Source organism: Croceibacterium salegens (genome assembly GCF_009827435.1).
Lineage (GTDB): Bacteria > Pseudomonadota > Alphaproteobacteria > Sphingomonadales > Sphingomonadaceae > Croceibacterium_B > Croceibacterium_B salegens.
In genome coordinates, this window is sequence record NZ_WTYM01000035.1 from 1 (window position 1) to 57,348 (window position 57,348).

The window sequence follows — 57,348 nt, forward strand, 5'->3', positions numbered from 1 at the left end:
CCACCAGCATCGAGGTTCTCGATGCCTCACAGTGGCGCGCAGGCGACGAGATCGTCCTTGCCTCCACCGACTTCAATCCGCGCCAGGCCGAGCGCCGGACGATCACGAGCGTGAGAGGCAACACGATCCGCTTTGCGCAGCCGCTCCAGTACATGCACTATGGCAAAGTCACCTACGGCGTCGACGAGCGCGGCGAGGTCGCCATGCTGACGCGCAACATCAAGGTGCAGGCATCCGAGGACGCGGCAGAGAGCTATTTCGGCGGGCACATCATGGCGATGGGCGGATCCAAAGCCTATGTCGACGGCGTCGAGCTGAACCGCATGGGCCAGCACCTGACGCTCGCACGCTACCCGATGCATTTCCACATCCTGGGCGTAGGCGCCGGTATGTACATCAGGAACGCGGCGATCCACGACACCTACAACCGCTGCGTGACGGTGCACGGCACGAACGACCTGCGGATCGAGAACAACGTGACCTACAACACCGTGGGCCACTGCTTCTTCATGGAAGACGGTATCGAGACCGGCAACGCGTTCGTCAGGAACCTCGCCATCCAGACCAAATGTCATCCGACACTAGACTGCGTACCCACCAATCTCGCGGCCAATGGGGAAAGGGTCCATTACGCGAACCCTGCGGCCGCGAGGGAAGCCAGCTTCCACAGCGGCAACACCCTGCTGCCGTCGGACAACACGGCGGCGTCGTTCTGGATCACCAATCCGGACAACAGCTACATCGACAATGTTGCGGCCGGCTCAGACCAAGTCGGTTTCTGGTTTTCCATACCGCAGCACCCCCAGGGCGCGTTTGCGGGCTCGGAGGTCGCCGCCAACATCTGGCCGCGCCGTACGGCCCTGCGCGCCTTCAAAGGCAACACCGCCCACTCCAACTTCGACGGATTCCTGATCGACCGGCACATCGAACAAGACAACACGTTCGGCCTGGCCTCCATTCCGTTGCTTCCTCTGGCAGATCCGACCGACCTGGAGAGCGAAGTGAGTGAGACGCACTTCGAGAACCTGACCAGCTACAAGAACCGCAATGGCGGTCTCTGGGGTCGGGGTGACCTCTACGTGTACAGCAACGCAAAATTCGCCGACAACGCCATCGGCATGACGCAGGCCGCCGGAGATATCGGCAGCCTGCCGTTCAGTTCACGCCTCGTGGACTCGCTGGTCGTGGGCGAAACCGACAATATCGGCAATCCCACGACACCTGAGGAAGTCGCCTATGGCCGCAGCCTGCCAAAGACGATGATCCCCGACTTCCCGATCCGTGGCTACGAGTATTACGATTACCGCGATGACGTGGTGAACACGACATTCGTGAACTTCCAGGACAACGACCGGAGAAAGACAGGCGCGCTGTCCTTCCTGCTGTACACGAGCGCGGGCCTAAGTACCGGCAGCACGATCCGCGGTGCCAAGTTCGTCAACGCCAAGCCGGTCTATTTTCCGAAGTACGATGCCCGGTTCGATAACGATAACCGGGGCGGCAACGCATATCGGACCTTGTCGATCCACGACATTGACGGATCGGTGACCGGCATCCCCAATTCCCAAATCATGCTCAACGACGGCGAGAACGACAGCGTCGTCACCGACGCCAGCTGTGAAATCCATCCCACGTGGAACGCGTCCGTGTGCACGGGCGATATCGGCCGCCTGAACCTCTCGGACAGCAGGGGAGAGCTTCCCGCAGCAGTCGATCTGGAATCCCGCACTGCCCGGTTCGCCCTGCTCTCCTCACTCAGTCCAAATGCTCCGGACACGCCCCTTGTTCAGGCCCAACGTAAGGCCCTGTTCTCCCGCCGTCCTCCGCAGGCGCCCATCGCGCTTGTCCGCAACGGCAAGGAATTCAAGATCAGCGGCGACCAGAGCACCGTACGTGCCGGCACCGAAATCGAGGTGAAGACCGAAAGGCCGCAAGTCACGCTCAGCCTGGCCGAAATGGACCAGGGCTCATGGGTGATTTTCAAGCTGCCGGGTTTCGCCAATGCGGCCTCCGGAACGGAAGAGGGCAGCATGGACGCATTGCGACAGGCAACCGAGACCTCCTGGTTCCGGGATGGCGACGCCCTTTGGGTCAAACTGGTGGCCAAGGGTCCGGTCATGCCGGTCATACGCCCAACGGATCTGCAAGCGAGTATAACGGTCAGCAGGGAACTGCTCGGCGGCTGACACACCTGTTCCGCGACGAACTCCGCCACTTGGTCCAAGACTTCGGGGTGGGCACGATCGGCTGCGGAAGCCAGGAGAGGCGCTTATCCGCGCGAAGAAGAATGCACCGTTTTGTGCATTCTGCTTCGCGTAACACCCGATTCATCGGACCCCATCTGCCCACTAGCCTCGTGTCTTCTTGGGAACGACATGGCGAGTGCTGCCTTATCCGGTTCGAGCCCCGCATGGGGCAGGGTGCCCATTTCCTCCATCGAGGACCTGCATGACGCGGTTCTCGGTGCGGGCCTCGAAGTCGCGCAATTTTCATCCGCGCCGATTGCCGGCAGCCTGGCATTCGCCCGGTTCGACGACATCACCTACAGCTCGGGTTCGATCGACGGCCATGTCGGCTTGTTCGGACCGCTGTCGGAGTCGATGGTTACCATCGGTGTCCTGCTGGATGCGGGCCTGGGGGCGCGACACTGGCAGAACGAAGTGGGCGACCTCGCCGTCGGCGTCTTCCGGGCGGGAGACATGCACGAGGCGATCTATCGGGCCGGGGCACTCTACGGTACGGCCACGCTTTCGGAAGAACGGCTAGAGGCGGTCGCCGCGGACCAGGATCTCGTGCTCGATATCGGGCAACTCGGCGGCACGGGTATCAGCGAAACGCAAATGGCGAGCCAGCAGGCCGACGCCATTCGCCACGGACTTCAGGCGATCCACAGCAACCGGGCCCTGGGCATTGGACCCGGGATAGCGCTGGCGCAGGGACTGCTCGACGGCCTGATTGCCCATCTCGCCCGCGAGCCGCGGCTGGCGATCGGTATTTCGACCGCGCGTCAGCATGGCCTGATCGTACGGCGGGCGTGCGCCTTCATCGAGGAAAACCTCGTGGAACCGCTGACGATCCAGGCCATTGCCAAGGCCGCATACACTTCACACCGCACGCTCTATCGCGCATTCTTGGACGTGCTGGACGATAGCCCGCTAACCTATGTCCGCAAGCTGCGGCTCAACCGCATCCGGCAGGAGCTGGCGACCGATACCGAGGCCCGCTGCACCATTTCGGTCATTGCCAATCGCTGGGGCATCAGCGAGCTCGGCAGGATGTCCGGCTGGTACCGCGAACTGTTCGGCGAACTGCCGTCGGAGACACTGGTTCGCTCCCGCACGGTCCCCAGAAGCCCCGTTGGGCTGGCGCGTTGCGCATAAGCATTTGATGTCGATGAGACGCGGCGACGGCGCTGTGCTACCGGGCTGCAATGGACTTCGACGACCTGCTCCACCGCTACTTCGGCATCACCGACCTCGCCGAGGCGTCGCCTGCGGTGCAGGAGGCGGGGCTGGACAAGTTGCGGGTCGACTTCGGGCTTGAGACCGACCGCGGGCGCAAGTTTGCGCTGTGGTCGCTGCTCTACCTGCTCGGGCAGGCGCCCGACCTCGATGTCGCCTTCAAGTCGGAAGACGACCGCGAGGCCGCACGCAACCTTATGGACCTGCTCGACAGCGGCGGCTGACGCTCACTCGATGTGCTGGGCGAAAGCGAGGTAACGTTCCTTCAGCTCGTCCTCCTCGCTTTCGCTGAGATCCTTCGGCGCAAGCTTGATATCGACGCGTTCGATCTTGCCGCCGGTGAAGAGGAACGGCGGCTTGTACTCGTTCGACACCGGTGAGCCGTTGTCGCCGCCGACGCCGAACGTGTCGACGCCGAACCGACCTGCGACGGTGTTCTCGACCCGCTCTCGGGCGACTTCCTCGCCGTCGATCATCAGCACGGCCTCGCCACCCTTGCCCAGCCCGCCACCGTCATAGGCGAAGGCCAGTTCGATCTTCGACTTGCCCTTGGGCAATGCCTTCTTCGAAACGACGCTGGTGCGCTCCTTCTCGAAGTAGTTGTAGTGATAGACCGGCTTTCCGTCCTTCACATAGAGCGAGAAGCCAGCCGACATGCCGCCCGCCGCCACGATGACGCCCTCGGCCTTGCCGTCGCCGTTGTCGATTTCCGCGATGATCGTATGCGAACGGTTCTTGGTGTTTGGCGCAGCGGTTTCCGCCAGGCGGTAGGCGCCGGCGTAATAGGTGAATTCCGTCCGGTCCGGATCGGCGCCGCCGGGCGAAGGCTTGGGTTCGGTCAACCGTCCCGCGCCCCGATCGTCGAGCGGATAGACGCTGTATTTCTCCGCCTCGCCGTCCCACAGCTTCTTGAGCTCTTCCACCTTTTCCGGGTGCTCCTTCGCCAGGTTCTTCGCCTCGGAGAAGTCCTCGTCGATGTTGTAGAGTTCCCAGTTGTCCTCTTCCCATTTACCCGGCGCGTAATCCTGCCGCCACGGGAAGGTGTGCTGGGCGCAGGCGATCCATCCCTGGTCGTAGATCGCCCGGTTGGAGAACACCTCGAAGTACTGCCGGTCGCGCACCGCATGGGCATCGGCCGACGCAAAGGTCGAGATGATCGACACGCCGTCCATCGGTTTTTGCTCGACGCCGTTGACCGTGTCCGGCGCGGGGATGTCGGCTGCGTCCAAGATCGTAGGGACGATGTCGATCAGGTGCGTGAACTGTGGACGGATGCCGCCGTGGTCGGTGATCGAGCGCGGCCAAGAGATGACCATCGGGTTGCGCGTGCCGCCGAAATGCGAGGCGACCTGCTTGACCCACTGGAACGGCGCGTTTCCGCACCATGCCCAGCCAAGCGGATAGTGCGGCTCGGTATCGGGGCCGCCGATGTCGTCGTAGATCTCGAGGTTGTCCTCGATCGTAGAGGGGACACCGTTGAGGTTCATTACCTCGTTGACGGTGCCGGTGAAGCCTCCTTCGGAGGAAGCGCCGTTGTCGCCGACAATGTAGATGATGATCGTGTTGTCGGCGTCGGGCAGTCCCTTCACCGCGTCGATCAGCCGGCCGCATTCGGAGTCGGCGTAGGACAAATAGCCGGCAAAGTTCTCCATGAACCGCGCGAACAGCTTCTTCTCGTTTGCGGACAGGCCGTCCCAATCCTGCACCCATTCGGGCTTTTCGGTCAGTTCGGTGCCTTCGGGGATGATGCCCATTTCGAGCTGGCGCTTGTAGGTTGCCTCGCGGACCTTCTCCCAGCCGTCGTCGAACTGGCCCTTGAACTTGTCGCGCCATTTGGTGGGAGCGTGGTGCGGGGCGTGGGCGGCGCCGGGGGCGAAGTAGCAGAGGAACGGCTTGTCCGGCGAAACCGACTTCGAATAGCGGATCCAGTTGATCGCGCGGTCGGTCATGTCCTCCATGAAGTGGTAGCCCTCTTCGGGCGACTTATCGGGCTCGACCGCGACCGTGTTTTCGAACAGCACCGGGTAATACTGGTGCGTCTCGCCGCTGATGAACCCGTAGAAGTAGTCGAAGCCCATTCCGGTCGGCCAGCGGTCGAACGGACCGGCGATGCTCGATTCCCAGTCCGGCGTGTTGTGGTTCTTGCCGAACCATGAGGTGGCGTAGCCGTTCTCCTTGAGGATGCGGCCAATAGACGCCGTGCTTTGCGGGATCATGTTGTTGTAGCTTGGGAAACCCGTCGCGTATTCGGACAGAAAACCCGTGCCGCAGTTGTGGTGGTTGCGCCCGGTGATCAGCGCCGCCCGGCTGGGGCCGCAGATCGCGGTGGTGTGGAAGCGGGTATAGCGCAACCCCTCCTTGGCCAGCTTGTCGAGCGCCGAGGTCGGCACCGGGCCACCGAACGTGCTCACCTGGCCGAAACCGACGTCGTCGAGCAGGATCAGCAGCACATTGGGCGCGCCCTTTGGCGGCTTGGGCAATTCAGGCCAGGCACTCTTCGAGTCCTGGTAGGTCTTGCCGATCTTGCCGGTGAACTTGGGTTCGGGGAGCGGGAGATTGCTTCTGTCGATCTCGGCCATGATGATCTCGCGGTTGGGAGTGGGGGTCTTCTCCATGTGAAAGAAGGGGGGGGGGGGCGTTCCATCGGTATTAGTCCCGAGAGACTGCGTTGCGGGGCGGGGACATACCGCTTGGCCGCATGGCTGAACGGCCAAGACAATTTGCCACAAATGCGCGGCTAGCCGACGGTCCGAAATCGGTTATGTTCACCGCCGAGGGGATTCTCCGTGGGGAACGGGGAACTTGAGGGAGAGATTATCATGAAGCGTTCGTTCCACGCCGCGCTGGCTTGCCTGGCGCTCGGCCTTGCCGGGCCTGCCGCTGCCGACGAGCCGCCGGGCGGCGTGCCGTTGCCGCAGCAGAACTGCCAACGCGAATGCCTCGAAGGCACCATGAACAAGTACCTGCAGGCGATGGTCGACCAGAAGGTCAACGACGGCCTGTTCGCCCGAGACGTCAGGTTCACCGAGAACGGGGTGCAGCTGCCTCTCGGCAACGAAGGGCTGTGGGCCACCGCGACGGGGCTCGGCAACTACAGGTTCTACGTGCCCGACGTGGAGACGCAGCAGGTCACCTTCATGGGAACGATGATGGAAGAGGGCCGCGCTCGCTCGACTGGCCCGGCCAGTCCGCCCGACCCGGTCGGCATCGACGTGCGCCTCAAGATCGACGACGAGGGCAAGATCAGCGAAGTCGAACAGATCGTCGCCCGGCCCGACCGACCGCTCGGTCCGGCTCCCGCGACACCCGCCAGCGGCTTCGGCGCGACCGGGGCCAACGTCGAAAAGATGGGCAGCCCGCACCCGATCTTCCTCGAGACCGTGCCCGAGAACGAGCGGATGAGCCGCGCCGACCTTATCGCCGTTGCCAACCAGTACTTCGAGGCGATGCAGCGCAACGACGGCAAGGGCTATTACCCCTTCACCGACGACTGCCTGCGGCACGAGAACGGCATGATCAGCGCCGGCCCTCCGGGAACGGTGGGCATGACCGGCAATCCGGTGATGACCTGCAAGGGCCAGTTCGAAACCAGCCTGCTTGGCGTCGTCACCGGCATCCGCGACCGCCGTTTCGTCGCAGTCGACCGTGAGCGCGGGCTGGTCTTTGCCTTCGGCGCCTTCGACCATCGTTCGATCAACTGGACCTGGGAAATTGGAGAAATCTTCAAGATCGAGAAGAACCAGATCCGCCGCATCGAGGCGATCTTCATCCGGGGCCCTTATGGGGTCTGCTCGGGATGGGGCACCTACGAACAGTGCCGCAGCGAGGAAATCCAGGACGTCAGGTAAGCTGTCATATTCATCGTCATGCTGAACACGTTTCAGTATCCATTGCGCCCAACCGGACAACCTTCGCGGGAGGAGAGATGGACCCTGAACAAAGTTAAGGGTGACGAAGAGGGAGAAGAGACATGAGGATTACCACCACCATCGCCGCCGCCCTGCTCGCGGCCACCATCGCCACCCCCGCCCTCGCGCAGAACGGCCCGCCGCCGAGCCCGTACACCCCGCGCGTCGACAAGCCGACCTGCACGATGGACGAGCTCAAGGCCGCGACCAGCGCCTATGTCGAAGGGCAGAAGACGGGTTCGCTTGGCGGCCTGCCGCTGCATGAAAAGGCCGAATACCTGCAGGACATGAAGACCATCCCGGACGCCGAGGGGATGTGGAACACCGCGCTCAAAGTCGACCACGCAATGAGCTTTCACGACCCGGTGCGCTGCAAGACCTTCAGTGAGGTCATCGTTACCGGTCCGACTCCTTATGTCATCGGCACCCGGCTCTACATGGACAAGGGCAAAGTGATCCGGGTCGACAGCCTGGTGACCACCACCGGCCACTGGTTGTTCAATGCCAACGCCTACCTCAAGTATTCGAAGGCCGAGAACTGGGAACCGCTGATGAAGTACCAGGGTACTTCGGCAGCAGAAATGATCCGTGGGGCGAACGCCTACCTCGACGCCTTTTCCGACAAGTTTACCGACATCCCCTGGGGCCAGCCCTGCGCACGGCTCGAAGGCGGGGCCTACACCAACCGCGAAGGCCGCGCGGACGCCAGCTGCGAGGTCGGTATCCCGGCGGGAGTGCTATACATCGTCAACCGCGACTACCTGATCGATCCCGAAAAGGGCGTGATCAACGTATTCTGCCGCTTCGGCAACTCTGCCACTGGCGGCCCGGATTCCCACACTTTCCGCTTTATCGACGGGAAGATCCGACTGGCCCACACGCTCAATCCGATTCCGGGCCCACAGGCCAACGACGAAGGCGGCTTCGACCGCCCCGGTGCGGATCCCAATGCCTGATTGGGCGCAAACCTCCCCATCGACCAGCGATGGGGAGGCTGCAACCCGCTGGGTAGGTGGTGGGGCGTACCAATGCGCCCCCGCTCCCTCCGTCCGGCGGACGGCCCGCATTGCAGGACAATAAGGAGAAAATGAGGCGCGAGATTCTTCGTGCTGTGGACAACAAGGCGTGAGATACGGTGCTCGCGGGCCGCTGCTCCGGGAGATGGGGCCATGATTCGTCGTAAATATTTCGTCGTTTCGATTGCCGTTCTCACTTTCGCCGCCGGAGGTGCCGCTCTGTCGCAGCAGGCCAGCCCGCCGATCGCGCGCTACACCATCGATGCCGGGACCACCTCGGGCATGGCAGCGATGAGCCAGGGCGGCAGCGCCAATGTCCTCGCCATGATGCGCGGTGGCGGCGGCGGCCAGGCCGCGCACGAGCTTCACTTGCACCTCGGATCGAGCCGCGACCCCAGTGGAGCGGCTGAGGGCGATCACTTCATGCCGACCGGAGCGGGACTTGGCACCTCGGTACCGCTGACCACCCCGGTCACCGTGTCCTCCCCGAAGCAAGCTCCCGGCGAAATGCCGCAGGGGCAGATGCCGAAGGGCCGCCTGCTGCTCTACTGGGGCTGCGGCGAACATGCCGGTCCCGGCCAGCCGGTGGTCATAGATTTCTCGAAGCTGGCGCAGGGGCAAATACCGCCCGGCCTCTATATGCAAGGGACCGACCTGCCGGAAGCCTGGAGCGTCACACGGCAGAACAGCAAGACCTTTGGCGAATGGCCCAACACTAAGGACAGCCGGGCGATCCCGGCCAATTCCTCGCTGCTCGGCCCGCACACGATCAAGAGCAGCTACGCGCCCGACATCAACTTCACGCTGGCCGACGACTTCATGCCGCCGCTCAACGCCCGTTCAAGCGACATGGCGAGCGGGGCGATCAACCTGGCATGGGACGCGCTGCCCAAGGCCACCGGCTATTATGCCTGGGCGATCGGCGCGAACATGGATTCGAGCGGGCAGTCCCGCGACATGGTCTGGTGGACCTCCGCCACGAAACAGCAGTTCGGCGGCTCGCTGGCCGATTGGCTTTCGCCCGCCGCGGTCAGCCGCCTGATCGCCGCCGGCACTGTGCTCGACCCGAGCCGCACGAGTTGCGCGATTCCGGCCGAGGTCCGGCAGGCAGCGCAGATGCCGATGATCCAGCTCTATGCCTATGGTCCGCAGGCGGACTTCGCCTACCCGCCGCGCCCGACCGATTCGAAGTTAGCGTGGAAGCCCGACTGGATCGCCCGCGTGCGCTTCCGCGCCAGCACCACGGTGATGCACGGCATGCCGGCGATGGGTGGCTTCTCGGCGCAGGAGGACGGCAGCGGCACGGACGGCGAAGGCAGCTCCAGCCAGGCGCCGTCCACTCCCGTCCTGCCGCCCTGCCCCAAGGGCCTGAAAGGCATGGCGATGCGCGCCGCAAAGTTGTGTTACTGAAGCACAGTTAGCCGCCGGGTAACCACGGCCCTATCGCCGGAGTTAACTGGACCCTGTCAGTTTCGCGCCATGACAAAGGGGAAGCGCGCAAAACTGGTCCAGTCCGGACCGCGGGATCGTACGGCCAAGCGGGGGCTTGTGGCGATACCCGCACGCTGCACGATCGGCGAGCGCGCGGAGGAGGAGGTGCTGGTCACCGACCTCGGCCAGTTTGGCTGCCGCATGCACACCGGCGCGGTCGGGGTAACAAAGACCGAGACGCTGATCCTGAACCTCGCTGGCTGCGCGCCGATCCAGGGCTCGCTCAAGTGGGCCAAGGGCGGCGCCCTCGGCGTCCGCTTCGCCTCGCCCATCGCCGAGGACCTTCTCGAAACGCTGTGCTCCAAACAATCGGCGCGCAACGTCGTGCCGATCCGCGGTTAGGCCAACCGCACGCTTACCCGCACATCCGTCCGGCACAGGGCGTGGAGGAAACAGGTCTGCTCGCCCACGTCGAGCGCGGCGCGGGCGAAGGTGTCGTCGTCACTGCTTTCGAGGAACACGTGGGTTTCGACCGGGTCGGCCCTGCCCGCCTGCCCGGTGCCGCCGGTCGCGCCGCCGGGTGACATGTGGAGGTCCTGCACGATCCGGTAGGCGGCGAGGTCCTTGCAGGCGATCTTCGCGTAACGGCCTAGCTGGGTCATGAAGCAGAAGCCGATCCCAGCGGCGACATAGCATGCAGCGTCGGGCGCACGGCCCTGCTCGTCGCAGAGGTAGGTGAAGATCGAGCCGTGCGGATTGAACAGGCGCTGTTCGACCTGCTTCACTCCGTCCTCGCGCAAGGTGCAGGCGACCTGGACGTGCAGGGTGCGGTCCTGCTCTTCGGCGAGGCTAGAACCTTGCGAGGAAGTCGCCTCCTCGGTCTTGGGGCTCATCCCGCCGCGCACGATCAGGTCCGACCAGTCGCCCGGGGCGGGCGCGAGGCCATCGAGGTCGGCGGCAAGATCGGGCGGGGCATCGCCCGGCACCGGCTTTGCCTTTTCCGGGGCCGCCGCTTCGCCGTTGTGGGTCAGCGTGAACAGGCTCTCCATCGCCCCCCGCAACAAGCCGTGCACCGGCGCGGCGGCGACAGCATCGCATACCAAGGCATTGAGGGTGTCGCGGTCGGCAGAGGAGACGATCCGCGCCTCCAGCTTCACGTCCTTGGCCCCGCCGGTCATCGTCCCGCGCAGCGCCGAGCCCTTCATCGTGTAGTAGTTGTCCTGCACCAGCTCGAGCCGGTCGATCGCGATGCCGCGCTGTTCGGCGAGCGCCACGATCTCGTCAAAGAACATGGCCACCATGCCGGTCGAGAGGAACGACAGCGGACACGGCGCCTCATCCGCACCGTCGAGGTAGGCACCCTCGTCCGACACCAGCCGCCACGCCTTGCTGCCGGTGCTGGAAATAACCAGCGCCTCCTTTTGCATCGCCGACAGCGAGCGCCCGGCGAAGCGCACCGAGATGCCGAGACGGGGTCGCGGCGCTTCGAACCGAGGGGTCTCGACCGGAAAGAAGCGCGGGCGCGCATCGGCGCCGAGGATGTTGTCCCCTGCCATCACGCTGCCGAGATGTGGAACACGCGCTCCGCGTTGCCGTGGCACAGCGCGTGGCGTTCGGCGTCGGTGCAGGCGAAATCCTCTATGAATTTCACCGCCGGTTCCATCGGCTGGTAGGGGTAGTCGATCGCCCACAGCACGTTCTCGACCCCAAGCTTGTCGATCGAATAGCGCAGCGCCAGCGGGTCCTCGACGCCGCTAGTGGTGATGACGAAGTTGTCGTGGAAGTACTCCGCCATGGAGCGCTTGGTCTTCTTCGAGCGACCGGCGAGCTGCGCGCGGCTGTTCATGAAGTTGAGCCGCCAGAGCCAGAACGGCACCGCCTCGCCCATGTGGCCGATGCATATCTTGAGGTTGGGGAATTCGTCGAACACCCCGCCGGCCATCATCCGCACCGCATGGGTGCCGACTTCCATGCCGTAACCCCACATCGCGCTGTCCATGCCGTAGTCCTGCAGCGGCCCCTTGAAGCCGTAGGATGCGGCGCGCGGGTGGATGTAGATGCACCGGCCCATCGCCTCGGCGGCTTCGAGGATCGGCCAGAACTTGGGATCGTCGAGATACTCGTCGTAGGTGTGGCTGTTGATCATGAAGCCATTGAGGCCGAGCTCGTTGATTGCCCGCTCCATCTCCTTCGCCGCGCGCTTGGGGCTGTGCGGAGCGAAGCTGGCGAGTCCGGCGAAGCGGGTCGGGTACTTGCGGCACAGCGCGGCAAGCCGGTCATTGGCGACGATTGCCAGCTCCATCGCAGTATCGGCGTCGAACATCTGCACGCCCGGCGCGGTCAGCGCCATCAGGTGCATGTCGATGCCGAGTTCATCCATCTGGCGCAGGCGTGCCTGCTCGGCGTCGAGTAGTCCGTCGAGGAAATTGACCCCGGCATATTGCGCACCGCCTCCTTCCTGGTCGTAGATGCCCTTGACCAGCAGCTTGTCGAGGCTTTGCGAAGGACCATTGGAGACCTTCTTCAGCTCGGCGGCGACCTCGGGAATGCTCCACGCTTCCTCGGTGGCAATCAGGCGGACCTTACCGGACATGAACTCTCTCCGAATCTTTTTGACTTTGTCCCGAAGGTAGCCAGCGGGACGACCCTAGGCCAGCGCCGATTCCGCCTATTCGTAGTGCACAAACGAGCCGAGCCAGAACACGAAGTCGCTCCACCACGCGGTGGTCGAGATCGGGAAATTAAGCAGTTCGAGCCCGACGATGATCCCCGCCCCGGTCCAGGTCGCACGGCTGATGCGACCGAGCGTGCGCCGCTCGTGCCAGAGGCACGCGGCGATGAAGGCGTCCATCGTCAGGTAAGTCTCGATGAAGGTGAAGTGCTGGATGCCGAGCCCCTGCATGTAGACCCGGTTGATCCCGGGCATGAGAATGCCGGTGGTGGCGATGACCATCAGGTTGCGGTGCATTTCGGGCCGCTTTACGGCGCGGATCGCCATGGCAAAGACGATCCCGAAGCTCGGCGGCGCGGTCACGTTGAGCCAGAACACAGAGGGCCCGACGCCCTGAAGCTTCGTGATGGAAGCGGCGGCGAGCATGATGAACACGCCCATCGTTACCGCGAAAGTCGCCACGGCAACGCCGAGCATGCCGAGCGAGCGGTGCAGCTTCACGTTCTTCGCGTTGATGAGCGAAGCCTGCGTCACCAGCAGCAGGATCCAGCTGAAAAAGGCCGCTCCGTGGAGATGGACGATCGGCGAATCCGGCGGCCGGGTCCCGACGATTTCGGGGACGATGTAGGTGATACCGAAGCCGATGAAGACGTAGGCTGCCATGGCCAACACCAGCACGAGGTGGAAGCTCGGCCGCCAGCCGGCTTTCGCACCTGCCCCAGTCACGCTCGCCATTAGTGTTGCTCCTCGCGGTGTTCGTCCGACCAGCGCAACCGCAGCGGCGGCTCGCGTCCGCTGACTGGATTGGCATAATCGAAGCCAAGTGTTTCGGATTCGGGATAGGGCGCGAAGGCCGGACCGCGCAGAGGGGCGTCGGGATGGAATGAGGCGATGACCTCGGCGCTCGGACCGAAGCGGCTGCTGGCGCCGGGGACAATGCCTGTCCAGCCGGTCTTGTAATCGGCCAGCCAGGTGTAATCGAGGTCCATCCCGGCGATCTTCCAGACGCCGTCCTCCTTGATCACCTGGTTTTCGTAGATCCCGCCGATCCAGCTCCCCGGTCCGCTCGCCGAGCTGTTGAATTGCATGAGCCGCTCGCGGATGAAGGCGCGGCTGCCGTCGCCCTCAACGGTTACAACTGGTTGGGTCTTCATGTGGATCGCCTGGAAGGCGTCGTTCGGTCCGCCCTCGCCGTAGCGCTGGACCATGCTGGCGCGGACATGATCGCGGCCGATGAAGGTGCCGATATACGACAGCTCCTTCCAGCCGTCGCGGGCGAACAGGTCGGAGGTGTGGTCCCATGCGAACTGGTCGATGTAGTAGCCGTAGGCGTTCGAGACGTTTTCCGCTCCGTCCCATGACTCGGCCATCGCCAGCGCGTTGGCGGTAACCTCCAGCGGTTTGCGTTCCCCGCGTGCGGGGTAGACTACGCCGCTGCCGAGCATCTGCATGTGAAACGCATGTTCGGGGTAAGCAGTGTCGACCGGCTGCGGCTCGCCGTCGAAGGTCACGCCCTCGCCCGGCGGCAGAGCTGCGGGCAGCGGTTGCGCCCAGCCGTGCTTGTAGGTCGAGCGCATGACCGGGCGGCGATGGAGCATGGCGATGCGCCACTTGCCGTCGTCACCGCGGGTCAGGAGGAAGGTGTTGACCGCCACCGACCAATACCCTTCGCCGCCATGCTGGCCGGTCATGCCGAGCTCAGTCGTACGGACCAGCGCGGTAGCGCCGTCATCGGAAATGCTCACCTCCGGCATCAGCTGCGGGCGGTCGTTGAGCTCACCCGGATCGAGTCCCGGCGCTCCGAAACGGGCGAGGAACTTGCGCACCCCGGCATGGCCGCTGAAAGTCCCCTGTCCGGCCACATCGATCGTCGCGTCGGGCGCGAACAGGTCGACAATGTCGTCGTACATGCCTCGGTCGAGGTAGAATCCGAACTGGTCGGCGCGGTTCTGCGCCATGCCAAGACGCAGCAGCAGTGTCGCCTCGCTGGCCAGGTCCTCGCCAAGGCGCGGTTCGGCGGCCCGGCGCTCGGGCAGGATTACCCCGGCCTCGTCGGGTGAGTAGTGGTAGGGCGCGCGTTCGAGCGTCGTCGCGTCGTGCCCGAAGCCGGGGTCGTAGGGACCGGAAAGCTGCAGGTACGGGCGGATGTGGGCGATGCGCCAGCCCTCGCCGGTCTTGCGGTATTCGATCACGTCGGTGGTGCCGATCCAGTCGGCCGACTTGCCCGCCTCGGCGAGCAGCGCGATGTGGTGCCAGCGACCGGTCGCACGCTGACCGTCGGGCGAAAGCGTAATCACCGGGCTGACGTAGAGCCAGACATTCAGCCGGCCGGCTGCCACTCCGTCGGCCCCTTGCCCCATCCGTTCGCGCAGCCAGTCGTCGAGCGCGTCGCGGCCGACCGCATTGCCGCCCGGCAGGACCATCTCGACATCGTCCGTGCCGAGCGCGGCCATCGCCTTCCAGTCGCCGGCCATGGCGTAATAGCCCCACTCGGCTTGCAGCCGTTTGATCTCGCGGATCGAGCGCAGGTCTTCTACCTGCGCCGTCTCGCGCGCGGTGTCCTGCGCCGCGGCAGGCGTGGCGGCGAGCAGCGCGAGGGGCAGGATGAACCGGCGGATCATTCGACGATCTCCAAGGCAAGCGCCTCTTCATAGACGCTCGTATCGATCAGCCTGGCAAGGTCTACCCGGCTCCGCGCGGGGCGCTCCGCCTGCGCGGCGAGCCATTTCTCTTCGGCTTCGAGCACGTCGAGCAGGTCCGGGGGGAAGCCCGGCGCGAAGCGGTGGTGTTTCCACGAATCATCGACGTCCTGCGGGTCGAACCCGCCGGCCTCAGTTACGAGCGCCTTGGCCCGCGCGGGATCGGAGTTGAGGGCCGCGCTGGCGTCGATGATTGCGCGAATGAAGCGTATGATACGTCGCCGAACAGACGGTTCGGCGAGCTTTTCGGCCGTCGTGTTCAGGTTGAACAGCTCGCGATAGACCCCCTCGCCGCCAAACTTGACGAGGTCATCGCCCAAAATTTGCGCTGCGTTCTCGCTTTCCGGCTCCCAGATCACCACCGCGTCGACTTCGCCTTTCGCCAGCGCCTCGGTCATTCCGGAGAGCGGGACGATCGGCTTCGCCTCGATATCGGCCATAGAAAGCCCTTCGCGTCCGAGCATCAGCTGGAGGAAATAGCCCGAACTGGTCTGCGGGATCACCGCTACCGCCTTGCCCTTGAGGTCGGCGACGCGCGTAATGCTGGCGGAGCGCCGCGCCACGACGCGATAGAGCCCTTCGCTCACGCCGAGCACGATGCGCAGGTTGGGATGGCGAACCGAATAGCGCAGGAGTTGGGTTTCTGCGTTGGTCGCAAGGTCCGCCTCGCCCTCCTCGCCAAAGCCCGGCACCGGCGGCTCACCGACCAGGTTGGCGAGGCTGCCCATCCGTACCGCGGCTTCGCCATCGAAATAGGCATCCGCGGCGAGGAGCACCGGAGCGATCTCGAAGGTCTGCTTGTTGCCGTAGACAGCCAGCGGCTCCTCCGCGCGCGAGGCACAGGTCCAGCCCGCAAGCAGCCCGGCAGCACCGATGACCAGGAGGCTCCGCACCGATTCCCTCTCCCCTCGCCAGCAGCGTAGCGGCTGGCGACGATGCGGCAACAGGGTTCGTGGCCCTACCCCAATTGCGAGGGGGTGAAGCCGAAATGCTTGCGGAAGGCGGCGATGAAGGCGCTGGTCCCGGCGTAGCCTGCCGCCAACCCCGCCTCGGTGACCGAGCGGCCTGCCCCAAGCTCGGTCGCGCCATGCAGCAGGCGCAGGCGCTGGCGCCACTGCGCGAAGGGCATTCCCGTCTCGGAAAGGAACAGCCGCTGGATGGTGCGCGCGCTGGCCCCTGCGGCGCGGGCGAGTTCAGAGAGTGAGGCCGGAGAGGCAGGATCGTCGCGCAGGATCGTCGCGAGCCGCACGGCGCGCGGGTCGCTGGGCATCGGCAATTGCAGCGGCAGCGTGCGTGCTTCGGCGATCCGGTCGATCGCCACCTGCGCGAGACGCATGCCCGCCTTGTCCTCCCATGCGACCGGGGCACGCTCAACCAGATCGAGCACCAGCTCGCGCAGCAGCGGGGTGACGTCGAGCGCGCAGCATTCGCCGGGAAGGTCGCTCACCATTTCCTGCGGGAAGTAGAGCGTGCGCATTGCAAAGTCGCCGAGTCCATGAATCTCGTGCTCCGCACCGACCGGCACCCAAACGGCGCGCGCCGGAGGAACGATCCAGAACATGCCCCCGGCACGCACCCGCATCACGCCCGAACCCGCATAGATCAGCTGGCCCCAGTGATGGCGGTGGGGAGCGATGTGGAAGCCGCCGTAATAGGTCGCGGCGAGGCAGCGGATGGCGATGTCCATGACTGGCCGCGTCTAGCGCGCCTGGTCGAGGTAGAACTCGTTGCTGTCGGGATCCACGAACATCGCCATGTAGCCGCCCCACGGCATCTTGCCCGGCCCCATTGTGAACCGGACCCCCTTGGCGGCGAGCTCGGCGTGAGCGGCATCGAGGTCGGGGACCATGAAGCCGATGCCGGTATTCCGGTCGCCTGTGCCGTGAACTTCCTCTGCGCCCTCGGCGAGCGAGAACAGCATGTCGCCGACCTGAAACTGGGCGAAATGCATCTCAGGCTCGCTGAACAGGAATTGGAAGCCCATCGTGTCGCGATAGAACGCGACCGCGGCTTCGAGCGACTTCACACCGACAATGACGTAACCGATCCGGCATTCCATGGCGGGTCTCCCACAAAGACGCGCGAGGATATATCGGCGGCACGAGGCGCGCTATCGCAAGAATGGCAATTTGTGTCGCGAACGCGCCAAATGCTGCATGCTTGTCGCCGTGCCATGTGAAGCATACCCTCGCGCGATGGCCAAAGCCTTGCCCGCCGCCGAAGACTCCAGCTGGACCAGTGCCGGTCTTGGTAAACGCGAGGCGCTTCGCGAATGGCGCGACTGGGCGGCGAGCACGATCGCCCCGATCGAGGTGCAGGTGTTCGACCAGGACGCCTTTGCCGCGCGGTGGGTCAGCCACGGCATTGGCCAGCTGCGCCTGCTCCACCTCCACGCCCCGGCACAGCGGGTGACGCATACCGGAGCCGACGGCACCAGCGGCCGCGCCGCGCCCTCGATCCAGCTCGTCTACGCCCGCCGCGGCAGCCTCAAGACGCAGATGGGGGGCAAGCGCTTCACGGTCGAGCCGGGTCAGTTCGTGCTGCTCGACAACACGCGCTTCTACCAGATGGAGATGGACGGCGAACACGAGGCAGTTGATCTGATGATGCCACAGGGCTGGCTGGAGAAGTACCTTCCCGATCCCGAGGTCCTGCTCGCCCGTCCGTTCGATTCCTCGCGCGGCTGGGGAGCGCCACTTGGCGCCCTGCTCGAGGCGATGCTCGGCAACCTCGACGAAGCGCCGCTGCCGCGCCCGCTGATTGCGGAACAGGTCGGCCACCTGCTCGGCCTCGCAACGGGCTTTCCGGACACACCCGACGCGCTTCCCCGGGGCAGCCGCCACCGCGGCCAGCTGTCGCGCGAAATCCTGCGCCGGATCGAGAGCGACTACGCCGAGCCCGACCTTTCGCCCGAGGCCGTGGCGGGCAAGCTCGGCATCTCCAAGCGCTACCTGCAGACCCTGCTCGCCGGAAGCGGCACCAGTTTCGTGCAGGAACTCAACGCCACCCGGCTCGACCGGGCGAGCGACCTGCTCGCCGACCCGCGCGCTGCCGGGCTGCCGGTAGCCGAGATCGCCTGGCGCTGCGGCTTCCTCGACGCCGGATATTTCACCCGCCTGTTCCGCAAGCGGTTCGGCATTACCCCGCGCGCCTGGCGCGCCGGGCACGCGCCACAATCCTGACCCCGTGCCGACCGGTTGTCGGCCCGCCAAGCTTGCGTTAGTCTCCCGGCAGGGAATGGGAGAAAATACATATGCGTAGGGTAATCGTTGCCGCCGCGCTGGCCACAATACCTTTCGGGGCGCTGGCACAGGACACTGCCGGGGATTGGGGCTACTTCCAACCGGATGGCGGCACAATGCAGGCCGGGGTGGTTGCAGCGGACGGCTCGCAGCTGATCCTAAAGTGCGACAAGCCGGGCCAGCACAAGGTCTTTGCAGTGCTTGTTTCGACCAGCAATCTCGCGGCTCCGATGTCCGACGACAATTACGAGAGCACGGAAGTCACTTTGCGGATGGATGAGAACGCCCCGTGGACCGACAACTGGCGGCTCAACGGCAATTTCGCGATGGCGGTCGATCAAGGCACCACTCGCTCGCTAACCCGCTTGCTCGAGAAGCTCGACAAGGCCGAAAAGTTCGAGATCCGGCTGCGTCCGCGGCGCAAGTCGGTGATCGTGGTGAACTTCAACACCAAGGGCACGCGCGCGGCGATGGAGCGCGTCTACGAAAGCTGTCAGGACACCGTCCCGTTCGACTGAGCGGGGTCGACACGCCGACCAATAACAAGACAAATTGCCCTGCGCTTTTGTCGTATTTGACTTGCGCACGAATCCTTGCCGCCGGGCCCGGCGTGGGCGTAGTTTCACTGCCACGCGAGGAACCCTGACAGACGCCGGAACGGCGCGCGGGTCCGATTGGAGAGGTTGCCAGACATGACCGACAAGAAGTCCTTCCCCCTGCCCAGCTCGATCGAGGTGGTTCCCGGTACCGAGGCGGCGCAGGCGGCCTACCCGTACTACGCGCAGTTCGTGCCCGAGGATGACGGCAAGTTCTGGTTCTACAACTCGATGCATTTCCCCGAGCCGATGCATCACTTCGACATGATCACCGCCGAGGCGGCCTATGTCGCGCTCGGCGCGTTCAACACCCGAGTCCATGTCCTGCCGACCGCCAAGGGGATCGAGCACCGCGTGATCAACGGGCGGGTTTACATCGGCGGCGTCGCGGTGACCGACCCGGCCGAGATCGAGGAGCGCGTCGGCGAATTCCAGCAGCGCGCGTTCTACTACTACGAGCACTGGGAGGATCTCTACGCCCAGTGGAAGGACAAGATGAAGGCGCTGATTGCCGACGCCCAGGCGCTGCCCAAGCCCGAACTTCCAGCCTACGAACCGCTCGAAACGACCCACACCGGCAAGGGCGTCGCCAGCAACCACGCGCTGCTCGACATCTACCAGAAGCAGGTCGAGGGCTACCACCGCATGTGGCACCACCACTTCGAGTTCCTGCTGCTCGGCTACGGCGCGTACATGACCTTCTTCGACTTCTGCAAGAAGGCCTTCCCGGAGATTTCCGACCAGGCAATCAGCCGCATGGTGGCCGGCATGGAAGCCGAGATCTTCCGCCCCGACGAAGAGGTCAAGCGCCTCGCCCGCCGCGCGGTCGAACTGGGAGTCGACCACCACTTCTCCGACAACATGGACATCGACGCGGTGCTTGCGGAACTCGATGCCGTGGGCAACGCCGGCAAGGAGTGGCTCGGCGAACTCGAGACCAGCCGTAACCCGTGGTTCAATGTCAGTAGCGGCGACGGGTTCTACCACTATCACCGCTCATGGAACGACGACCTTTCGCTGCCGTTCGCCGCGCTCCCTGGCTACATCGAGAAGATCAAGGCCGGGACCAACATCGAGCGCCCGACCGAGCAGCTGATCGCCGAACGCGAGCAGCTCGTTGCCGATTACCGCGACCTGCTCGACAGCGACGAGGACAAGGCGACCTACGACCAGCTGATCGGCCTCGCCCACCGCGTGTTCCCTTACGTCGAGGGACACAAGTTCTACTGCGAGCACTGGTACACCAACCTGTTCTTCAACAAGATCCGCGAGTTCGGCGCGCTGCTCGCCGAACACGGCTTCTTCGGTCCCGGGGGCAAGGAAGACGACGTCTTCCACCTCAACCAGTACGAGCTCGAAAGCGCGATCATCGACCTGATGCTCGCCTGGGGCATCGGAAGCGAACCGCGCGGGCCGAAGCACTGGCCGGCGGTGGTCGCCCAGCGCAAGGCGGCGATCGAGGAATGGGGCAAGCACGGCTGCTCCCCGGCGCTCGGCAACGTGCCCGATGCGATCGACGACCCGGCAATCGTGATGCTCTGGGGCATCACCCGCGACAACCTCGACGCCTGGCTCGACGACGGGAGCGAGAACGACAAGGAACTGAAGGGCTTCGCCGCCTGTTCGGGCGTGGTCGAAGGCGTGGCGCGCGTCGTAAAGTCGGTCGGCGAAATCGGCCGCATCCAGCAGGGCGACATCCTCGTCTGCCAGGTCACCAACCCGACCTGGAGCCCGATCTTCCAGAAGATCGGCGCGGCGGTATCCGACATCGGCGGGTCGATGAGCCACATGGCCATCGTCGCGCGCGAATACGGCCTTCCCGCGGTGGTCGGCACCGGCAAGGCGACGTCGCTGATCAAGGACGGCCAACGCATCCGCGTCGATGGGGGCCGGGGGATCGTGACGATCCTGGAAGAAGCGCCGGTGCTGGAGGACGCGTGATCCGATGAACAGTGCGGTTGCGTGGTTCAAGGACGTCGGTATCGCTGACCGCCCGACGGTGGGCGGCAAAGGCGGCTCGCTGGGTGAACTGACCCAGGCCGGCATCCCGGTACCGCCGGGGTTCGTGGTGACTACGTCGGCATTCGAGAGCTTTCTCGAGGCTATCGAGAAGCACGAGCCTGTGCGCGCGAAGGTCGAGGCGCTCGACCCGAGCGATATGGGCGCGGCGACGAAGCTGTCGGAAGAGCTGCGCCGCCGGGTCGAGGACGAGCGGATGCCCGCCGATGTCGAGCATGCGATCCTCGACGCCCACGAGCAGCTCAGCGGCGGCCATGGACCCGTCGCCGTGCGTTCCAGCGCCACTACCGAGGACGCTGAGGACGCCAGTTTCGCCGGGCTGCAGGACACCTTCCTCTGGGTGCTGAGCGGCCCCGACATGGTGCAGAAGGTACGCGAGTGCTGGGGCAGCCTCTACTCGGTCGAGAGCATGACCTACCGCCGCAAGCAGGGCCTGCCCGAAGAGGGCGTGGCAATGGCCGTGGTGGTGCAGGCGATGGTCGACGCGCGCTGTGCCGGGGTGATGTTCACTCGCTCGCCCACGAGCGGCGACAAGTCGGTCATCACCATCGAGGGCGCGCCGGGTCTCGGCTCGGCAGTGGTCTCGGGCGAAGTCACGCCCGACCGCTGGGTCATGGGCAAGATCACCGGCGAGATTAGCGTGCGCGACATCTCCGACAAGCTCGCGAAACAGGTACCGGCCGACCACGGCGGAGTCGTCGAGGTCGCCAACGAGGGCGACGAGCGCACCGGCCCCTGCCTCAGCGACGACGAGCTGCAGCAGTTGCGTGAAGTGGGCCGCAAGATCGAGCGCCATTACGGCAAGCCTCAGGACATCGAATGGGCTTTCGACAAGGAAGGCAAACTGATGCTGCTGCAAAGCCGCCCCGAAACGGTCTGGGCGATGAAGGATGCCAGCAAGCCGGTGGCAGCGCCGCAGGCCAACCCGCTGAGCCACGTTATGGGTATCTTCGGCGGAGGCAAGCGTTGAGCCTCACCGCTGCCGACATTGCCGAGATCGCCCGGCTGCTCGACGAGTCAAAGTTCTCCAGCCTCAGCCTGGAGATGGGCGGCTTCAAGCTGCGCATCCGCCGCGACGGCGGAGGCTGGGCGGCTGGGCCGGTCCTTGAGGCTGAGCCGCAAGCGGGCGCCCCCTCGGCCGCTCCCGCTCAAGAAGCCCCTTCAGCGGCAGCTTCAGCGCAGGCCGGCGCTGGAGAAGTGGACGTCCCCGCCCCGCTGCTCGGCAACTTCTATTCTGCCCCGCGCCCGGGCGACCCGCCGTTCGTCGAGATTGGCGACACGGTCAGCGAGGACACTACCATCGCCATCATCGAGGTGATGAAGTTGATGAACCCGATCCGCGCGGAAGTTTCCGGCACGGTCGTGGCCATCCTCGCCGAGAACGGCAGCGCGGTCGAAGAGGGCCAGGCTTTGATCCGGGTGAAGGTGGGGTGACGATGCGCAGCCCAGTCATCCAGTCTCGTCACCCTGAACTTGTTTCAGGGTCCATTTCTCCACTCGGAGCGGCATCGCGGACCGAAGAATGGATGCTGAAACAAGTTCAGCATGACGAAATCGGGAGAAGCGTTGATGGCTAACCTCCAGATCGTCGAAACCTCGCTGCGCGACGGCAACCAGTGCCTGTGGGGCGCGCTGGGGATCGATACTGCCAGGACGCTGACCATCGCGCCCGTGATGGAGCGCGCCGGCTATCGCGCGATCGACTTCACCACCAGCACGCACATGGGCGTGGCGGTGCGCTACAAGCAGCAGGACCCGTGGGAGCGGATCCGCGAGATGGCGCGCATCTGCCGCACCACCCCGCTGCAGTTCCTCTCGACCGGCTTCCGCTTTATCGCCTGGGAGACCGCCAGTCCCGAGTTCATGGAGCTGGCCTTCCGCACTTTGGCGACCAACGGCATCCGCCGCTTTGCGCTCGCCGACCCGAACAACGATGCCGTGAGCAACGTCGAGGTTGCAAAGCTCGTCAAACGCGCGGGCGGCGAGCAGGTCATCGGCGCGCTGGTCTTCACCTTGTCGCCGATCCACGACGATGCCCACTATGCCGAGGCGGCGCGGATCATGGCCGCCAGCCCGGACATCGGCTCGCTCTACATCAAGGATCCGGGCGGGCTGCTCTCGGCCAAGCGGGCGAGCACGCTGATCCCGGCGATCATGGCCCAGATCGGCGACAAGCCGCTCGAACTGCACAACCACTGCACCACCGGACTTGCCGAACCGTCGTGCCTCGAAGCTGCCGATCTCGGCGTAGCCGCGGTGCAATGCGCCAGCGGCGGTGCGGCGGACGGGACCAGCAACCCGCCGATCATGCGCATGATCGCCAACCTCAAGGCTATGGGCCACAGCGTCGATATCGACGAGGAGGCGGCGCAGGAGGTCGCGGACTACTTCACCGCAATGGCCGAGGCGGAAGGCTTGCCGACCGGGCGCCCGATGCACTTCGACGCCGCATACCTGCGGCACCAGTTGCCCGGCGGCATGGTCGGCACGATGCGACGCCACCTTGCCGACCACGGGGTGCCCGAGCTCGAGAGCAAGGTCATCGACGAGATGGGCCATGTGCGTGAGGAGCTCGGCTGGCCGATCGTCATGACCCCGTTCGCGCAGATGTTGCAGACGCAGGCCATGCTCAACGTCACCGGCAAGGAACGCTACGGCGTGATACCCGACGAGATCATCCGCTACGCGCTCGGCCGCTTCGGCAGGCCCAATGTGCCGATCGCGCCCGAGGTCATGGACAGGATCATGGCCAACCCGCGCACGAAGGAACTCGAAGCCGAACCCGGCATGGCCGAGCTTTCCGACCTCAGGAAGCGTATCGGCACGAACCTCTCCGACGAGGAATTCCTGCTGCGCGCGACAATGCCCGCCAACCTCGTCGACGCAATGCAGAAGGCCGGCCCCGCGCCGCGCGAATACGATCCCTCGAGCGTCGCGGTGATGAACCTGCTGCGCGACGTGCTCAGGCGCGCCGACATCGACGGGATCGGCATCGAAAAGGAAGACTTCAAACTGGAACTGGAGGCCTAGTGGCTCTGCCCTCCTCGTCATTGCGAGGAGGCGAAGCCGACGCGGCAATCCAGGGCTGCGCAAAACCGCACTGGATTGCTTCCCCCGGCACAAGGCCGGGGTCACAACGACGAAAGATTGAATGTGATTGAATTGCCCGCAGCCCCACCCAAGGGCTTCATGTTCGACCTCGACGGCACGCTGATCCTCAGCGACCGCAAGCTCGGCGGCTACACAGTCATCCCCGGCGCGGTCGAGGTGCTGGAGGAACTCGAACGCCGGGGTGTGCCGTTCCTCGCGCTGACCAACGGCAGCGCCTATGCCGCCTCGGTTCAGGGCCCTAAGCTGCGCGGGGTCGGCCTGCCGATCCGCGACGAAAGGCTGCACACCCCCAACTCGGTCGCCGCCAAGGTCTTCCGAGACAACGGTTACGCCAGCGTCCTGGTGCTCGGCACCGACGGCGTGATCGAGGCGCTCGAAGGGTTCGGCATCTCCTGCTGCCGACCCGGCGAGGAAGCCGCGAAGCAGGCCGACGCGGTCTACACCGCCTGGCACCCGGGCTGTAACATGGACGATATCCACGCCGCCGCCGGGCGAGTGCTAGACGGCGCGGCCTTCTACACTGCCAGCGACGTGCCGTTCTTCGCCACCAAGGACGGCCCCGCCTTCGGCTATTCCTGCGCGATCAACGGCGCGGTGGCGCGGGTCACGGGGGTCGAGCCGCAGGTCACCGGCAAGCCCTCGCAACTGGCGATGGATTTCCTCGCCGCCGAACTGGGCCTCGCCGCGCACGAGATCGCGGTGATCGGCGACGACCCCAAGGTCGAGACCGAAATGGCCCGCGGCGGCGGGGCGATCGGCGTCGGCGTGACCAGCGGCACGACCAGCGCGGAAAAGTGGCACGAGCAGCCGCACGAACGCGCGCCCGACTTCGTCATCCCCAGCGTCGCCGCGTTGCTTTCGGACGGCTGGCTCGGCTAGCGCACGATGCCCGCGCCGCGCGGGTAGAGCGGGTCCTTGCTGTCGTCGGGCGCCGCCGGGTCCTGCGCCTCGACCGCCGCCATCGAGCGCGGCAGTTCGAATGGCAGGCGGCCCTTGGCATTGACCTTGCCGGTGAGCACATCGAGAACCGCAGCGTCGCTCGCCCCGAAATTGGCGAGAATGACATCGGTCAGCGGTTCGACGCTTGTCAAGACAGCCGGACGGTCGAGGAACAACGCAAGCACGGTTGGAACGTTCGGTTTCGCCTTTTGAAGCGCTTCATACGCATCATCGCCAGGCCGGAAATCGAGCCGGCCCTCGTGATATAGCCGCCCGAAGAAGTTGTTGGGATGGAGCATTTCCGACGGAGTGCCCGCGCGGACAATGGCCACGTCGGCCTCGGCCGGGTCGTCGACCACCACAAGGCCCGCCTCACGCGCCGCCTCGGCGCTCATACCGGAGAGCCAGACTCTCGCCCCGGGCTTGAGCGGCAGCGCATCGTTGTCCTTGAGCAGCACCTGCGCCTCGCGCTGGATTCGGGCAGCGAGCGCAAAGTCCTCCACGCTGCCCGCCGCGGCCTGCGCCTTGGCCGGATCGACATAGGGGTTTTCGAAAAGGCCAAGGCGGAACTTGGGCAACATGACGCGCATCACCGACTGGTCGAGGCGCGTTTCGGACACTTCGCCATCCGCTACCGCGGCCAGCAGCGGCTCGACATCGTCCGTCCCGCCGAACTGGTCGAGTCCGGCATTGAGTCCCTTCACATAGCGCTGCCGGACAGTCAGGTCCTCGACGCCCCAAGCAGTCGATATGTCCTGCGGTTGCTGAGGCGCTTCTCTCGTCGGCGCCCGGCAGCGTTCGTTGCAGTCGCGGGTGATCGCCCAGTCGGACAGGACGATGCCGTCGTACCCCATCTTCCCGCGCAGCAGCCCGTCGATCAGCTGCTTGCTGAACCCCGGGCCGACAGCCTCGAGCGGCTCGCCGTCGAGCGTGGTTTCGGTCATGATCGGGTACGCCGGCATGACCCCAGCCGAATTCGCCGCCAGCGCCCCCTGAAACGCCTCGACATGAAGCGGCAGGTACTTGCCAGGGCGCGCGAAGCGACCGTACCAGTTGTGCGCGTCGAACCCTTCCGGCTGTGCACCATAGCCGACCCAGTGCTTGACCACGGTCATCACACCGTCCCGGGCCAGCCCGTGGCCGCCGCCCTGGAATCCTTCGACGTAGGCCGCGCCCAGCCGGTTGGTCAGCGCGACATCGCTGCCAAAGGTTCCGCTGCCCCGCGCCCAGCGCGGCTCAGTTGCAAGGTCGAGTTGTGGGGAGAGCGCCATGTGGATGCCCAGCGCGCGATATTCGCGTGCGGCAATCTCGCCGAAACGACTCACGAGGTCCTCGTCCGCCAGCGCTCCGAAGCCGAGCAACTCGGGCCACTGCGTGTTGCCGCTCGCCTCGGCTGAGGCGCCGAGCACGTATTGGAAGTGGTTGCGCGGGTCCGTGCTGATGGTGACCGGGATCCCAAGCCGCGAGCCTTCGGCCAGTTCCTGCACCGCGTTGTCCTGCTCGGCGAGACCTGCCGGCGGCAGCGACAATCGGGTGATGAAGCTGGTGACGTGCTTCGTGTTCACCAGCTCGCCGAGGGCATCCATGTCGTAAGAAGCCGCAGCGCCGAGCTGCCCGCCTTGTCCCGGCAAAGTCGAATGCATCAGCGTGCCGACTTTTTCCGCCACGGTCATGCGCGAAACGAGATCGCGTGCACGGGCCAGGTCGTCGAGGCGCCAGTCCTCGTAGGGATCGAGCACACTATTCGCATTGAGGTCGCGGAACTCTTCCCCGTCGATTCGCAGCACCGGCTTCACCCGCGCCTCGACCGGTGTTTGGGGCGCCGTGGCGCTCAGTCCGGGTGCGCATGCACCCGTGAGCAAGGCAGCCAGAACTGCGCTGCCAAAGGCAATGGTCGAAACGCTTTTGTGCATGATGGACAGTGTCTCCCGGGCGCACATTGCCGCTTGTCGAACGGGAATCAACAGCGTCACCATTTGGCCACAGCTAGCTGGGTTCAGCTGCACACCACTTGACGATGTGAACGTTATCAAATACGAGAACGTTCACAAATGGTAATCCGGCAGACGAACTGCCTGGAATTGGGAGGAGAATCAGGATGAACCTGAGGCGCAGCCAGACGCTTGCAAAGTTTATGGTCGGAGCATCCGTCGTGGCGATGGGGGCTACCGGCCATGTCGCTTATGCACAGGACGATACCGACACCGAACAGTCGAGCAATGCGACCGACAGCGACAATGAAATCGTCGTCACCGGCATCCGGGCCAGCTTGCAGCAAGCGATGAACATCAAGCGCGATGCGCAGGGTGTTGTCGACGCGATCTCCGCCGAAGACATCGGCAAGTTCCCCGACACGAACCTCGCCGAATCGCTCCAGCGCATTACCGGCGTGTCGATCGATCGCCAGAACGGCGAAGGCTCCAAGGTCACCGTCCGCGGCTTCGGCCCCGACTTCAACCTCGTGCTCCTGAACGGCCGTCAGATGCCCGCCTCGGGTCTCGGTTCGTGCTGCGAGGCACCGGCCTCACGCAGCTTCGATTTCGCCAACCTCGCTTCCGAAGGCATCGCCGGAGTCGAGGTCTATAAGTCCGGCCGCGTTTCACTGCCGACCGGCGGCATCGGCTCGACGATCAACATCAAGCTCCCCATGCCGCTCGATCGTCCGGGCCTGCAGGGCAGCTTCAGCGCCAAGGCCGTGTACGACACCGGCCTCTTCTCGGGCACCGACATCACGCCGGAAGTCTCGGGCATCATCAGCAAGACCTTCGCCGACGACACGCTGGGCGTGCTCGTCGCCGGATCGTACCAGAAGCGCAAGGCGAGCCTGGCGCAGTTCAACGCCGGCTGGCGCGAAGGCTACCTCGGCAGCGACAGCTCGAGCTGGGGCTCGCTGCCGGCCGACGCCAACGACTGGCGCGGCTTCCGGGTAGAGAACCACCCCGGTCCGAACGACACCTACCAGACGACCCAGAACGCCGGGTACGATTTCACCGACATCGATCGTGAGCGCTTCAACGGCCAGGCCGTGTTGCAATGGCGTCCGTCGGACGACCTTGCGGTAGCGATCGACTACGAATTCTCGCAGAACACGCTGAAGGCCCGCACCAGCAGCATCGGCGTGTGGTTCAACCACGCATCGACCTCGAGCAGCTGGACCGACGGCCCCGCGGCCGGCCCGAATTTCTATGCCGAGGACTTCGGTCCGGGCAAGGACCTCGCGGTCACCGGCGCGATCGCGGCCAATCGCAACATCAACAACTCGATCGGTGGCAACATCCAGTGGGACGGCTTCAGCGGTCTCCATCTTGAAATCGACGGGCACCACTCGACCGCCGAGAGCAAGCCGACCACGCCGTATGGCAGCAACATCGCCGTCGGCAGCGCGATCTTCGGGGTGATGAACCAGAGGGTCGACTACACCACCGCAATGCCGGTGATTTCGGTCAACATGTATCCGGGTTCTGAAATCGACGCGTCGAACATCCGCCCGGCAGGCAACGCGTTCCGCAACGCCTACATGAAGGACACGATCGACGAGGTCGCCTTCAAGGGCCGCTTCGACATCGACGAAAGCTTTATCCAGAGCCTCGACTTCGGTGTCGTCGAAACCCGGAACAAGGTCCGTTCGGCGTACGGCTTCATCCAGACCGATTCCTGGGGCGGCACGCTCGGCGCGGCCGATACGCCCGATGACCTCTATACGATGGTCAACCTGCCGCACGACCTTGCCGGCATGGCGGGTTCGCAGTCTTCCTCTATCATTCCGAGCTATTTCCGGGTCAACACCGTCGACCTGATCAACCTGCTCGAAAACGAAGTGAACATCTGCAGCGCCCCGTGGACCGGCTCCGCGATCCCCGGCACTTGCCTGGCCGAATTCCAGGCCGACCGCCGGATCAAGGAAGAAACCACCTCGTTCTACGTCCAGTCGACGCACAAGTTCTACTGGGGCATGGCGCCGATCAACTTCCGCTTCGGCGTCCGCTTCGAGGACACCAGGGTCGTTTCCTCGGCGCTCGTGCCGATCCCGACCGGCACCTCGTGGGTCGGCGACAACGAAATCGCCATCCTTTACGGCGGCGGGTCCGACTTCCAGACCTTGAAGGGTTCGTACGAGAACTTCCTGCCGGCAGCCGACTTCGACATCGAGCCGGTCGACAACCTGATCTTCCGCGCCTCGTACAGCCAGACCATCACGCGGCCCGACTACAACAGCCTGCAGGGTGGGACGACTCTGGCCGCGCCGATCCGCGTCGGCGGAAGCACGGGCGCCAGCGGCAACCCTGGCCTGCTGCCCTACAAGTCGAACAACATCGACCTGTCGGCGGAGTGGTACTACGGTCCGTCGAGCTACGTCTCGGTCGGGTTCTTCAACAAGAACGTGAAGAACTTCATCGCCAACAACACCGTCAAGACCACCGCCTTCGACCTGACCAACCCGGCCATCGGACCGCGAGTGGCCGAGGCGCAAGCAGCGCTCGGAGCGGGGGCCACGACCACCGATATCCGCAACTGGATCAAGGCCAACTACTCGCAGTTCGTCGACGCCGCCTCGGGCGGTATCCTCGGCCAGCCCGACGATCCGTTTGTCGACTTCAACATCACCTCACCGATCAACAGCGACCAGAAAGCGCGGCTGTGGGGCTGGGAATTCGCGGTTCAGCACAGTTTCTGGGAAACCGGCTTCGGTGCAATCCTGAACTACACGATCGTGAACAGCGACACGGCCTATGACAACACGATCCCGGCCTTCACCACGCCGGGGCAGTTCGCGGTCAACGGTGTCAGCGACAGCGCCAACGCGGTGCTGTTCTACGACAAGGACGGCTTGCAGGCCCGCGTTGCCTACAACTGGCGCGACAAATTCCTGTCGGGCTACGGCACCGATCCGTTCTACATCGAGGCCTACGGCCAGGTCGACGTCAGCGCGAGCTATGAGTTCGGCAACGGCTTCTCGGTCTTCGCCGAGGGAATCAACGTGACCAACGAGGATCGCCGCGGTCACATGCGCAACAAGCAGACCGTGTTCTTCGCGGCCCCTGGCTACGCTCGCTACGCGGCGGGTGTGCGCTACACCTTCTGACGCGGGAGGGCCCTCCCTTCTTCCCGCTTGGAACTGGGCCGCACTGCCAACCGCAGTGCGGCCCTCGTTTTTTGTGCAAGTAGCTCGGACGGGCTATGAGTTTGTGAGATGAAACGGCAGATTGGCAGAGTGGTGATCGTAGGGGGCGGTACTGCCGGCTGGCTCTCCGCCTGCGTGCTGGCCGCGCGCCTCCCCGACTTGTCCATCACGCTGGTCGAGGCGCCCGACATCCCGACCATCGGCGTCGGCGAAGGCACCTGGCCGACGATGCGCAGCACGCTCGCCTCGATCGGCATTACCGAAGCAGAATTTCTCGCCGAATGCGACGCCAGTTTCAAACAGGGCTCGCGCTTCGACGGCTGGGTGACGGGCGAACCCCGCGACAGCTACCTGCATCCTTTCAACCTGCCGGCAGATGGCCCGATGGACGCGCTGCTGGCTGCCTGGCGCAGTGCGGCGCCCGACCTGCCATTTGCCGCAGCCATGACGGCGCAAGCCCAGCTTTGCTCGCGCGATCTGGCACCGCGTCAGCGGTTCATGCCCGATTACGCCGGGGCGGCGAACTACGCCTACCACCTCGATGCCGGAAAGTTCGCCGCGCTGCTCGCTCGCCACGCCACCACGCGCCTCGGTGTGACGCGCATCGCAGCGCATGTCACCGGCCTAGAGCGCATCGATAATCGCGACATTGCCGCCGTTCGGACCCAAGAAGGTGAACGGATCGCTGGCGAGCTGTTCCTCGACTGCACCGGCCATGCCGCGCTACTGATCGGTGGCGAGCTGGGGGTCGGCTGGATCGAGCGATCCGACGTTTCGTTCAACGACCGCGCCCTCGCGCTGCAGGTCCCGACCGAGCCAGGTTGCGCCATCGCCTCGCAAACCGTCGGGACGGCGCACGAGGCGGGCTGGATCTGGGACATCGCCCTGCCCCACCGCCGCGGGATCGGCTGCGTCTACTCCTCGCGCTTCATGGACGACACGCGGGCTGACGAGGTCCTGCGCAAGTATGTCGCGCGACATTTGCCGGAGGCAAATCTTACCGCGCTCGCCCCTCGAAAATTGGCTTTCGCCACCGGGCATCGCGCCGAGTTCTGGCATCGCAATTGCATCTCCATCGGGCTTTCTGCCGGGTTCATCGAACCGCTCGAGGCCTCGGCAATCGTGCTGATCGAACTGTCGCTCCGCGCACTGGCGGAGAACTTTCCCGCCTCGCGCGGTGCGATGGACATTCATATGAAGCGCTTCAACGAGCTGTTCCGGTACCGCTGGGACAGGATCGTGGAGTTCCTTAAACTGCACTATGTGCTCAGCCAACGATCCGAGCCTTACTGGGTGGCGCAGCGCGACCCGGCAACGATCCCGCCGCGCCTTGCCGAGCAGATCCAACTGTGGCGCGACCAGCCGCCGTCGAACTGGGACTTTCCGCAAGTCGACGAGATCTTTTCGGCGGCGAGCCAGCAATACGTGCTCTACGGCATGGGCTTTGCCCCACCCGCCAATTGTGCAGCGTCGCCAGCCGCGCTTGCGCGCCTCGCTGAAGTGCGCGAACAAGGCCGGGCGCTGGCCTCCGCCCTGCCCACCAACCGAACCTATTTCGACAACCTGGCCGCGGCGAGCACGCCGGTGGCAGTGATGGAAAAGACCGCCTGAGATGAACCAGCACCGCGTTCTCAACGACCGGGACCACCGCGAACTGCGCGTGCTGACCGACGCATCTTCGGACCTCGGCGACGCGGTCATGGCCTGCCTGACGGTGCCCTACGAGTTCCGCCAAGTGCAGGCCTGTTACCCCATCGTCTTCCGCCGCGACCTCGAAAGCGACGCCTTCTCGGCCCTCGCGCTGTTCGGCTTCACCAACGGTGAGAACCTGTTCCTCGAAAACGGCAAGTGGGATGCGCCCTTCAAGCCGCTTGCGCAGGCGATCCAGCCGTTCCTCGTCGGTCGGCCGGCCGGCGGCGAAGGCGAATCGCAGGTGCATGTCGACATGGAGCACCCGCGCATCTCGACCAGCGGCGAAGGCGTACGGGTATTCGACGAGGACGGGCGGGCGACGCCCTACCTCGAAAGCATCGCCGAAAAGCTCGGCAATCTCGACGTGGCGTACCGCGCCAGCGGCGACTTCTACGCTGCGCTCAAGCGCTACGAACTGCTCGAGCCCTTCACCCTCGAGGTTCCGCTCTCCGACGGATCGAAGCATTCGCTGGTCGGCTTCCACATCATCAACGAGGAGAAGCTGCAGGCGCTCGGGCCGGACGAACTGGCCGACCTGCATTCGGGCAACCACCTGATGCCGATCTTCATGGCGCTCGCCTCGCTGTCGCACTTCGGCGACCTCATCGCGCGGAAGAACCGCAGGCTGACGAGTGGCTGAGGCCGATCCCACGATCTTTGCCTCCATGCAGCATGCGGAGGAGCGCGAAGTCGCCGACGCCGCCGCGCTCGACGCCCTGTTGCGCAGCACCCGCCAGCCGTTCGTCGTCCGCGGGCTGGCCGCCGACTGGCCGCTCGTGGCTGCCGGCCTGCGCTCCGCCCGCGAGGCGCGAGGCTACATAGTGAAGCACGCCCGCCAGCGCCCCTTCACTGTCTCGATCGGCCCGCCGGGGCATGACGGGCGGATGTTCTACAACGACGATATGGAGATGAACTTCCAGACCGCGCGCGGGCAACTGGCGGACATCTTCAAGGGCATCGACGACAACGAGGGCCGCCAGCACGCACCGTCGATCTACCTGACATCGCTCGACCTGCACGACTTCTTCGACGGGCTGCACGAGGCCAACCACGTCGATCTGGGCGAACGCGACGCGCTGGCGAGCATCTGGATCGGCACCGCGACGCGCATTGCCGCGCACAACGACTTTCCCGACAACCTCGCGGTCTGTGCCGTCGGACGCCGCCGCTTCACGCTGTTCCCGCCCGAGCAGTTCAAGAACCTCTACCTCGGCCCGATCGACAATACCCCTGCCGGGCGCGCTGTCAGCATGGTCGATTTCCACGCCCCCGACCTCGACGCCCACCCCCGTTTCGCCGAGGCGCTGCGGCACGCGCAGGTCGCCGACCTGCTGCCGGGCGACGCAGTGTTCGTTCCGAGCATGTGGTGGCACCACGTCGAGGGGCTCGCGCCGTTCAACGTGCTGGTCAATTACTGGTGGCGTGACACGCCGCGCTGGCTCGGCCAGCCGCAGGAGGCACTCAATCACGCCATCCTGTCGATCCGCGACCTGCCGCCGCAAGACAAGGCGATCTGGCGCGCGCTGTTCGACCACTACGTCTTCGAGAGCGGCGACGATGTCATTTCCCACATTCCCGCCGGCAAGCGCGGCATTCTCGACCGGCTGACGCCGGAAAGCGCAGGCCGGATCAGGGCCTTTCTCCTGAGGACGCTCAATCGATGAAGAGTACCAATCCCCAGCGGCGCGTGGTCGTGGCCGGCGGCGGCACCGCGGGGTGGATGACCGCCGCGGCGCTGGCCCGCACTTTCGGTGAGGTCATCGACCTGACGCTGGTCGAATCCGATGCCATTGGCACTGTCGGTGTCGGCGAGAGCACGATCCCGCCGCTGGTCCTCTACAACCGGCTGATCGGCATTAACGAAGCCGATTTCATGCGCGCCACCCAGGCCACCTTCAAGCTCGGCATCGAATTCCAGAACTGGAAGGTCGAGGGCGAGAAGTATTTCCACTCGTTCGGCTCGACCGGGAAGGATCACTGGTCGGCGGGCTTCCAGCACTTCTGGATGCACGGCCTGGAGAACGGCCACGACGCGAACTACGACGAATACTGCCTCGAACTGAAGGCGGCCTACGCGCAGAAGTTCTCGCACCTGCCCGACAACGGCCTCAACTACGCCTACCAGCTCGATTCCTCGCTCTATGCCGCCTTCCTGCGCAAGATGGCCGAGGGCGACGGTGCCAAGCGCGTCGAGGGACGCATCGCAGAAGTCGAGCTCGACGAGGTCGGCAACATCGCCGCGCTGCAGCTCGACAACGGCAAGCGTATCGAGGGCGACCTGTTCATCGACTGCACCGGCTTCCGCGCGCTGCTGATCGAGGGCGCCATGCACGTCGGCTACGACGACTGGACCCACTGGCTGCCGTGCGACTCCGCCATCGCGGTACAGACCGCCAGCGTCCGCCCGCCGCTGCCCTATACCCGCGCCATAGCGCACGATTCCGGGTGGCAATGGCGCATCCCGCTGCAGCACCGGCAGGGCAACGGCATCGTCTACTGCAGCCGTTACCTCGACCGCGACACCGCGCTCGACCGGCTGCTGACCACGGTCGAAGGCGAACGCCTGACCGAACCCAACTTCATCTGTTTCCAGACCGGCGCACGGCGCAAGCAGTGGCATCGCAACTGCGTGGCGGTGGGCCTTTCCGGCGGGTTCATGGAACCGCTGGAATCGACCAGCATCCACCTCATCCAGCGCGCCGTCCTGCGGATCATCCGCATGCTCCCGGCGGGCGAGGTCAGCCAGCGCGACATCGACGAGTTCAACGACCAGCAGATGACCGACATGCTGCAGATCCGCGACTTCCTCATCCTCCACTACAAGGCCACCGAGCGGCGGGATTCGGCGTTCTGGCGGCAGTGCGCGACAATGGAGGTTCCCGACAGCCTGCAGCACAAGATCGAACTGTTCCGCGAAACCGGCCGGGTCTTCCGCAAGAACGAGGAGCTGTTCGTCGAAAACAGCTGGGTGCAGGTCATGATGGGACAGGGCATCATGCCCAGGAGCTATCACCCGATCGCCGCCAAGCTGACCCAGGCTGAACTCGACCACCTCTTGAACAGTATCCGGGAATCGGTCGAGAAAACCGTTGCCGGTCTGCCCGATCACCAGGCCTACGTCGCGCGCTATTGCGGCGCGCAGCAGGCCGCCGCGGCATGAATTTTGCCCGTATCCCCAGAGAAATGCTCGTGAAGCACGCTGCTGTTTGGCAACGGCGGCCAAGCTCGGCTACCGCCGATTGGAACAATTTCGGGGCGGCGGCAGCGTAGATGGCCAGGCGGAAGCAAGCTGTGACGATCAGGCACGTGGCTGCCGACGCCGGAGTGTCGTTGCAGACGGTCAGCCGCGTCATCAACAACGAGCCCAACGTCCGCCCGGAAATGAAGGAGCGGGTCCAGGCCTCGATCGACAAGCTCGGCTATGTCCCGTCGATCGCCGCGCAGCGGATGAGCGGCTCGCGCTCGTACCTGATCCTTGCCCTCAACGACCGCGAACGGACGATCGCCGACTGGCGCGCGCGCGAAGGCACAGACTGGGTCGACCAGATGCTGCTCGGCGGCATGCTGAAGTGCGCCGAGCACGGATACCGGCTAATCATCGAGCTGGTCGACACCCACAACGACCACGTCGAGCGCGAATTGTCGGCGGCGATTGCCGCACTGCAGCCCGATGGCGTGATCCTGACCCCGCCGCACTCCGAAAACCCGCTCATCGTCGGCTTGCTCGACAAGCAGCGCATCCCATTCGTACGCATCGGTTCGCGCGGCAACGGCGCCGGAATCCTGGTGCTGATGGACGACGAGCGTTCGGCCAGGCTTGCCACCGATTACCTGCTCGGCATGGGCCACGAACGCATCGGCCTGATTGCAGGCTCGGACGAATACAGCCTCAGCGGCTGGCGCATCGACGGCTGGCGCGCCGCCATGGCGGAAGCTGGTGTCCCGACCGATGGCCTGCTCGAACGCGGCGACTTCAGCTTCGCATCCGGCGAGAAAGCGGCGCGCAAGCTGCTGAAATCCCCCCAGCGGCCCACGGCAATCATCGCAAGCAATGACCAGATGGCGCTCGCCACGCTCAAGGTGGCGCGCGAACTCGGCCTCGACGTGCCCGACGAGCTTTCGCTCATCAGCTTCGACAACACGCCAACGGTGCGCTTTACCCAGCCCGCGCTGACGGCGATCGACCAGCCGATTGCCGCAACGGCGTCCATGGCGGTCGAGTTGATCATTGCTGCCCAGAAAGGCGAGGAACTGCCGGAACAGCCTGTAATCGTTTCGGGTAGTCTCGTCGAACGTGACTCGGTATCAGCACCCGGCACCTGACCTGGCCGATGAAAGCTGACTTGCCGACTTCCAACCAGTCGACCCGTTTCCTGCTGCTCTACGCCCTCGCCTGGGCCGGGGGATCGATTTCCTACGTCCCGTTCCTGTCGATCCTGCTGCCGGTGCGGGTCAGCGCGGTGGTGCCCGACCAAAGCGTCGAATGGCTGGCGCACATTGCCTTCATCGGTGCTGTCGCGGCGAGCCTCGGCAACATCGGCTTCGGTTGGCTGAGCGACAGAACGGGCAACCGCAGGACACTGATCGTCGCCGGGGTGGCGGCGTCGAGCATCCTGTTGGTGACGATGCCGATCGACGGCGGATATTACCGGCTCCTCGCGCAAATCGTCGCCTGGCAGCTCTCGCTCAACCTCATGCTCGCACCGCTCTCCGCCTGGGCGGGAGACTGCATCCCGCACCACCAGAAGGGAACTCTCGGCGGACTGATCGCCTTCGCCCCGGCGGTCGGCGCGCTGTCGGGCGCCTTCGTTACGCTACCGGGCCTGGCGAGCGGCGACGGGCGGCTCTGGCTCGTCGCCGTGCTGGTGCCGCTGTGCGTCCTGCCGGCGGTGCTGTTCGGGCGACCGCGGCCCTTCCCTGAGCTGATGTACAGCGACGCCCCGGAGGTCCCGCTGCGGCAGGCCATCACAGGGCTGGTGCATTCCGCGGTCGGCAGGATGTGGATCGCGCGCCTGCTGATCCAGATTGCCGAGGCGGCGCTCTTCGCCTTCCTCTACATCTGGCTGCGCACGCTCGATGACTCCATCACTGACAACGATACCGCGCGACTGTTCAGCATCGTGCTCAGCGGTTCGATACCCATCGCTTTCCTTGCCGGGCACTGGTCCGACCGCACCGGACGCCCGGCCCTGCCGCTAACGATCGGGACGGCGCTTTCGGCTACCGGGCTCGTCGTCATGGGCCTGGCCGGTTCAATACCGATCGCAATCACTGGGTATTTCATCTTCGGCCTCGCCTCGACCGCGTTCCTCTCGCTGCACTCGGCCCAGACGCTCCGCTTCCTCTCGCGTCCCGAGCATCGCGCTCGCGACCTGGGCCTGTTCAACCTCACCAATACAGTGCCTTCGATGGTGATGCCATGGCTGACGCTGGCGATGGTGCCGATTTTCGGTTTCGGCGCCCTTTTCTTCCTGCTTGCCGGTCTCGCAGTGGTATCCGGCGCCCTGTTGCTGTCGCTGTTGCGGCAGGACTGACACATCGTCCCCTCCCGCTTGATTCCCCCCCCTATCCGTGTATTGGTTCTCCTTTGAGAACGTTCACATACGAAGTTGGGAAGACAATGAGGATCCGCAGGTTCGGCGTTACGCTACTTGGGACAATTGCGCTGGCCGCCTGCTCGGCCGCAAGCGACCGGGGTGAGGATTTGATGTCGGGCTCCGCGCATCCCGACAAGTGGCCGGAGGCCGCCAGCCCCGCCGCCTTCACCGACCCGGCAACCGAGGCAGCCATCGACGACCTGCTGGCGAAGATGACTTTGGAACAGAAGGTCGGCCAGCTAGTCCAGGCCGACATTTCCTTCATCACCCCGGCGGATCTCGAAAAGTACCCGCTCGGCTCGATCCTCGCCGGCGGCAACGGCGGTCCGAACGGCAACGAGCGCGCCTCGGCCGCCGACTGGGCGCGCATGGTCGCGCAGTTCCGCGAGATTTCGCTCAGGCCCGCGGCAAACGGCGTTGCGATCCCGATCATTTTCGGCATCGACGCGGTGCACGGACACAGCAACATTCCCGGCGCCACGCTCTTCCCGCACAACATCGGTCTCGGCGCGGCGCACGATCCGGAACTGCTCCGGCGCATCGGCGCGGTGACTGCGGCGGAAGTGGCCGGCAGCGGGATCGACTGGACCTTCGCCCCGACGCTCGCCGTGCCGCAGGATTTGCGCTGGGGCCGCTCCTACGAAGGCTATTCCTCCGATCCCGCGATCGTCGCCGAATACAGCACGGCGATGGTCGACGGCATCCAGGGCAGGCTCGAAGCCGGCAGGCCACTCGCCGCCGACAAGGTCGCGGCCACCGCGAAGCACTTCCTCGCCGACGGGGGCACCCGAGGCGGGCAGGACCAGGGCGATGCGCAGATATCCGAGGAGGACCTCGTCGCAATCCACGACGCCGGTTACCCGCCCGCGATCGACGCAGGGGTGCTGACCGTCATGGCCAGCTTCTCGAGCTGGAACGGGGCCAAGAACCACGGCAACAAGTCGCTTTTGACCGATGTCCTCAAGGACCGGATGGGCTTCAAGGGCTTCGTCGTCGGCGACTGGAACGCCCACGGCCAGGTCCCCGGCTGCACCCCCACCGACTGCCCGCAGGCGCTGATGGCCGGACTCGACCTCTACATGGCCCCCGACAGCTGGAAGGCCCTGTTCGAGAACCTCGTCGCCGAGGCCAAGGCGGGGAAGATCCCGCAGGAGCGGATCGACGACGCGGTGCGGCGCATCCTGCGCGTGAAGTTCAAGCTCGGCCTGATGGGCCCGGCGAAGGTCGATCGTACCGATCCGTCCGTCGTCGGCGCCCCAGAGCACCTCGCCCTTGCGCGCGAGGCGGTCGCCAAGTCGCTCGTCCTGCTCAAGAACGAGGGTTCGGTCCTGCCGGTCAAGGCGGGGGCGAAGGTCCTCGTCGCTGGGCCGGGTGCCGACAACATGGCGATGCAGGCCGGCGGCTGGACGATCAGCTGGCAGGGCGTGGACGTGACCAAGGCGGACTTCCCCAACGGGCAGACCGTGGGCGAGGGCATCGTCGATGCCGTCAAGGAGGCTGGCGGTACCGCTCGCCTCTCGGCCGACGGCTTTTTCGGCGAGAAGCCAGACGTCGCCATCGTTATCTACGGCGAAACGCCCTATGCCGAGTTCCAGGGCGATGTGGCATACCTTGATTACCAGCCCGGCAACGCCACCGACCTAGCGCTTATCAAGAAGCTCAAGGCGCAGGGTATTCCAGTCGTCTCGGTGTTCCTCTCCGGCCGCCCGCTGTTCGTCGGACCCGAGATGGCAGCGTCCGACGCCTTCGTCGCAGCATGGCTGCCCGGATCGCAAGGTGCTGGCGTGGCCGACGTCCTCGTCGCGGGGAAGGACGGCAAGACCGCGCGGCAGTTCGCCGGAACCCTGTCCTTCGACTGGCCCGCCGGTTGCGAGCCGGGCGCCAAGGCGCTCTTCTCTCGCGGCTTCGGCGGTACCTACGCCACGGCCCCCAAGGTTCCCGAACTGGCGACGAAGTGCGCTCTCGAGAATGCCAACAAGGGCGATACCATTTCGCTCTACTCGCGCGGCCTGAAGGCCGGGGTCACGGCTGGGGCCGAGGGCACCGCGATGCCGAACTTCGTTGGCAAGGCGAACGGCCTCGCCGTCACCGCCTTCGACGTTGCGGCGCAGGAAGATTCGCGCAGGCTGACCTGGTCGGCACCGGCCACGCTGGCCCTGACCTGGAAGGCGCAGGAGCTACCCGCGTCCGAGGCAGTCGAGTTCCGCTACCGCGTCGCCACTGCACCGACGAAGAAGGTGACTCTCGCGGCGCCTTCGGGTTCGCCGATCGACCTGACCCAGACCTTCGCCATCGCCGCAGGCAAGGAATGGCGGACGCTGCAGATTCCGCTGACCTGTCTCGCCAAAGGCCAGCTGGGCGAAGTGCAGGTCAGGAGCGAAGGCTCGTTCGTCCTCGAACTGCAGAGTGTCACCCTCGTTTCGAAACCCCTCAACACGAGCTGCACCGGCCCGTTCTGATGAACCAGAAAGCACTCGCTTCTCGCTAGGCTCCAATCTACGCTGCCGTTTACCTGAACTTAAGGATGAGGTGACATTTCCTTCAAGAACTTTGGAGGGAAAAAAATGTCGCAGTCTCCATATCGCCATTGGCTCATTATTAGCGCCGCGTGCCTTTGTCTTCAGGGATGCGGACCAGACGATTCCGCCCAAAATCAGCTAACGACCTTGGCGAGAAAAGAAAATGAAAGGCGAAAAATCCACGTCAGCAATCCCTCTCCAACTCCAAGTCCATCGCCTGCACCGACACCCTCGCCAACAGCCACCGACGTAGGAACGCTCGATGCAAAGACAGGGACTTTGCAAAAGGCCAAGGTAGACGACGGAATAGCGGTTTCGTCATTCCTGAAGGCAACCACTCTCGCCGTTAGCGGAAAGCCGGACGTAGTTGGCGCGTTCCGCTTCTTTTGCGTACCAAGTCATATCTCCTGGGATGATCCAATTGTGCACCCCGGAGATATAGGTGGCAATGAGCATTTGCACATCTTTTTCGGCAATACTGGGACGAACGCAAATTCAACATATGAGAGCTTGAGACAGAGCGGTGACAGCACCTGCCGAAATATGTTGAACAGATCCGCGTATTGGCAACCGGCTATGATCGGCACCCTAACCGACGGAAGTGAAGCTGTAGTTGTGGAGGAATTTACTAACTTTTACTATAAGCGCAGACCGGCAAGTGATCCGGAAATCGAAGGTATCCCCGTCGCGATACCGCGCGGACTCAAGTTTGTTTTTGGTGGCCCGTCTCATCCTGCACAATTCAAATGTATTGATGAAACAGGAAACAAAAATGTCACGCAATGGGTACCTACCTTGCAAAAAGCGCTTTCATTGTGCGCTGCAGGACAGCACATCGACATGCAGCAGAGCACTCCCAACTGTTGGGATGGCCGAAACCTCGATTCGCCCGATCACAACTCACACTTATCTTATACGATCAGAGACTCGTCGACCGGTTGGAAGCAACGATGCCCAGCGACACATCCTTACGTAATACCCAAGCTAAATTTCCAGCGGATCTTCAAGATCAGGGCCGACGATGTCACCAGCACTTGGCGGTTATCTAGCGATATGTCAGGATATCCGGCCGGAACTATGGCGCATGCAGATTACATGATGGCGTGGAATGACGAGATAATGGGTCGTATTATGGCGGCGTGCATCGACCAACTATTGAGCTGTTCGGCCGGAGATCTTGGTGACGGTTTTAAGATGGTAGAGAACCCCATATATAAATCCGGAATAGCCGCATCAGCACGCCGCGTTCCACTGCCACGCAGAGGCGAAGTAATTTCTCTTGTGAACCAAGGGCCTTAGTCAGTAGGACTTGTCTCGGGGATACTCCCAACTTTGTCGCGCTGCGGAGGGAAGTTCAGAATGCCTCTTTGGTTTTCCGGCGGTAAAAAGATCTTGTTCGTGCACATACCCAAGACGGCGGGATCTGCTCTGCTTGACTATCTTACACGGCGCTTTGGCAATCCAATGTTAGCCCGAACCAACATGGATGTTCCTGGTGGGCTCATCACGACCCCAGACCACTTCACAAAAAAGGACCTTGCAACCTGTTTGGACCTCGCGAGCATTGACTATTCATTCGCATTTGTGCGCGATCCTATGAATCGACTTGTGAGTGAGTATCGTTACCAATCTGGCGTATCGCGTGCTTCACGCCTCAGTTTCTCAAGTTGGGCACATTTAATGATCGAAGCAGCGCGTCGCGAGCCGCGGATCTACGGCAATCACCTTCGACCTCAAGTCGATTTCATTCCTGAAGGCACAGAGGTCTTTCGTTACGAGCAGGGCTTCGACCAACTGATATCCAGTCTTGATCGAGTCTTGGGAGTTCCGGGTCCAAAGGAAGGCGTGCCATTCATCAATGTCAGCCCTAAGCGCGAAGCGTTGGTGTCCGATCGTGTCGCCAACCTTGTCGTGAACTTCTACGCTAATGATTATTTGCGCTTCGGCTACCAAAGTCCGATCGTGAACGCTTCCAATTCGATGGCCGCTCTCGACAAATTCAAGGCGTTCGCCATTGCTCCACTGTTAATTGCCCATCAACGTCGTCGGTGGACATCTCCCGCTCGCGCAATCGGTTAGACGGTTCTTAATCGAGAACTATTTACCGACACCGAACACTCGTCGACCTGGAAGCCAAAACAGACCAGCAGACAGTTGCTTCTTAAGGTTTCGATCAAATGTAGCCCTGACATAAAAGCATAGCGCCAAACCAAATTCGATCATTTTTGGTCTGCAGGGACACACTCATTTGCATCACATCGCATTTACTCCGGTACGGACTGAGTTGAATTGGGTCTAGAAACATGGCAGCAAATCCCTGTCGCAAAACAATGACTGCACTACTAATGAGGGCGTCAGTAATACGATGAGTTTAGCGTAGAACCATCGGAAAAGAGATCTTTTGACAAAATTTGTAAGCATTTAAAAAGTCATCTGATTACCGATCTCGGTCAGTGGAAACATACCATTGGATCGTTCCTTGAAGGCCGACGGCGCTCAGCACACCAGTCCGGTATGCCGCGGTATCTACATTGATGCGATTTCGAGCGAACACAAGTTCGTTGGTCTCACTATGGCCGTGAACGACAACCGCACCATGATCTCTCTGACTTGAGAGAAACTTCTTCCTAATCCAAAGTAAATCATGCCTCCCTTGTCGGGAGAGTGGCACTCCTGGTCGAATTCCGGCATGGCAAAAGAAGTAATCTCCTGATTGGAAGTATAGCGGCAGTGAGTTCATCCAAGCGAGGGCCTTGTCGCCTATGACTTCACACAGAATGGCTGCCATTTCTTCGGCTGACGCCGCTTCCATCTCTGAAACGTCGAGACCGTAGCTTCGAAGCGTAGCGGCTCCTCCATGCTGTAACCAAGCTCGTTGAGCCGCAGCATTTCCAAAGGTGCTCTCGAGAAGAAGGTCTTCATGATTGCCGAGAAGCACCGTCACCCGATCGCATTCATATTGTGCTCTCTGCGCAAGCTCCAGAAGCAACCGCGAATCTGGCCCGCGATCAATTAGATCTCCCAGTAGGATCAAGCGCGTCGGGCAGTCATCTCTAAACCGAGAATCTTGCTCCAAACGCTGCATTAGTACTTCAAGCAAATCAAGCCGACCATGCACATCGCCAATGGCGTAAATCCTTTCTTCGTCAGCGGTAGTCGGAAGGGTCGTTGCAAGTCTGTCCCTTCTCGAGAAATAACGGTTCACCGACTTGCCCCCTCAGTGAATTGCGCCGGCCTGATACAAAGGTTCATCTGATGAAGCAACGAGGGAAGCCTAGCGATTGCTCTCCCTCGTCGGAAAGCTGCAAGTCCTAACGAAATTCAAAATAGGCGCGCGACTTGTTGAAATGATCCGGAGACCTTCGCACCATTTAAGACCGCCCTTCAACCCACCGCGAGCGCGACACAAAGTCATTTGATCAGCTAAGATGTTTGGGCGACGGCCAGCAAATTCAACCTGCATGCCCCCACTCCCCCCTTATGTCGAGGCCGGAGAAACACCTATTTTGCCCTCATGGACAAACATTGAATAGACGTTCAGGAGAAGAAGAGATGCTTGAAAAATTCTTAATCATTAAGTTTAGATAATACTCGACGCGAAATGAAAATCTTCAAGGTCTAATATTCAAGTCTCAAAATTAATTTCAATATGAAAGCTATTCAATCGATTCCTAAAGAACATCATCTTCGGTCTGAATTTTTCGAAATCCACTCCAACCAGCCTGGTTGTACTGTCTCTCCCGATCTCTACCGACCTCACTGCTACCAGTCCCAAAGGCCAATCCGCTTCACAGAGTTTGCAGTGATTGGCTCGTCTAAATCCCCCCGGAAGCCTCGGCGCGCTGCCCTCTTGCCGGAATCGGGACTCGCACCGCGGCCTGTGCCATGCGCTCCTTGTATAGATGGCTCTTCTTGAGGCCAGTCGCATTTCCCAGATCGGCTGCACTGCAATTCAGTAGCTTATCGATGCAATTGGCCGTCCAGGTGTCGATGATGAGGTCATCCCATGCCATCATGTAATCGGCGTGTGGATAGACGTCATGGTCGAAGTGCCAAGACGTCTTGACGTCGTCGGCGCGGATTGTGAAGACTCGCTGGTATGTCAACTTCGGTATCAAATAGGGGTGTGTTGCCGGACACCGTTTCTTCCAACCTGTTGACGCATCTTTAATCGGATAAGCTAGGTGCGAGCGGTGATCATCGCTGTCGAGCTGCGAACCGTTCCAGCACTCGGGAGTACTTTGCAGAATAACGAGGTGCTGTCCCGTCGCACAGGCCGCGAGCGCAACCTGCATTGAGCCCTGAAACCTGGTGACGTTGCTACCCTCGTTGGCGCTAACGCACTTGAATTGTGCCGGGTGCTGCGGGTCGCCGAAGACGAACCTGAGACCGCGAGGGATGGAAATGGGAATACCCTCGGCACCCGGGTCGCCTTTGGGGCGGCGCTTGTAGTAAAAGTTCGTGTATTCCTCGACTATGACCACATCCTCACCACCAGCCAGTTCGCCCACCAGCGCTGGTTGCCAGTATGCGGAGCGGTTCAAAGCATTGAAACAGGTACTATCCCCAGTGGTTCTCAGGCTCTCGTAGGTCGAATTGGCGTCAGTGCGGGTGTTTCCGAAGAATATATGCAGATGCATATTTGCTCCCGGCTGGCCCGGGTGCACGATCGGGTCATCCCATGAGATATGGCTCGGAGGGCAGATCAGGCGGAAGGCACCGACCACATCTGGCTTGCCACTCAAAGATTGCGTCCGCAGGCCTGTCAGACTTGCGACATCGAGCTCGTCCGCAACCTGGGGTGCTTGCCTATAGCCCTCACCCTCGAGCAGAGTTTGCCCTCGAGAGACAATTGTCCTAGGCATCAGAATTCCATGATGCACCAAAGAAGCCCTATTCTTCGTAGTCAGCAGTGGATTAATTCGCTTGCAGGCAGCGTTATCAGTCCGTTGCAAGCCGCACTGCGCGTAAAGTTTCGACATTTCCGACTTTGAGACATTGGAGCTGACGCAAATTGGTTTAGCGCACTCAGCACCAATGATTGATGCGGTCGACGAAGTCTGCGCCAACGTGGCCGCCCCGAAGGCGGTCACCAGAAACAATCTTAACATATTGTAAATTGCGTTCATTTTCGTCAACACTTACACGCAAAGAGGTAGGAATTCAATTTCCATCCAAATTGGATTTTACAAATTCTATAATCTTTCAATCAATTTGTATTTCTAAATTATTGAAATCGTTCCTTCTTTTTATCCTATGCATAAAGGACCGAGGATTCCTGTGCTCCGTCACAGTATGACCACCTAAACATACTAAGTGATATGTGCCTGCCATCTAAGCAAGAAAAGAGAGGTCACAGCTACTCGCCAAATCATCGGCTCTACCGAACGCGACGCTTGCAGTATCCTATCAAGCATAGAAACGGTCGATGTGGGTTTTTCTAGACGTTTCTTTGAACCGCAATGCAAAAGTCGCGCCCAGATTAGGGAAGTTGAGGGATCGCATGGCCTCGCCGGGACGCGCGACGCGAGCAATCGACATCGCCTCCTGCCCGTCAATTTGAGCATCAAACGACGATATGCCCTTGAGTTGCGTCGTCATTGGACCTCCACACTCAAGGCGAGCAAAAAGGTCGTATGAGTGCTCTGCGCGCGAGCGTCGAGATCGACCCAGGCTGCCGGCGAGTGCGACAGTCGGCACCAGCGGCGCTATCATTGCAGGGGCCAGTCTCTACGTCAGCAGGACGTGTATCTATCAGCAGGAGCTAGGACCTAAAGATCTCCCGGCTGCCCGTCCGGGTGCCCGGGCCGACCAAGCAGACGTCTTCATCGAATCGCCTCGCCGGTAGTTGAGATCGGCGGCGGCCGAGACGAGAACCGTCAAGTCGGCGGGCGATTCCGTCGAGTCCTGGCGGAACTCGATGTTCGCCAGCTCACACATGCCGATCTTCTAGAGGCGTCGTTCGATTCCGCGAAGCTGCTTGCCGCGCAGGAAGCTAACGATCACCTGCCCGGGTTCGTGCCGGATGAGAACGCACGTGACATTGTGCAGGAACACCAGGTTTCCCCACTTGTTCTACTCCTCGAACGCGCCGCACGGCTTGGATTACCGTGCGCACGTTTTCGAGAAGAGGCCGTGCCAGTCCGCCGCGTCGGCCAGCCATAGATCCGAAGAGGCATAAGTCATCATCCGGGCGCCAATTTCAGTATCCTCGGCTTACCGCGAACTGGGCCGCTTCGACCATTGCCTGGCGTGCCGCGACGTCAGGGAACATCGACAGCGCATCGCAGGCGCGCTGGGCGAAGTGGCGGGCGCGCTCGCGGGTCGAGACGACAGCGTCGTGCTTGCGGATCAGGCCGATCGCGTGGGCAAGGTCCTCGTCCTCGGTGCGGAAGCCGGCGATGGCCTCTTCCCAGAACTTGCGCTCTTCGGAATTGCCGCGCGCGTAGGCAAGGATCACCGGCAGGGTCATCTTGCCCTCGCGGAAGTCGTCGCCCTGGTCCTTGCCCATGTCGGCGCTGGCGCTGTCGTAATCGATCGCGTCGTCGACCAGCTGGAAAGCGATGCCGAGGTTGCGGCCGTAGTCTTCGAGCGCACGCTCTTCCGCCTCGCTGCATTCGGCGACCACTGCGGAGATGCGGCTGGCTGCGGCGAACAGCGCGGCGGTCTTGGCGCCGATGATGTGCAGGTAGCGCTCCTCGCTGGTCTCGATCTTGCGCTGCGCCGTAAGCTGGTCGACCTCGCCCTGGGCGATGATCGCGCTGGCCGAGCTGAGGATCTTGAGCACCTTGAGGCTGCCGTCCTCGACCATCAGCTCGAAAGCGCGGGAGAACAGGAAGTCGCCTACCAGCACGGTGGCCGGGTTGCCGAAGATGATGTTGGCCGCGCTCTTGCCGCGCCGCTGTTCGCTGCCGTCGACCACGTCGTCATGCAGCAGAGTGGCGGTGTGGATGAATTCGACCGCCGCGGCGAGCTTGTGGTGGCGCGCGCCGTTGTAGCCGACCAGCTCGGCCCCGGCGAGCGTGAGCATCGGCCGCATGCGCTTGCCGCCACCCGAAATCAGGTGCCCGGCGAGGGCCGGAATGAGCGGAATTTCGCTCTGCATCCGGTCGAGGATGATCGCGTTGACCGAGTTCATCGCGGTCGCGGTGAGGCCAAGGATCGGTGCGAGACTCGGCTGCTTGCGCGGCAGGGGGACGACTTGTGCACTCATCGCCGCGGCGATGGAGGTTTCGCCCCGTCTTGGCAAGCGAGGAATTCGTGCTACGCCTCGCGGGACATGGCAGGAAACCCTTCACCGCAAGGCCAGGACCCGGTCCTGGCCGCTTATCGAAAGAGCATCGACAACATCGATGCGGCGCTCATCCACATGCTGGCCGAACGCTTCCGCATCACCCAGGCGGTCGGCGAGTACAAGGCCAAGTCCGGGCTCGAGGCGAGCGATCCGGGCCGCGAGGCGCGGCAGATCGAGCGCCTGCGTGCGCTGGCCATCGATGCCGAGCTTGATCCCGAGTTCAGCGAGAAGTTCATCCGCTTCGTGATCGACGAGGTCATCCGCCACCACCAGCAGGCGGCCAAGCGCTAGACGCGAGTAAGAACCCTAGTTGCGGTTCTTCTTGCTGAATTCCTTGCCGCGATCGACCGATTTCGAAGGGCGCTCGCCCCGGCCCGATCGATGATCGTCGCGACGATCGCCGCGTTGGCCGTGGTATCCTTGCCGGTCATCGTAGCCACGGCCCCGTGAATAGTTGCCGCGCCGGTCGTCGCGTCGATAGCCGTCCCAGTGGGCGCGCCCGTCATGGTGGTCACCGCGACGGCTTTCCCAGTACCTGCGTTGGCGGTCATCCCAGCGGTGTTTGCGGCCATGACGGTCGTAGACGTAGTAGCCGGTGCCGGGGTAATAGAAATCCCCGTACCACCCGTAGTAGCCGTAGCGCGGGTAGCGGCTGGTGTAGGGATAATACCCGCCGCTGCTGTAGCCCACCGACGCATAGCTCCGGCCGTATCCGCCGTAGGAGGTGCAGGCGCCGAGCGTTGCGGTCGCCGCGATCAGGATGGCGGGGCGTATCAGGTGTCGTAACATTCGATCTCTCCCCAAGTCTGTGAGCCCGAAAACTACGAGGCCCGCGATGGACTCGCCCTGAACTGGCTCGACAGCAAAGGTTCGGCTGGGCAAGTAGTGCGCAGAGGAGAACGCCCGTGAACGAAGGACTTGTTGGTGGCTGCCTGTGCGGCGCGATCCGCTATCGCATCGAAGGCCAGCCGATGTTCGTCAGCCAGTGCTGCTGCAAGGATTGCCAGAAGGCGACCGGCACCGGGCACACCACGATCATCGGCATCCACAAGGACCAGCTGAAGATGGAGGGCGAGCCGGCGACCTTCACCAACACCGGCGATACGGGCGGCAAGGTCACGCGGCATTTCTGCGGAACCTGCGGAGGACGGCTCTACACATCGGGCGACGCGCCGGGCGACCACATCATGGTCCAGGCCGGTTCGCTCGACGATCCCGGGCAAGTTAGCCCGGAGAACTGCATCTACGTCAAGGACCGGTTGAGCTGGGACAGGCTCGACGAGAGCTTGCCGCACTTCCCCGGCCTGCCCCCGCGCCCCGGAATTCTGGACTAGGCCCCGCGCGGCAGGACCAGCTTGACCAGCAAGCCGCCGAGGTCTTCGCTTTCGCCAAGTTCGACGCTGCCGCCGTAGATCTCTGTCACGTCGCGGACGATGGCGAGACCGAGCCCGGTGCCGGGCTTTTCGGTGTCGAGCCGCGCCCCGCGGCTGAACAGCGCATCACGCTTCGACTCGGGAATGCCGAGGCCGTCGTCCTCGACCCAGATCGCGCAGCCGTCGGCATTGGGTTCGGCATCGACCGTCACGAAGACGCTGCCGCCGCCGTACTTGGCGGCGTTCTCGACCAGGTTGCCGAGGATTTCGTCGAGGTCCTGCCGCTCGATCGCCACATCGGCGGTGCGCGAGCCGTCGATATCGAAGCGGACGTTGGGATAGAGGCGGGCGACCGCACGCTCAACCGCGTCGGCGCTGGCCATGACGTTTGTGCGCGCCATGCCGACCGCTCGGCGTCCCACGGCGCGGGCGCGGGCAAGGTGGTGGTCGACCTGCCGGCGCATCGTCGCCGCTTCGCGAAGCACCGTCGCATCGAGGTCGGGCGAATGTGCCGAAGCGGCGTTGGTGAGCACCGTCAGCGGCGTCTTGAGCGCATGGGCGAGGTTGCCGGCATGGCGCCGCGCCTCTTCGGCCTGCTTCTCGGAGTGCTCCAGCAGCGCGTTAAGTTCCTCGACCATCGGCTGCACTTCCAGCGGCAGCGGGTCGGTCACTCGGTTGCGGCCGGTGGTGCGGATGCGCACGATCGCCCGGCGCACGCGGCGCAGCGGGCTTAGGCCGTACCAGGTCTGCAGCCCGGCCATCAGGAACAGGCCGATGCCGAGGATCGCGAACGACCAGGCGAGGATCGAGCGGATGTCCGAAATCTGCTGGTCGAGCTCGTCGCGCGACCCGGCGACGACGAAGTGCCATTCGGTTTCGCTGCCCGGCAGGCTGATGGTGCGCTCGACCATGCGCAGCGGCTCTTCGCTGAACTGGTCCGAATCGTAGTAGTGCGGCTGGCCATCCCTGAACCGGGCGCCCCCTTCGAGCTGGCGATCCCAAAGCGAGCGCGAGCGCCAGTCCTCGTGCCCTTCCCCGCTGATCTGCCAGTAGAAACCGCTGTTCGGCTCGAGGAAACGCTGGTCGCCGAGCGGGCGGTTGAAATAGACTTCGCCCTCGGGATCGATCTCGGCCGAACCCAGCATGGCGTTGAGGCTGTAGCCCAGCTGGTCGTCGAACTGGTTGGTTACCAGAGCGGTCAGCGTGCGGTCGAGGCCGATGCCGCCGAGCAGCAGCAGGATCGAGATCCACCCCGCGGCGATCAGGATCATGCGCCGGGCAAGGCTGCCGGTGTGCGGCTGGCTCGGCTCCGTCTCGCCTACGCCAGCGCCGTCCTCCGCCACGGTGGGCGGATCGACGTCCGGCGGCGCGGTGTCGCTACTCGCGCGGCGGTTCGTCGGGGTCGTCGAGGCTGTAACCGAGGCCACGGATGGTCGTGATGACGTTGGCACCCAGTTTCTTGCGGATGCGGGTGACGAAGACCTCGATCGTGTTCGAATCGCGGTCGAAATCCTGATCGTAGATGTGCTCGATCAGTTCGGTGCGGCTCACCACCTTGCCCTTGTGGTGCATCAGGTAGCTGAGAAGCTTGTATTCCTGCGCAGTCAGCTTGACCGGCTCGCCATCGCGCGTGACGCGGCCCGAGCGGGTATCGAGCCGCACGTCGCCGGCCATCAGTTCGGAGCTGGCGTTGCCCGAGGCGCGGCGGATCAGCGCGCGCAGGCGGGCGATCAACTCCTCGGTCTGGAACGGCTTGGCAAGGTAATCGTCGGCCCCGGCGTCGAGCCCGGCGACCTTGTCGGACCACGAATTGCGCGCGGTCAGCACCAGCACCGGGAAGTTGCGTCCTTCCTTGCGCCACATGCCGAGCACGGTGAGCCCGTCGATCTCGGGCAGGCCGAGGTCGAGGATCACGGCGTCGTATTCCTCGGTGCTGCCGAGGAAATGGCCGTCCTCACCGTCGGTCGAGAGATCGACTGCATAGCCGTTCTGCTCGAGAGAATTCTTCAACTGTTGGCCGAGGGTAGGTTCGTCCTCGACGATCAGGATCCTCATTGTGTCTGTACCCCTGCTGTCGCTGGTGGAAATTGGGCCTTGTTCATAAACGCGTCAACTGGCGCGCCGTTTCCGTGCCCTATTCGCGAATGCGCAGGATGCGCGCGTTACGAGCGTCGACATCGACCCACACGATGTGCCCGTTGGTGTTGTCGATGAACTTGAAGCGATAGGCGCGTGCCACCTCGTCCCACTCGAAGGTCAGGTACTGCAGGTTGGGATTGCGCCGGGTGATCTGCGGCACGACGATGCGTTCGATGTCGCGCTGCTTGAGCACGTTGCCCGCGCGCATTTCCTCGCGCGCGCTGTCCTGCTCGCGCCGCTGGTCGGCGACGGCGGGTGCAGCAAGCACTCCCGAAGTCAGCAAGGCTCCAGCAAGGAGTTTCACAAAGGCGTTTCGCATCTTGCCGAGATGCCTAGTCGCGGGGGCTTGAACAAGCTGTGAATGTTCACGCCCCCGCCGGTTCAGGTCAGCGGGTCATCTCGAACTTGACCGTGAGGTTGGCTTGAGTGGTGACGAGACCCGGTTCGACCGGAGTCGCCTTGGCCTCCGCCGCCTGCATGCGCACGGTGGGCGGGAAAGGCGGCGGCGGGGCGGTCTGCGAGACGCTCTCGTCGACTTCGAGCAATTGCACGCCGGTATATCCCGACCAGACAGCGTATTGGGTCGCCTGCGCTTTCGCATGGTCGAACGCCGCCTTTCGCGCCTGGGCACGCTGGGCGCTGTCGTCGGCCAGCGAGAAATCCGGCCCGCCGACGTCGGTCGCTCCTGCTGCGACGAGGGCATCGAGCACTTCGCCCGCACGGGCAACGTTGCGTAGGGTCACGCTGACGCGGTTCGACGCCTGATAGCCGCGGAAGACCTGGCGCTGGGCCTGCTGGTCGTAGTCGTAGCGCGCGCCGAGGTTGATGCCGGTGGTCTGGATGTCATCCGCATCGATCCCGAGCGCCTTGATGCGCTTGATCACCGCGTCCATCGCATCGGCGTTGAGCCGCATGGCCTCGACCGCGGTCTGTGCTTCGGTTGTCACGCCCGAGCTGACGGTGGCGATGTCCGGCTTTGACGTCACGGTCTCCGAGGCGCTGAGTTCGACCACCGGGTTCTGCACGGCGATCTGGATTTCAGCCGCGGCGGCGGGCGAAGCCAGCGCGGTCAAGGCGATAAGGGGAATGGCAAGGCGGGTCATTATGGTCTCCTTCACCCGGCAATTGGGATTGCCGCCATTACGCGCCGGTGAACCTGCTTGTTCCGGCCCGCGCCTGTCCCTAAGTGGCGCCCGTCATGGCGGAACCTCCAATTCTCTCCTGGGAAGGCCTGGGCCTGCAGCAAGGCAGCGGCTGGCTGTTCGGTGCGCCCGATACGGGCGGGCTCGACCTGCACGTCGGCCCGCGCGACCGGCTCGCGTTGATCGGCCGCAACGGCGCCGGCAAGACCACACTGCTCCGCCTCATCGCCGGGCGCATCGATGCCGACCGGGGCGAGCGCAAGATCAAGCCCGGCACGCGCATCGTATTGCTTGAGCAGGAGCCGGACTTCTCGCCATACAAGACGCTCATGGACTTCGCGCTGTCCGGCAAGGAAGCGCCGCAGCAACACGAGGTCGAGTCGATTGCCGGGCAACTCGGCATCGACATGGCGCGCGAGGCGGCAACTGCCAGCGGCGGAGAGAAGCGCCGCGCGGCGCTCGCCCGCGCACTGGCGCAGGATCCCAACCTGCTGCTGCTCGACGAGCCGACCAACCACCTCGATCTCTCGGCGATCGAATGGCTCGAAGGCTGGCTCGAACGCTACCGGGGCGCCTTCTTCGTCATCAGTCACGACCGTACCTTCCTCAAGCGCCTGACCCGTTCGACCTTGTGGCTCGACCGCGGCAGCCTGCGCCGCAAGGACATCGGGTTCGGCGGCTACGAGGCGTGGGAAGAGCAGGTCTACGCCGAGGAAGCGCGAGCCGCCGAGAAGCTCGACGCCAAGCTCAAGATCGAGGCGCATTGGCTGGAGCGCGGCGTCACCGCGCGGCGCAAGCGCAACATGGGGCGGCTCGAAAAGCTCCACGTCATGCGCGCCCAGCGCGCGGCGATGCTGAGCCCGGCGGGGACCGCAAAGCTGCAGCTCAACGCCGACCAGGAATTCAAGTCCAAGTCCGTAATCGTTGCCGAGAACGTCTCGAAGTCGTTCGGCGAACGCCAGATCATCAGGAACTTCTCCCTGCGCATCCAGCGCGGCGATCGCATCGGACTCGTCGGGGGCAACGGGACCGGCAAGACCACGCTGCTCAAGCTGCTGACGAAGGAGCTCGAACCGGATTCGGGCGAGGTGACCCACGCCCGCACGCTGACCGGAGTGACGATCGACCAGCAGCGCAGCCTGCTGACGCCGCAGAGGCGGGTGCGCGACGTGCTGGCCGAAGGAGGCGACTGGATCGACGTGCGCGGCAACCGCAAGCACGTGCAAGCCTACCTCAAGGACTTCCTTTTCGATCCCTCGCTGGTCGATGCCCGCGTCGGCACGCTGTCGGGCGGCGAGCAGTCGCGGCTGCTGCTGGCGCGCGAGTTTGCCCGCACTTCGAGCCTGCTGGTGCTCGACGAGCCGACCAACGACCTCGACCTCGAAACGCTCGACCTGCTGCAGGAAATCATCGCCGACTACGACGGCACCGTGCTGATAGTCAGCCACGACCGCGACTTCCTCGACCGCACGGTGACGATCACTCTCGGCCTCGACGGCAGTGGCAAGGTCGACGTCGTCGCCGGCGGCTACGAGGACTGGCAGAAGCAGCGCCGCGAGCGCAGCAGCCCACCCCCAACCCCTCCCACAGGCGGGAGGGGAGCGAGAATTGCCCGAGCCGAAGGCGAGGCTAGTCGCAGCGGGATGGGGAGCAAGAAACTCTCCTACAAGGACCAGCGCGACTACGAATTGCTGCCCCAGCGGATCGAGGTACTGGAGACCGCCATCGCCCGCGGCGAGAGCATTCTCTCCGATCCGGACCTCTACGCCAGCGACCCGCAAAAGTTCGCCAACATCACCAAGGGCATCGAAAACGCCCGCGCCGAGAAGGACGCGGCGGAGGAGCGCTGGTTCGAACTGGCCGAGCGCGTCGAGGGCTAGGCCGGAGCTTTCGCCGGCAGGACTCTCGGGTTGCGCAGCACCGCCGCCGAGAGCAGCGCTACGATCACGCCGACCGGGAAGACTTCCATGAAGGTCATGCCGAAGCGGGTCAGCGGGTTGGTGTACAGGGCCTTGAGGCTTTCCGCCTCCGCGATCTTTGCCGCGCGTTCGGCCTCGGGCAGAGATTGTGCCTGGGCGATCATCGCCGCGGCATAGCTTTCGACGTAGTCGGTTCCGCTCAGCGCGACGTAGGTTTCCCAGCTCGCGACGTAGAAAACCCCGGCGACCGCGGCGATACCAAGTCCGAGGCCGAGCGCCGGGAGGAAGCGGATCACCCCGCCCCGCTCGACGTCGCGATAACGCTTCACGCCGACGAAGATCAGCGACAGCACGACCAGCATGATGAGGTAACCGACGACCTCGCTCGAACCGAATTCCTCCGGGCCGAAGTTCATGTTGAGCACCATAATCGCGATGGTGATGACGCCGGCGATGGCCCCGAAGATCAATGAATAGCGAAGCATTGCATTCCTCCTGTCAGACCCGGCGGACCTGCCACCACAGCCCGCCCCGGACCATCGCCCAAAGGGGTGAATTCGCCCAAATCACCCTCACGGCAGGAGCGATAGCGCCCGCGCCGCGTCGACCGCCTTGCCGCGTCCGGTGACCCCGAGCTTGTCGTAGAGGTTGGCCACGTGGGTCTTCACCGTGTTGGGAGAAACCCCCATCGCGCGGGCGATTTCCTTGTTCGATTCGCCCTTCGCCAGCCGCTCGAGCACATCGCATTCGCGGCGGGTGAGACCGAGAGAGGCGATCGCCTGTTCGTTGCGCTCGAAGTCCCCGGCAGGGCGCTGCGGCGTCAGCCGCCACCCGACCCACACGCCGAGCGCGATGAAGGCCAGCGCCACCGCGACGATGTAGGTCGGGGTCGGCAACTGCTGGACGAGGTGACGGTACTGCAGCCATTCGAGAATGGAGGCGAGCGCCGCCAGCACCGCGCCATAGCCGAGGACCCAGCGCCACATCGCGCCTATCCGCCCCCGCGCCCTATCCACGCCTCGACGCGGCGGTCGAACATCGTCAGCGGCATCAGCCCTTCGGTCAGCAGGTCGTGGAAACGCTTGAGGTCGAACCGCTCGCCCAGCGCGCTTTCGGCGCGGCGGCGCTGGCGGACCCATTCGTTCTGCCCGACCTTGTAACTGCATGCCTGTCCCGGCATCACGCAATAGCGTTCGATCTCCGCCCTCGATCGGGGGAGTGTGAAGCCGACGTGGTCGGAGAAGTACCTCGTCGCCTCCTCGACGCTCCAGCCGCGCGCATGCAGCCCGGTGTCGACCACCAGCCGCGCGGCGCGGAACAGCCACGATTGCAAGGCCCCGGCGCGTTCGAGGCCCTCGTAGGCGCCCATTTCATCGGACAACATCTCGGCATAGAGCGCCCAGCCCTCGCCATAGGCGGAAAGCCAGTAGTTCTTGAGCAGCAGCGGCAGGTCGGGATCGCTGTGAACCAGGCTGAAGTGGTAGTGATGGCCCGGATTTGCCTCGTGGTAGGTCAGCGCCGGCAACGTGTACTTCGGCCAGTCGTGAGTGCTGCGCAGGTTGACCCAGTAGGTCGCCGGACGCGAGCCATCGAGCGCAGCGAAGTAGTAGTATCCGGCCGAGGCGCCGTCCTCGATGTCTGGCGGCACGCGGCGCACCTGGATCGGCACCTCGGGCACCTGCGCCATCACTTCATGCAGCCGGTCCTGCATGTACCGCGTGCCGCGATTGAGTGCGGTGATGAGGTCGGCGCGGCCCTGATCGTCGTTGGGATAGAGCTGGTCGGGCCGCTCGTTTAGCTGCGCCAGCCGGACGCCGACGCTGCCCTCGCACAGCCCCGCCCCGCGCAGGATCGCATCGAGCTCGGCGCTCAGTTCCTCGACCTGCGCGAGGCCGGTCGCGTGAACCTCGTCGGGTGAGAAGTTGGTGGTGGTGTAGTAGGCAAGCGACGCGGCGTAGTGCGCTTCGCCGTCTGGCAGGCGGACGAGCCCGTCGCCCGGCGCGCTCTGCGGGCGCAGGTCGCGAACCAGATCGGCCTGGCGGCGAAGCGCGGGATAGACTTCGTTCTCGACGATCTTTGCCGCGCGCGCCGCCCAGTCGCCCGCGATGCCCCTGGACGCGGTGCGCTCGGCGAGCGAGGCGGTCATTCCGCTGGCTTCGGGCGTGGCGGCGAGCAGCTTGCCCATCTGCGCCTCGGCGTAGTCGAGCGCCCAGCCCGGCGCGAGGTAGCCGCGAGCAGCATCTTCGGCCTGTGCCGCGCATTCTTCGTCGAGCACCGTGGCAAGGCCGGACAGCCGCACGAGGTAGGCCTCGGCATCGGCGGCATTCTCCACCGGGTGCTTCGAATCGAGGAAGTCGGGCAGCTTGCAGTAGGCGCCGTTCATCTGCGTGATGCGGTAGGGATAGCCGAGCTGGCCGATGCCGAACGGCTCGGCGGCGAGGCGCTGTTCGAGCATGTATTCGGCCACCTCGCGGCGCACGCGCCCGGTTTCTGACAACCCTGCCGGATCGACCCCGCGGACCTTCGCCAAGGACGCGCGGGCATAGTCGAACCGTGCCCGCTCCTGCGCCTTGCCGCCGCCATTGAGCCGCGAGCGGGACGCCGAATGCTCGCCCTTGTCGAGCCCGAGCGCGGTCATCTGTTGCGGATCGAGAGCCATGTCGCCGGCGAACACATCCTCGAACACCGCGTGCAGCGCCGAATCGCCCTGGTGTTCGCCGTGACCGCCGGTGTCCTCGCTCCGCAACATGCCGTTCTCCTTTGCTGCAATGGCTACCGGGCAGCGCAGGCGGAAACAAGGCGGCGAGGCTTACACGGGGTTGACACATCTGACAGTGTCCTGGGGCAAAACTCGCTTCGCGCCCAAACCGTCACCTTATGCGGTAGAAATCGGCCACCCGGTCGAGCGCCAGGCGCAGCACCAGCTTGCCGCTGCGCGCCGGCCAGTCGAGGTCCTTTTCGGCAGCGGTCAGTGTCTCGCCGGCGCAGGCGACGCGCCACAGGATATCTGCGAGGCCCCGGCCCGCTGCAGCGATGGCGCCGTCGAAGCGCTGGCGCGCCGCGACCTGCCGTTCGGTCGGGGAGAGCCCGCTGTCGGCGGTGCCACGGATCCGCACCACGTCCCAGCGCATCGTCACGCCGGGGGAAAGGCCGGCGCGTTCGTAATCGACGCGCAGCCGCTCGCCCGCCTCGAACAGCCGATCGTCGAGATGGCCGCGCGAGTGGAGCCAGGTCAGCGGCGATTCGGCGAGGTTGACGGTGACACTACGACGTCGCCGCGCCATGCCGCCACGGCGTCTCGGGCCTTCGGGGGTCAGTTCACGCTCGACCAAAGCTCTCTGCATGCGAATCTCCGGAGGGGAAGTGGGTCGCAGGCCTTGACAAATCGGGTTCGTGTAGGAAAGTGGAATAACCAATTCGGTTATTCGGGAGCGTCATCCGTGATCAATCGCATCCGC

General features: G+C 63.9%; 51 protein-coding genes (1 of these 51 only partly in view). 28 read left to right on the forward strand and 23 right to left on the reverse strand.

Annotated elements, in window-relative coordinates; genetic code table 11:
* The 3 genes from GRI89_RS07825 to GRI89_RS07835 all read left to right on the forward strand — a co-directional run.
* A partial coding sequence (locus tag GRI89_RS07825; protein ID WP_159793898.1) for a hypothetical protein occupies positions 1 to 2,186 on the forward strand: 2,186 nt, incomplete at its 5' end.
* A 189-nt stretch (positions 2,187 to 2,375) separates the two neighbouring features.
* Complete coding sequence (locus GRI89_RS07830; protein WP_159793900.1) at positions 2,376 to 3,380, forward strand: helix-turn-helix transcriptional regulator; 1,005 nt, start codon at positions 2,376 to 2,378, stop codon at positions 3,378 to 3,380.
* Between the two features lie 50 nt (positions 3,381 to 3,430).
* The gene (locus GRI89_RS07835; RefSeq protein WP_159793902.1) at positions 3,431 to 3,685 is read left to right on the forward strand and encodes a hypothetical protein; all 255 of its coding nucleotides are present in this window, start codon (positions 3,431 to 3,433) and stop codon (positions 3,683 to 3,685) included.
* A 3-nt stretch (positions 3,686 to 3,688) separates the two neighbouring features.
* Here GRI89_RS07835 and GRI89_RS07840 read toward each other — a convergent pair whose 3' ends face one another.
* Entirely contained in the window at positions 3,689 to 6,076 is a 2,388-nt protein-coding gene (locus GRI89_RS07840) for an arylsulfatase (RefSeq protein ID WP_159793904.1), read from the reverse strand.
* A gap of 204 nt (positions 6,077 to 6,280) precedes the next feature.
* On the opposite strand from GRI89_RS07840, the gene GRI89_RS07845 reads away from it, so the two are divergent.
* The 4 genes from GRI89_RS07845 to GRI89_RS07860 all read left to right on the forward strand — a co-directional run bounded on the left by GRI89_RS07845 (position 6,281) and on the right by GRI89_RS07860 (position 10,218).
* A complete protein-coding gene (locus tag GRI89_RS07845) occupies positions 6,281 to 7,309 on the forward strand; it encodes a hypothetical protein (protein ID WP_159793906.1) in 1,029 nt (342 codons plus the stop codon).
* A 122-nt stretch (positions 7,310 to 7,431) separates the two neighbouring features.
* Entirely contained in the window at positions 7,432 to 8,325 is an 894-nt protein-coding gene (locus GRI89_RS07850) for a hypothetical protein (protein WP_159793908.1), read from the forward strand.
* Between the two features lie 213 nt (positions 8,326 to 8,538).
* Complete coding sequence (locus GRI89_RS07855) at positions 8,539 to 9,795, forward strand: hypothetical protein (protein WP_159793910.1); 1,257 nt, start codon at positions 8,539 to 8,541, stop codon at positions 9,793 to 9,795.
* Between the two features lie 69 nt (positions 9,796 to 9,864).
* On the forward strand, positions 9,865 to 10,218 hold the full coding sequence (locus tag GRI89_RS07860; RefSeq protein WP_159793912.1) for a hypothetical protein: 354 nt from the start codon (positions 9,865 to 9,867) through the stop codon (positions 10,216 to 10,218).
* Here the strand turns inward: GRI89_RS07860 and GRI89_RS07865 are convergent.
* The 7 genes from GRI89_RS07865 to GRI89_RS07895 form a co-directional block, all read right to left on the reverse strand.
* Positions 10,215 to 11,372, reverse strand: a complete 1,158-nt coding sequence (locus GRI89_RS07865; RefSeq protein ID WP_159793914.1) for an OsmC family protein — start codon at positions 11,370 to 11,372, stop codon at positions 10,215 to 10,217. The two genes, GRI89_RS07860 and GRI89_RS07865, sit on opposite strands and share 4 nt — an antisense overlap.
* A complete protein-coding gene (locus GRI89_RS07870) occupies positions 11,372 to 12,409 on the reverse strand; it encodes an amidohydrolase family protein (RefSeq protein ID WP_159793916.1) in 1,038 nt (345 codons plus the stop codon). The genes GRI89_RS07865 and GRI89_RS07870 overlap by 1 nt, the downstream gene beginning before the upstream one ends.
* Before the next feature lie 75 nt (positions 12,410 to 12,484).
* On the reverse strand, positions 12,485 to 13,222 hold the full coding sequence (locus GRI89_RS07875) for a hypothetical protein (protein ID WP_159793918.1): 738 nt from the start codon (positions 13,220 to 13,222) through the stop codon (positions 12,485 to 12,487).
* Positions 13,222 to 15,108: a nuclear transport factor 2 family protein gene (locus GRI89_RS07880; RefSeq protein ID WP_159793920.1), complete on the reverse strand. Its 1,887-nt coding sequence runs from the start codon at positions 15,106 to 15,108 to the stop codon at positions 13,222 to 13,224. Before GRI89_RS07880 ends, GRI89_RS07875 begins: the two co-directional genes overlap by 1 nt.
* On the reverse strand, positions 15,105 to 16,079 hold the full coding sequence (locus GRI89_RS07885; protein ID WP_328598148.1) for an ABC transporter substrate-binding protein: 975 nt from the start codon (positions 16,077 to 16,079) through the stop codon (positions 15,105 to 15,107). Before GRI89_RS07885 ends, GRI89_RS07880 begins: the two co-directional genes overlap by 4 nt.
* A gap of 65 nt (positions 16,080 to 16,144) precedes the next feature.
* A complete protein-coding gene (locus GRI89_RS07890; protein WP_159793922.1) occupies positions 16,145 to 16,873 on the reverse strand; it encodes an AraC family transcriptional regulator in 729 nt (242 codons plus the stop codon).
* Positions 16,874 to 16,885: 12 nt separating this feature from the next.
* Positions 16,886 to 17,245, reverse strand: coding sequence for a VOC family protein (locus GRI89_RS07895; RefSeq protein ID WP_159793924.1), 360 nt, complete (start codon positions 17,243 to 17,245; stop codon positions 16,886 to 16,888).
* Positions 17,246 to 17,381: 136 nt separating this feature from the next.
* Here GRI89_RS07895 and GRI89_RS07900 point away from each other — a divergent pair, with 136 nt between their 5' ends.
* The 7 genes from GRI89_RS07900 to GRI89_RS07930 all read left to right on the forward strand — a co-directional run bounded on the left by GRI89_RS07900 (position 17,382) and on the right by GRI89_RS07930 (position 25,033).
* Entirely contained in the window at positions 17,382 to 18,368 is a 987-nt protein-coding gene (locus tag GRI89_RS07900; RefSeq protein WP_159793926.1) for a helix-turn-helix domain-containing protein, read from the forward strand.
* A gap of 71 nt (positions 18,369 to 18,439) precedes the next feature.
* Positions 18,440 to 18,946, forward strand: coding sequence for a hypothetical protein (locus GRI89_RS07905; protein ID WP_159793928.1), 507 nt, complete (start codon positions 18,440 to 18,442; stop codon positions 18,944 to 18,946).
* A 174-nt stretch (positions 18,947 to 19,120) separates the two neighbouring features.
* Positions 19,121 to 20,965 carry a PEP-utilizing enzyme gene (locus GRI89_RS07910; protein ID WP_159793930.1) on the forward strand — a complete coding sequence of 615 codons (1,845 nt, stop codon included), beginning with the start codon at positions 19,121 to 19,123 and terminating at the stop codon, positions 20,963 to 20,965.
* 4 nt (positions 20,966 to 20,969) lie between these two features.
* Positions 20,970 to 22,013, forward strand: coding sequence for a PEP/pyruvate-binding domain-containing protein (locus GRI89_RS07915; protein ID WP_159793932.1), 1,044 nt, complete (start codon positions 20,970 to 20,972; stop codon positions 22,011 to 22,013).
* On the forward strand, positions 22,010 to 22,477 hold the full coding sequence (gene accB / locus GRI89_RS07920; protein WP_201290891.1) for an acetyl-CoA carboxylase biotin carboxyl carrier protein: 468 nt from the start codon (positions 22,010 to 22,012) through the stop codon (positions 22,475 to 22,477). The genes GRI89_RS07915 and accB overlap by 4 nt, the downstream gene beginning before the upstream one ends.
* 135 nt (positions 22,478 to 22,612) lie before the next feature.
* A complete protein-coding gene (locus GRI89_RS07925; protein WP_159793934.1) occupies positions 22,613 to 24,073 on the forward strand; it encodes a biotin carboxyl carrier protein in 1,461 nt (486 codons plus the stop codon).
* Positions 24,074 to 24,196: 123 nt separating this feature from the next.
* The gene (locus GRI89_RS07930) at positions 24,197 to 25,033 is read left to right on the forward strand and encodes an HAD-IIA family hydrolase (protein WP_159793936.1); all 837 of its coding nucleotides are present in this window, start codon (positions 24,197 to 24,199) and stop codon (positions 25,031 to 25,033) included.
* Here GRI89_RS07930 and GRI89_RS07935 read toward each other — a convergent pair.
* The gene (locus GRI89_RS07935; protein WP_235912966.1) at positions 25,030 to 27,006 is read right to left on the reverse strand and encodes a glycoside hydrolase family 3 protein; all 1,977 of its coding nucleotides are present in this window, start codon (positions 27,004 to 27,006) and stop codon (positions 25,030 to 25,032) included. The two genes, GRI89_RS07930 and GRI89_RS07935, sit on opposite strands and share 4 nt — an antisense overlap.
* Before the next feature lie 221 nt (positions 27,007 to 27,227).
* Here GRI89_RS07935 and GRI89_RS07940 point away from each other — a divergent pair, with 221 nt between their 5' ends.
* From GRI89_RS07940 to GRI89_RS07975, 8 genes are all read left to right on the forward strand, one after another.
* Positions 27,228 to 30,176, forward strand: a complete 2,949-nt coding sequence (locus tag GRI89_RS07940) for a TonB-dependent receptor (protein WP_235912971.1) — start codon at positions 27,228 to 27,230, stop codon at positions 30,174 to 30,176.
* 108 nt (positions 30,177 to 30,284) lie between these two features.
* Positions 30,285 to 31,826, forward strand: a complete 1,542-nt coding sequence (locus GRI89_RS07945; protein ID WP_159793940.1) for a tryptophan halogenase family protein — start codon at positions 30,285 to 30,287, stop codon at positions 31,824 to 31,826.
* A 1-nt stretch (position 31,827) separates the two neighbouring features.
* Complete coding sequence (locus GRI89_RS07950; protein ID WP_159793942.1) at positions 31,828 to 32,547, forward strand: SapC family protein; 720 nt, start codon at positions 31,828 to 31,830, stop codon at positions 32,545 to 32,547.
* Positions 32,540 to 33,571, forward strand: coding sequence for a cupin-like domain-containing protein (locus GRI89_RS07955; protein WP_328598149.1), 1,032 nt, complete (start codon positions 32,540 to 32,542; stop codon positions 33,569 to 33,571). The genes GRI89_RS07950 and GRI89_RS07955 overlap by 8 nt, the downstream gene beginning before the upstream one ends.
* Positions 33,568 to 35,067, forward strand: coding sequence for a tryptophan halogenase family protein (locus tag GRI89_RS07960; protein ID WP_159793944.1), 1,500 nt, complete (start codon positions 33,568 to 33,570; stop codon positions 35,065 to 35,067). Before GRI89_RS07955 ends, GRI89_RS07960 begins: the two co-directional genes overlap by 4 nt.
* 110 nt (positions 35,068 to 35,177) lie before the next feature.
* On the forward strand, positions 35,178 to 36,230 hold the full coding sequence (locus tag GRI89_RS07965; protein WP_159793946.1) for a LacI family DNA-binding transcriptional regulator: 1,053 nt from the start codon (positions 35,178 to 35,180) through the stop codon (positions 36,228 to 36,230).
* 8 nt (positions 36,231 to 36,238) lie between these two features.
* Positions 36,239 to 37,441: an MFS transporter gene (locus tag GRI89_RS07970; protein ID WP_159793948.1), complete on the forward strand. Its 1,203-nt coding sequence runs from the start codon at positions 36,239 to 36,241 to the stop codon at positions 37,439 to 37,441.
* Between the two features lie 86 nt (positions 37,442 to 37,527).
* Positions 37,528 to 39,963 carry a glycoside hydrolase family 3 protein gene (locus GRI89_RS07975; RefSeq protein WP_159793949.1) on the forward strand — a complete coding sequence of 812 codons (2,436 nt, stop codon included), beginning with the start codon at positions 37,528 to 37,530 and terminating at the stop codon, positions 39,961 to 39,963.
* Between the two features lie 378 nt (positions 39,964 to 40,341).
* Here GRI89_RS07975 and GRI89_RS17970 read toward each other — a convergent pair whose 3' ends face one another.
* Positions 40,342 to 40,479, reverse strand: coding sequence for a hypothetical protein (locus GRI89_RS17970; RefSeq protein WP_235913005.1), 138 nt, complete (start codon positions 40,477 to 40,479; stop codon positions 40,342 to 40,344).
* Here GRI89_RS17970 and GRI89_RS07980 point away from each other — a divergent pair.
* Together GRI89_RS07980 and GRI89_RS07985 are read left to right on the forward strand one after the other, a co-directional pair.
* Positions 40,447 to 41,322: a DUF1996 domain-containing protein gene (locus GRI89_RS07980; RefSeq protein ID WP_328598151.1), complete on the forward strand. Its 876-nt coding sequence runs from the start codon at positions 40,447 to 40,449 to the stop codon at positions 41,320 to 41,322. The two genes, GRI89_RS17970 and GRI89_RS07980, sit on opposite strands and share 33 nt — an antisense overlap.
* Positions 41,323 to 41,382: 60 nt before the next feature.
* Entirely contained in the window at positions 41,383 to 42,102 is a 720-nt protein-coding gene (locus GRI89_RS07985) for a sulfotransferase family 2 domain-containing protein (protein WP_159793953.1), read from the forward strand.
* Positions 42,103 to 42,460: 358 nt separating this feature from the next.
* On the opposite strand, the gene GRI89_RS07990 is transcribed toward GRI89_RS07985, so the two are convergent.
* The 4 genes from GRI89_RS07990 to GRI89_RS08005 form a co-directional block, all read right to left on the reverse strand.
* Positions 42,461 to 43,228: a metallophosphoesterase family protein gene (locus tag GRI89_RS07990; protein WP_159793955.1), complete on the reverse strand. Its 768-nt coding sequence runs from the start codon at positions 43,226 to 43,228 to the stop codon at positions 42,461 to 42,463.
* A gap of 610 nt (positions 43,229 to 43,838) precedes the next feature.
* Positions 43,839 to 45,152 carry a DUF1996 domain-containing protein gene (locus tag GRI89_RS07995; RefSeq protein ID WP_235913001.1) on the reverse strand — a complete coding sequence of 438 codons (1,314 nt, stop codon included), beginning with the start codon at positions 45,150 to 45,152 and terminating at the stop codon, positions 43,839 to 43,841.
* A gap of 280 nt (positions 45,153 to 45,432) precedes the next feature.
* Positions 45,433 to 45,624: a hypothetical protein gene (locus GRI89_RS08000; protein WP_159793959.1), complete on the reverse strand. Its 192-nt coding sequence runs from the start codon at positions 45,622 to 45,624 to the stop codon at positions 45,433 to 45,435.
* A 601-nt stretch (positions 45,625 to 46,225) separates the two neighbouring features.
* Positions 46,226 to 47,236: a polyprenyl synthetase family protein gene (locus GRI89_RS08005; RefSeq protein WP_159793961.1), complete on the reverse strand. Its 1,011-nt coding sequence runs from the start codon at positions 47,234 to 47,236 to the stop codon at positions 46,226 to 46,228.
* A 66-nt stretch (positions 47,237 to 47,302) separates the two neighbouring features.
* On the opposite strand from GRI89_RS08005, the gene GRI89_RS08010 reads away from it, so the two are divergent.
* Entirely contained in the window at positions 47,303 to 47,608 is a 306-nt protein-coding gene (locus GRI89_RS08010; RefSeq protein ID WP_159793963.1) for a chorismate mutase, read from the forward strand.
* A gap of 15 nt (positions 47,609 to 47,623) precedes the next feature.
* On the opposite strand, the gene GRI89_RS17975 is transcribed toward GRI89_RS08010, so the two are convergent.
* Positions 47,624 to 48,106, reverse strand: a complete 483-nt coding sequence (locus GRI89_RS17975) for a hypothetical protein (protein ID WP_235912973.1) — start codon at positions 48,104 to 48,106, stop codon at positions 47,624 to 47,626.
* 116 nt (positions 48,107 to 48,222) lie between these two features.
* On the opposite strand from GRI89_RS17975, the gene GRI89_RS08020 reads away from it, so the two are divergent.
* Positions 48,223 to 48,651 carry a GFA family protein gene (locus tag GRI89_RS08020; protein ID WP_159793965.1) on the forward strand — a complete coding sequence of 143 codons (429 nt, stop codon included), beginning with the start codon at positions 48,223 to 48,225 and terminating at the stop codon, positions 48,649 to 48,651.
* Here the strand turns inward: GRI89_RS08020 and GRI89_RS08025 are convergent.
* The 4 genes from GRI89_RS08025 to GRI89_RS08040 form a co-directional block, all read right to left on the reverse strand.
* Positions 48,648 to 49,961 (reverse strand): sensor histidine kinase, encoded by a 1,314-nt coding sequence (locus GRI89_RS08025; protein WP_159794000.1) that lies wholly within the window; start codon positions 49,959 to 49,961, stop codon positions 48,648 to 48,650. The genes GRI89_RS08020 and GRI89_RS08025 overlap by 4 nt on opposite strands.
* Positions 49,962 to 50,067: 106 nt before the next feature.
* Entirely contained in the window at positions 50,068 to 50,745 is a 678-nt protein-coding gene (locus GRI89_RS08030) for a response regulator transcription factor (protein WP_159793967.1), read from the reverse strand.
* 79 nt (positions 50,746 to 50,824) lie between these two features.
* Positions 50,825 to 51,148, reverse strand: coding sequence for a hypothetical protein (locus tag GRI89_RS08035; RefSeq protein WP_159793969.1), 324 nt, complete (start codon positions 51,146 to 51,148; stop codon positions 50,825 to 50,827).
* 67 nt (positions 51,149 to 51,215) lie between these two features.
* Positions 51,216 to 51,932: an SIMPL domain-containing protein gene (locus tag GRI89_RS08040; protein WP_159793971.1), complete on the reverse strand. Its 717-nt coding sequence runs from the start codon at positions 51,930 to 51,932 to the stop codon at positions 51,216 to 51,218.
* Positions 51,933 to 52,027: 95 nt separating this feature from the next.
* Here GRI89_RS08040 and GRI89_RS08045 point away from each other — a divergent pair, with 95 nt between their 5' ends.
* A complete protein-coding gene (locus GRI89_RS08045) occupies positions 52,028 to 53,851 on the forward strand; it encodes an ABC-F family ATP-binding cassette domain-containing protein (RefSeq protein WP_159793973.1) in 1,824 nt (607 codons plus the stop codon).
* On the opposite strand, the gene GRI89_RS08050 is transcribed toward GRI89_RS08045, so the two are convergent.
* The 4 genes from GRI89_RS08050 to GRI89_RS08065 all read right to left on the reverse strand — a co-directional run bounded on the left by GRI89_RS08050 (position 53,848) and on the right by GRI89_RS08065 (position 57,234).
* Entirely contained in the window at positions 53,848 to 54,375 is a 528-nt protein-coding gene (locus tag GRI89_RS08050; RefSeq protein WP_159793975.1) for a DUF4199 domain-containing protein, read from the reverse strand. The two genes, GRI89_RS08045 and GRI89_RS08050, sit on opposite strands and share 4 nt — an antisense overlap.
* An 87-nt stretch (positions 54,376 to 54,462) precedes the next feature.
* On the reverse strand, positions 54,463 to 54,876 hold the full coding sequence (locus GRI89_RS18260; protein ID WP_159793977.1) for a helix-turn-helix transcriptional regulator: 414 nt from the start codon (positions 54,874 to 54,876) through the stop codon (positions 54,463 to 54,465).
* Positions 54,877 to 54,881: 5 nt separating this feature from the next.
* Positions 54,882 to 56,639, reverse strand: a complete 1,758-nt coding sequence (locus GRI89_RS17985) for a DUF885 domain-containing protein (RefSeq protein ID WP_159793980.1) — start codon at positions 56,637 to 56,639, stop codon at positions 54,882 to 54,884.
* Positions 56,640 to 56,760: 121 nt separating this feature from the next.
* On the reverse strand, positions 56,761 to 57,234 hold the full coding sequence (locus GRI89_RS08065) for a DUF6456 domain-containing protein (protein WP_159793982.1): 474 nt from the start codon (positions 57,232 to 57,234) through the stop codon (positions 56,761 to 56,763).
* 96 nt (positions 57,235 to 57,330) lie between these two features.
* Between GRI89_RS08065 and GRI89_RS08070 the strand changes: the two genes are divergently transcribed.
* Positions 57,331 to 57,348: the 5' end (the start) of a helix-turn-helix domain-containing protein gene (locus GRI89_RS08070; protein ID WP_328598150.1), read on the forward strand. 555 nt of this gene lie beyond the right edge of the window; 18 of the gene's 573 nt are visible here — the first part of the coding sequence; the start codon lies at positions 57,331 to 57,333; its stop codon lies beyond the right edge, outside the window.

Excerpts from the sequence above, each read along its gene's own strand:
- GRI89_RS17985 (WP_159793980.1), bottom strand. The coding sequence starts at position 56,639 with ATGTTGCGGAGCGAGGACACCGGCGGTCACGGCGAACACCAGGGCGAT.
- GRI89_RS07915 (WP_159793932.1), top strand. The coding sequence starts at position 20,970 with ATGAACAGTGCGGTTGCGTGGTTCAAGGACGTCGGTATCGCTGACCGC.
- GRI89_RS08010 (WP_159793963.1), top strand. The coding sequence starts at position 47,303 with ATGGCAGGAAACCCTTCACCGCAAGGCCAGGACCCGGTCCTGGCCGCT.
- GRI89_RS08045 (WP_159793973.1), top strand. The coding sequence starts at position 52,028 with ATGGCGGAACCTCCAATTCTCTCCTGGGAAGGCCTGGGCCTGCAGCAA.
- GRI89_RS07905 (WP_159793928.1), top strand. The coding sequence starts at position 18,440 with ATGCGTAGGGTAATCGTTGCCGCCGCGCTGGCCACAATACCTTTCGGG.
- GRI89_RS08065 (WP_159793982.1), bottom strand. The coding sequence starts at position 57,234 with ATGCAGAGAGCTTTGGTCGAGCGTGAACTGACCCCCGAAGGCCCGAGA.
- GRI89_RS07995 (WP_235913001.1), bottom strand. The coding sequence starts at position 45,152 with ATGAACGCAATTTACAATATGTTAAGATTGTTTCTGGTGACCGCCTTC.
- GRI89_RS07850 (WP_159793908.1), top strand. The coding sequence starts at position 7,432 with ATGAGGATTACCACCACCATCGCCGCCGCCCTGCTCGCGGCCACCATC.
- GRI89_RS07880 (WP_159793920.1), bottom strand. The coding sequence starts at position 15,108 with ATGATCCGCCGGTTCATCCTGCCCCTCGCGCTGCTCGCCGCCACGCCT.
- GRI89_RS07940 (WP_235912971.1), top strand. The coding sequence starts at position 27,228 with ATGGTCGGAGCATCCGTCGTGGCGATGGGGGCTACCGGCCATGTCGCT.
- GRI89_RS07935 (WP_235912966.1), bottom strand. The coding sequence starts at position 27,006 with ATGCACAAAAGCGTTTCGACCATTGCCTTTGGCAGCGCAGTTCTGGCT.
- GRI89_RS07985 (WP_159793953.1), top strand. The coding sequence starts at position 41,383 with ATGCCTCTTTGGTTTTCCGGCGGTAAAAAGATCTTGTTCGTGCACATA.
- GRI89_RS07830 (WP_159793900.1), top strand. The coding sequence starts at position 2,376 with ATGGCGAGTGCTGCCTTATCCGGTTCGAGCCCCGCATGGGGCAGGGTG.
- GRI89_RS07855 (WP_159793910.1), top strand. The coding sequence starts at position 8,539 with ATGATTCGTCGTAAATATTTCGTCGTTTCGATTGCCGTTCTCACTTTC.
- GRI89_RS07900 (WP_159793926.1), top strand. The coding sequence starts at position 17,382 with ATGGCCAAAGCCTTGCCCGCCGCCGAAGACTCCAGCTGGACCAGTGCC.
- GRI89_RS07910 (WP_159793930.1), top strand. The coding sequence starts at position 19,121 with ATGACCGACAAGAAGTCCTTCCCCCTGCCCAGCTCGATCGAGGTGGTT.
- GRI89_RS07970 (WP_159793948.1), top strand. The coding sequence starts at position 36,239 with ATGAAAGCTGACTTGCCGACTTCCAACCAGTCGACCCGTTTCCTGCTG.
- GRI89_RS08030 (WP_159793967.1), bottom strand. The coding sequence starts at position 50,745 with ATGAGGATCCTGATCGTCGAGGACGAACCTACCCTCGGCCAACAGTTG.
- GRI89_RS07925 (WP_159793934.1), top strand. The coding sequence starts at position 22,613 with ATGGCTAACCTCCAGATCGTCGAAACCTCGCTGCGCGACGGCAACCAG.
- GRI89_RS07875 (WP_159793918.1), bottom strand. The coding sequence starts at position 13,222 with ATGGCGAGCGTGACTGGGGCAGGTGCGAAAGCCGGCTGGCGGCCGAGC.
- GRI89_RS18260 (WP_159793977.1), bottom strand. The coding sequence starts at position 54,876 with ATGTGGCGCTGGGTCCTCGGCTATGGCGCGGTGCTGGCGGCGCTCGCC.
- GRI89_RS07865 (WP_159793914.1), bottom strand. The coding sequence starts at position 11,372 with ATGGCAGGGGACAACATCCTCGGCGCCGATGCGCGCCCGCGCTTCTTT.
- GRI89_RS07975 (WP_159793949.1), top strand. The coding sequence starts at position 37,528 with ATGAGGATCCGCAGGTTCGGCGTTACGCTACTTGGGACAATTGCGCTG.
- GRI89_RS08000 (WP_159793959.1), bottom strand. The coding sequence starts at position 45,624 with ATGACGACGCAACTCAAGGGCATATCGTCGTTTGATGCTCAAATTGAC.
- GRI89_RS17975 (WP_235912973.1), bottom strand. The coding sequence starts at position 48,106 with ATGTTACGACACCTGATACGCCCCGCCATCCTGATCGCGGCGACCGCA.
- GRI89_RS08050 (WP_159793975.1), bottom strand. The coding sequence starts at position 54,375 with ATGCTTCGCTATTCATTGATCTTCGGGGCCATCGCCGGCGTCATCACC.
- GRI89_RS07840 (WP_159793904.1), bottom strand. The coding sequence starts at position 6,076 with ATGGAGAAGACCCCCACTCCCAACCGCGAGATCATCATGGCCGAGATC.
- GRI89_RS07845 (WP_159793906.1), top strand. The coding sequence starts at position 6,281 with ATGAAGCGTTCGTTCCACGCCGCGCTGGCTTGCCTGGCGCTCGGCCTT.
- GRI89_RS08005 (WP_159793961.1), bottom strand. The coding sequence starts at position 47,236 with ATGAGTGCACAAGTCGTCCCCCTGCCGCGCAAGCAGCCGAGTCTCGCA.
- GRI89_RS07895 (WP_159793924.1), bottom strand. The coding sequence starts at position 17,245 with ATGGAATGCCGGATCGGTTACGTCATTGTCGGTGTGAAGTCGCTCGAA.
- GRI89_RS08040 (WP_159793971.1), bottom strand. The coding sequence starts at position 51,932 with ATGACCCGCCTTGCCATTCCCCTTATCGCCTTGACCGCGCTGGCTTCG.
- GRI89_RS07890 (WP_159793922.1), bottom strand. The coding sequence starts at position 16,873 with ATGGACATCGCCATCCGCTGCCTCGCCGCGACCTATTACGGCGGCTTC.
- GRI89_RS07835 (WP_159793902.1), top strand. The coding sequence starts at position 3,431 with ATGGACTTCGACGACCTGCTCCACCGCTACTTCGGCATCACCGACCTC.
- GRI89_RS17970 (WP_235913005.1), bottom strand. The coding sequence starts at position 40,479 with ATGCTCATTGCCACCTATATCTCCGGGGTGCACAATTGGATCATCCCA.
- GRI89_RS07960 (WP_159793944.1), top strand. The coding sequence starts at position 33,568 with ATGAAGAGTACCAATCCCCAGCGGCGCGTGGTCGTGGCCGGCGGCGGC.
- GRI89_RS07965 (WP_159793946.1), top strand. The coding sequence starts at position 35,178 with ATGGCCAGGCGGAAGCAAGCTGTGACGATCAGGCACGTGGCTGCCGAC.
- GRI89_RS07870 (WP_159793916.1), bottom strand. The coding sequence starts at position 12,409 with ATGTCCGGTAAGGTCCGCCTGATTGCCACCGAGGAAGCGTGGAGCATT.
- GRI89_RS07945 (WP_159793940.1), top strand. The coding sequence starts at position 30,285 with ATGAAACGGCAGATTGGCAGAGTGGTGATCGTAGGGGGCGGTACTGCC.
- GRI89_RS08025 (WP_159794000.1), bottom strand. The coding sequence starts at position 49,961 with ATGATCCTGATCGCCGCGGGGTGGATCTCGATCCTGCTGCTGCTCGGC.
- GRI89_RS07860 (WP_159793912.1), top strand. The coding sequence starts at position 9,865 with ATGACAAAGGGGAAGCGCGCAAAACTGGTCCAGTCCGGACCGCGGGAT.
- GRI89_RS08035 (WP_159793969.1), bottom strand. The coding sequence starts at position 51,148 with ATGCGAAACGCCTTTGTGAAACTCCTTGCTGGAGCCTTGCTGACTTCG.
- GRI89_RS07950 (WP_159793942.1), top strand. The coding sequence starts at position 31,828 with ATGAACCAGCACCGCGTTCTCAACGACCGGGACCACCGCGAACTGCGC.